The 57,671-nt window shown below is 58.0% G+C and carries 55 protein-coding genes (2 of these 55 only partly in view); 26 read left to right on the forward strand and 29 right to left on the reverse strand.

What is annotated here, in order from left to right; all coding sequences use genetic code 11:
• Positions 1-1,507, forward strand: the 3' portion of a protein-coding gene (locus ABFX35_RS16320) for a MacB family efflux pump subunit (protein WP_346082182.1). It extends 443 nt beyond the left edge of the window; only the last 1,507 of its 1,950 coding nucleotides appear in the window; its start codon lies off the left edge, out of view; the stop codon is at positions 1,505-1,507.
• Between the two features lie 44 nt (positions 1,508-1,551).
• Here the strand turns inward: ABFX35_RS16320 and cysM are convergent, their stop codons facing one another.
• From cysM to ABFX35_RS16360, 8 genes are all read right to left on the reverse strand, one after another.
• The gene (gene cysM, locus ABFX35_RS16325; RefSeq protein WP_346082183.1) at positions 1,552-2,433 is read right to left on the reverse strand and encodes a cysteine synthase CysM; all 882 of its coding nucleotides are present in this window, start codon (positions 2,431-2,433) and stop codon (positions 1,552-1,554) included.
• A gap of 40 nt (positions 2,434-2,473) precedes the next feature.
• Complete coding sequence (gene cysA, locus ABFX35_RS16330) at positions 2,474-3,562, reverse strand: sulfate/thiosulfate ABC transporter ATP-binding protein CysA (protein ID WP_346082184.1); 1,089 nt, start codon at positions 3,560-3,562, stop codon at positions 2,474-2,476.
• Positions 3,552-4,427 carry a sulfate/thiosulfate ABC transporter permease CysW gene (cysW, locus tag ABFX35_RS16335; RefSeq protein WP_279024331.1) on the reverse strand — a complete coding sequence of 292 codons (876 nt, stop codon included), beginning with the start codon at positions 4,425-4,427 and terminating at the stop codon, positions 3,552-3,554. Before cysW ends, cysA begins: the two co-directional genes overlap by 11 nt.
• The gene (gene cysT, locus ABFX35_RS16340; protein WP_279024382.1) at positions 4,427-5,260 is read right to left on the reverse strand and encodes a sulfate/thiosulfate ABC transporter permease CysT; all 834 of its coding nucleotides are present in this window, start codon (positions 5,258-5,260) and stop codon (positions 4,427-4,429) included. The genes cysW and cysT overlap by 1 nt, the downstream gene beginning before the upstream one ends.
• A gap of 2 nt (positions 5,261-5,262) precedes the next feature.
• Positions 5,263-6,285 (reverse strand): sulfate ABC transporter substrate-binding protein, encoded by a 1,023-nt coding sequence (locus tag ABFX35_RS16345; protein WP_346082185.1) that lies wholly within the window; start codon positions 6,283-6,285, stop codon positions 5,263-5,265.
• A gap of 287 nt (positions 6,286-6,572) precedes the next feature.
• Positions 6,573-7,472, reverse strand: coding sequence for a Dyp-type peroxidase (locus ABFX35_RS16350; protein WP_346082186.1), 900 nt, complete (start codon positions 7,470-7,472; stop codon positions 6,573-6,575).
• 157 nt (positions 7,473-7,629) lie between these two features.
• Positions 7,630-8,214 (reverse strand): RpoE-regulated lipoprotein, encoded by a 585-nt coding sequence (locus ABFX35_RS16355; RefSeq protein WP_346082187.1) that lies wholly within the window; start codon positions 8,212-8,214, stop codon positions 7,630-7,632.
• 146 nt (positions 8,215-8,360) lie between these two features.
• Positions 8,361-8,825, reverse strand: a complete 465-nt coding sequence (locus ABFX35_RS16360) for a DUF2919 domain-containing protein (RefSeq protein ID WP_346082188.1) — start codon at positions 8,823-8,825, stop codon at positions 8,361-8,363.
• 229 nt (positions 8,826-9,054) lie between these two features.
• Here ABFX35_RS16360 and ABFX35_RS16365 point away from each other — a divergent pair, with 229 nt between their 5' ends.
• Positions 9,055-9,453, forward strand: coding sequence for a YgiW/YdeI family stress tolerance OB fold protein (locus ABFX35_RS16365; RefSeq protein ID WP_095847814.1), 399 nt, complete (start codon positions 9,055-9,057; stop codon positions 9,451-9,453).
• 43 nt (positions 9,454-9,496) lie between these two features.
• Here the strand turns inward: ABFX35_RS16365 and ABFX35_RS16370 are convergent, their stop codons facing one another.
• The 8 genes from ABFX35_RS16370 to ABFX35_RS16405 form a co-directional block, all read right to left on the reverse strand.
• A complete protein-coding gene (locus ABFX35_RS16370; protein WP_346082189.1) occupies positions 9,497-10,678 on the reverse strand; it encodes an amino acid deaminase in 1,182 nt (393 codons plus the stop codon).
• Positions 10,679-10,730: 52 nt separating this feature from the next.
• Positions 10,731-11,507 (reverse strand): IclR family transcriptional regulator, encoded by a 777-nt coding sequence (locus ABFX35_RS16375; protein ID WP_346082190.1) that lies wholly within the window; start codon positions 11,505-11,507, stop codon positions 10,731-10,733.
• A 34-nt stretch (positions 11,508-11,541) separates the two neighbouring features.
• Positions 11,542-11,925 (reverse strand): RidA family protein, encoded by a 384-nt coding sequence (locus ABFX35_RS16380; protein WP_279027923.1) that lies wholly within the window; start codon positions 11,923-11,925, stop codon positions 11,542-11,544.
• A 25-nt stretch (positions 11,926-11,950) separates the two neighbouring features.
• Positions 11,951-12,730 (reverse strand): amino acid ABC transporter ATP-binding protein, encoded by a 780-nt coding sequence (locus ABFX35_RS16385; protein ID WP_095847811.1) that lies wholly within the window; start codon positions 12,728-12,730, stop codon positions 11,951-11,953.
• Positions 12,727-13,389 carry an amino acid ABC transporter permease gene (locus tag ABFX35_RS16390; RefSeq protein WP_279027921.1) on the reverse strand — a complete coding sequence of 221 codons (663 nt, stop codon included), beginning with the start codon at positions 13,387-13,389 and terminating at the stop codon, positions 12,727-12,729. The genes ABFX35_RS16385 and ABFX35_RS16390 overlap by 4 nt, the downstream gene beginning before the upstream one ends.
• 8 nt (positions 13,390-13,397) lie before the next feature.
• Complete coding sequence (locus ABFX35_RS16395; protein WP_346082191.1) at positions 13,398-14,060, reverse strand: amino acid ABC transporter permease; 663 nt, start codon at positions 14,058-14,060, stop codon at positions 13,398-13,400.
• A gap of 48 nt (positions 14,061-14,108) precedes the next feature.
• Positions 14,109-14,966, reverse strand: coding sequence for a transporter substrate-binding protein (locus tag ABFX35_RS16400; protein WP_346082192.1), 858 nt, complete (start codon positions 14,964-14,966; stop codon positions 14,109-14,111).
• A gap of 356 nt (positions 14,967-15,322) precedes the next feature.
• The gene (locus tag ABFX35_RS16405) at positions 15,323-15,748 is read right to left on the reverse strand and encodes a GNAT family acetyltransferase (protein ID WP_095847807.1); all 426 of its coding nucleotides are present in this window, start codon (positions 15,746-15,748) and stop codon (positions 15,323-15,325) included.
• A 354-nt stretch (positions 15,749-16,102) separates the two neighbouring features.
• Here ABFX35_RS16405 and amiA point away from each other — a divergent pair, with 354 nt between their 5' ends.
• The 3 genes from amiA (at position 16,103) to ABFX35_RS16420 (ending at position 18,422) form a co-directional block, all read left to right on the forward strand.
• Positions 16,103-16,987, forward strand: coding sequence for an N-acetylmuramoyl-L-alanine amidase AmiA (gene amiA / locus ABFX35_RS16410; protein WP_279027913.1), 885 nt, complete (start codon positions 16,103-16,105; stop codon positions 16,985-16,987).
• A 68-nt stretch (positions 16,988-17,055) separates the two neighbouring features.
• Complete coding sequence (gene hemF, locus ABFX35_RS16415) at positions 17,056-17,976, forward strand: oxygen-dependent coproporphyrinogen oxidase (protein WP_279027912.1); 921 nt, start codon at positions 17,056-17,058, stop codon at positions 17,974-17,976.
• Positions 17,976-18,422 (forward strand): YaiI/YqxD family protein, encoded by a 447-nt coding sequence (locus ABFX35_RS16420; RefSeq protein WP_279027909.1) that lies wholly within the window; start codon positions 17,976-17,978, stop codon positions 18,420-18,422. Before hemF ends, ABFX35_RS16420 begins: the two co-directional genes overlap by 1 nt.
• Here ABFX35_RS16420 and ABFX35_RS16425 read toward each other — a convergent pair.
• Positions 18,419-19,255, reverse strand: coding sequence for a ChaN family lipoprotein (locus ABFX35_RS16425; RefSeq protein WP_346082193.1), 837 nt, complete (start codon positions 19,253-19,255; stop codon positions 18,419-18,421). The genes ABFX35_RS16420 and ABFX35_RS16425 overlap by 4 nt on opposite strands.
• A 231-nt stretch (positions 19,256-19,486) precedes the next feature.
• Here ABFX35_RS16425 and mmuP point away from each other — a divergent pair, with 231 nt between their 5' ends.
• Together mmuP and mmuM are read left to right on the forward strand one after the other, a co-directional pair.
• Positions 19,487-20,899 carry an S-methylmethionine permease gene (gene mmuP / locus ABFX35_RS16430; protein WP_121553740.1) on the forward strand — a complete coding sequence of 471 codons (1,413 nt, stop codon included), beginning with the start codon at positions 19,487-19,489 and terminating at the stop codon, positions 20,897-20,899.
• A complete protein-coding gene (gene mmuM, locus ABFX35_RS16435; protein ID WP_346082194.1) occupies positions 20,886-21,833 on the forward strand; it encodes a homocysteine S-methyltransferase in 948 nt (315 codons plus the stop codon). Before mmuP ends, mmuM begins: the two co-directional genes overlap by 14 nt.
• Before the next feature lie 46 nt (positions 21,834-21,879).
• Here mmuM and maeB read toward each other — a convergent pair whose 3' ends face one another.
• From maeB to ABFX35_RS16450, 3 genes are all read right to left on the reverse strand, one after another.
• Positions 21,880-24,159 carry an NADP-dependent oxaloacetate-decarboxylating malate dehydrogenase gene (maeB, locus tag ABFX35_RS16440; RefSeq protein ID WP_346082195.1) on the reverse strand — a complete coding sequence of 760 codons (2,280 nt, stop codon included), beginning with the start codon at positions 24,157-24,159 and terminating at the stop codon, positions 21,880-21,882.
• Between the two features lie 195 nt (positions 24,160-24,354).
• Positions 24,355-24,525, reverse strand: a complete 171-nt coding sequence (lysC, locus tag ABFX35_RS16445) for an Rz1-like lysis system protein LysC (protein ID WP_428832205.1) — start codon at positions 24,523-24,525, stop codon at positions 24,355-24,357.
• Positions 24,515-24,889: a DUF2570 family protein gene (locus tag ABFX35_RS16450; protein WP_346082197.1), complete on the reverse strand. Its 375-nt coding sequence runs from the start codon at positions 24,887-24,889 to the stop codon at positions 24,515-24,517. Before ABFX35_RS16450 ends, lysC begins: the two co-directional genes overlap by 11 nt.
• Before the next feature lie 403 nt (positions 24,890-25,292).
• Between ABFX35_RS16450 and tal the strand changes: the two genes are divergently transcribed.
• Both tal and tkt read left to right on the forward strand, forming a co-directional pair.
• Positions 25,293-26,243 carry a transaldolase gene (gene tal / locus ABFX35_RS16455; protein WP_279029248.1) on the forward strand — a complete coding sequence of 317 codons (951 nt, stop codon included), beginning with the start codon at positions 25,293-25,295 and terminating at the stop codon, positions 26,241-26,243.
• Positions 26,244-26,265: 22 nt separating this feature from the next.
• The gene (gene tkt / locus ABFX35_RS16460) at positions 26,266-28,260 is read left to right on the forward strand and encodes a transketolase (RefSeq protein ID WP_346082198.1); all 1,995 of its coding nucleotides are present in this window, start codon (positions 26,266-26,268) and stop codon (positions 28,258-28,260) included.
• A 56-nt stretch (positions 28,261-28,316) separates the two neighbouring features.
• On the opposite strand, the gene nudK is transcribed toward tkt, so the two are convergent.
• Entirely contained in the window at positions 28,317-28,892 is a 576-nt protein-coding gene (nudK, locus tag ABFX35_RS16465) for a GDP-mannose pyrophosphatase NudK (protein WP_346082199.1), read from the reverse strand.
• 569 nt (positions 28,893-29,461) lie between these two features.
• Between nudK and ABFX35_RS16470 the strand changes: the two genes are divergently transcribed.
• The 3 genes from ABFX35_RS16470 to ABFX35_RS16480 are packed head-to-tail and all read left to right on the forward strand — an operon-like array spanning position 29,462 to position 33,190.
• On the forward strand, positions 29,462-30,991 hold the full coding sequence (locus tag ABFX35_RS16470; RefSeq protein ID WP_346082200.1) for an esterase/lipase family protein: 1,530 nt from the start codon (positions 29,462-29,464) through the stop codon (positions 30,989-30,991).
• Positions 30,988-32,079: a T6SS immunity protein Tli4 family protein gene (locus ABFX35_RS16475; protein ID WP_346082201.1), complete on the forward strand. Its 1,092-nt coding sequence runs from the start codon at positions 30,988-30,990 to the stop codon at positions 32,077-32,079. Before ABFX35_RS16470 ends, ABFX35_RS16475 begins: the two co-directional genes overlap by 4 nt.
• On the forward strand, positions 32,012-33,190 hold the full coding sequence (locus tag ABFX35_RS16480) for a T6SS immunity protein Tli4 family protein (RefSeq protein ID WP_346082202.1): 1,179 nt from the start codon (positions 32,012-32,014) through the stop codon (positions 33,188-33,190). Before ABFX35_RS16475 ends, ABFX35_RS16480 begins: the two co-directional genes overlap by 68 nt.
• An 86-nt stretch (positions 33,191-33,276) precedes the next feature.
• Here ABFX35_RS16480 and napC read toward each other — a convergent pair whose 3' ends face one another.
• From napC to napD, 4 genes are all read right to left on the reverse strand, one after another.
• On the reverse strand, positions 33,277-33,888 hold the full coding sequence (gene napC, locus ABFX35_RS16485) for a cytochrome c-type protein NapC (RefSeq protein ID WP_346082203.1): 612 nt from the start codon (positions 33,886-33,888) through the stop codon (positions 33,277-33,279).
• Between the two features lie 9 nt (positions 33,889-33,897).
• Positions 33,898-34,347 carry a nitrate reductase cytochrome c-type subunit gene (napB, locus tag ABFX35_RS16490; protein ID WP_346082204.1) on the reverse strand — a complete coding sequence of 150 codons (450 nt, stop codon included), beginning with the start codon at positions 34,345-34,347 and terminating at the stop codon, positions 33,898-33,900.
• A 72-nt stretch (positions 34,348-34,419) separates the two neighbouring features.
• Positions 34,420-36,906, reverse strand: coding sequence for a nitrate reductase catalytic subunit NapA (napA, locus tag ABFX35_RS16495; protein WP_346082205.1), 2,487 nt, complete (start codon positions 36,904-36,906; stop codon positions 34,420-34,422).
• Positions 36,903-37,166: a chaperone NapD gene (gene napD, locus ABFX35_RS16500; protein ID WP_346082206.1), complete on the reverse strand. Its 264-nt coding sequence runs from the start codon at positions 37,164-37,166 to the stop codon at positions 36,903-36,905. Before napD ends, napA begins: the two co-directional genes overlap by 4 nt.
• Before the next feature lie 387 nt (positions 37,167-37,553).
• Here napD and narQ point away from each other — a divergent pair, with 387 nt between their 5' ends.
• Positions 37,554-39,242 (forward strand): nitrate/nitrite two-component system sensor histidine kinase NarQ, encoded by a 1,689-nt coding sequence (narQ, locus tag ABFX35_RS16505; RefSeq protein ID WP_346082385.1) that lies wholly within the window; start codon positions 37,554-37,556, stop codon positions 39,240-39,242.
• Positions 39,243-39,437: 195 nt separating this feature from the next.
• Positions 39,438-40,070 carry a response regulator gene (locus ABFX35_RS16510; protein WP_279024049.1) on the forward strand — a complete coding sequence of 211 codons (633 nt, stop codon included), beginning with the start codon at positions 39,438-39,440 and terminating at the stop codon, positions 40,068-40,070.
• Positions 40,071-40,096: 26 nt separating this feature from the next.
• Here the strand turns inward: ABFX35_RS16510 and ABFX35_RS16515 are convergent, their stop codons facing one another.
• Positions 40,097-40,375 carry a winged helix-turn-helix domain-containing protein gene (locus ABFX35_RS16515; RefSeq protein WP_095847785.1) on the reverse strand — a complete coding sequence of 93 codons (279 nt, stop codon included), beginning with the start codon at positions 40,373-40,375 and terminating at the stop codon, positions 40,097-40,099.
• A gap of 352 nt (positions 40,376-40,727) precedes the next feature.
• Between ABFX35_RS16515 and acrD the strand changes: the two genes are divergently transcribed.
• A complete protein-coding gene (acrD, locus tag ABFX35_RS16520) occupies positions 40,728-43,862 on the forward strand; it encodes a multidrug efflux RND transporter permease AcrD (protein ID WP_346082207.1) in 3,135 nt (1,044 codons plus the stop codon).
• 159 nt (positions 43,863-44,021) lie between these two features.
• Here the strand turns inward: acrD and ypfM are convergent, their stop codons facing one another.
• The 3 genes from ypfM to ABFX35_RS16535 form a co-directional block, all read right to left on the reverse strand.
• The gene (ypfM, locus tag ABFX35_RS16525) at positions 44,022-44,081 is read right to left on the reverse strand and encodes a protein YpfM (protein WP_100396732.1); all 60 of its coding nucleotides are present in this window, start codon (positions 44,079-44,081) and stop codon (positions 44,022-44,024) included.
• 352 nt (positions 44,082-44,433) lie between these two features.
• Positions 44,434-44,646, reverse strand: coding sequence for a KTSC domain-containing protein (locus tag ABFX35_RS16530; protein WP_346082386.1), 213 nt, complete (start codon positions 44,644-44,646; stop codon positions 44,434-44,436).
• 503 nt (positions 44,647-45,149) lie between these two features.
• On the reverse strand, positions 45,150-45,995 hold the full coding sequence (locus ABFX35_RS16535; protein ID WP_346082208.1) for a MurR/RpiR family transcriptional regulator: 846 nt from the start codon (positions 45,993-45,995) through the stop codon (positions 45,150-45,152).
• A gap of 113 nt (positions 45,996-46,108) precedes the next feature.
• Between ABFX35_RS16535 and ABFX35_RS16540 the strand changes: the two genes are divergently transcribed.
• The 11 genes from ABFX35_RS16540 to ABFX35_RS16590 all read left to right on the forward strand — a co-directional run.
• Positions 46,109-46,396 carry a PTS sugar transporter subunit IIB gene (locus ABFX35_RS16540; protein ID WP_346082209.1) on the forward strand — a complete coding sequence of 96 codons (288 nt, stop codon included), beginning with the start codon at positions 46,109-46,111 and terminating at the stop codon, positions 46,394-46,396.
• 11 nt (positions 46,397-46,407) lie between these two features.
• Positions 46,408-47,673 carry a PTS ascorbate transporter subunit IIC gene (ulaA, locus tag ABFX35_RS16545; protein WP_346082210.1) on the forward strand — a complete coding sequence of 422 codons (1,266 nt, stop codon included), beginning with the start codon at positions 46,408-46,410 and terminating at the stop codon, positions 47,671-47,673.
• 12 nt (positions 47,674-47,685) lie between these two features.
• Positions 47,686-48,486 (forward strand): transketolase, encoded by an 801-nt coding sequence (locus tag ABFX35_RS16550; protein ID WP_346082211.1) that lies wholly within the window; start codon positions 47,686-47,688, stop codon positions 48,484-48,486.
• Positions 48,483-49,406: a transketolase family protein gene (locus tag ABFX35_RS16555; protein ID WP_346082212.1), complete on the forward strand. Its 924-nt coding sequence runs from the start codon at positions 48,483-48,485 to the stop codon at positions 49,404-49,406. The genes ABFX35_RS16550 and ABFX35_RS16555 overlap by 4 nt, the downstream gene beginning before the upstream one ends.
• A 50-nt stretch (positions 49,407-49,456) precedes the next feature.
• Entirely contained in the window at positions 49,457-49,888 is a 432-nt protein-coding gene (locus ABFX35_RS16560; RefSeq protein ID WP_346082213.1) for a PTS sugar transporter subunit IIA, read from the forward strand.
• 238 nt (positions 49,889-50,126) lie between these two features.
• Positions 50,127-50,513 carry an ArsC family reductase gene (locus ABFX35_RS16565; RefSeq protein WP_346082214.1) on the forward strand — a complete coding sequence of 129 codons (387 nt, stop codon included), beginning with the start codon at positions 50,127-50,129 and terminating at the stop codon, positions 50,511-50,513.
• Complete coding sequence (gene dapE, locus ABFX35_RS16570) at positions 50,510-51,637, forward strand: succinyl-diaminopimelate desuccinylase (RefSeq protein ID WP_279024040.1); 1,128 nt, start codon at positions 50,510-50,512, stop codon at positions 51,635-51,637. The genes ABFX35_RS16565 and dapE overlap by 4 nt, the downstream gene beginning before the upstream one ends.
• Complete coding sequence (locus ABFX35_RS16575) at positions 51,634-52,308, forward strand: M15 family metallopeptidase (RefSeq protein ID WP_279024038.1); 675 nt, start codon at positions 51,634-51,636, stop codon at positions 52,306-52,308. Before dapE ends, ABFX35_RS16575 begins: the two co-directional genes overlap by 4 nt.
• A gap of 2 nt (positions 52,309-52,310) precedes the next feature.
• Positions 52,311-52,502 carry a YpfN family protein gene (locus tag ABFX35_RS16580; protein ID WP_095847781.1) on the forward strand — a complete coding sequence of 64 codons (192 nt, stop codon included), beginning with the start codon at positions 52,311-52,313 and terminating at the stop codon, positions 52,500-52,502.
• 250 nt (positions 52,503-52,752) lie between these two features.
• A complete protein-coding gene (locus ABFX35_RS16585; RefSeq protein WP_346082215.1) occupies positions 52,753-56,043 on the forward strand; it encodes a transglutaminase family protein in 3,291 nt (1,096 codons plus the stop codon).
• A 93-nt stretch (positions 56,044-56,136) separates the two neighbouring features.
• Positions 56,137-57,671 carry the 5' portion of a circularly permuted type 2 ATP-grasp protein gene (locus tag ABFX35_RS16590; RefSeq protein ID WP_346082216.1) on the forward strand. Its footprint extends 955 nt past the window's final position, so the window shows 1,535 of its 2,490 coding nt (coding positions 1-1,535); the start codon lies at positions 56,137-56,139; the stop codon falls past the right edge of the window.

The raw sequence follows: 57,671 nt of genomic DNA on the forward strand, positions 1-57,671 counted from the left end.
CGGCGGCCAGCAGCAACGCGTCAGCATCGCCCGGGCGCTGATTAACGGCGGCGAGGTGATCCTGGCGGATGAGCCCACCGGCGCGCTGGACAGCCGCAGCGGGCAGGAAGTGCTGGCGATCCTTAAAGATCTGCACGCCCGCGGCCACACGGTGATCCTGGTTACCCACGATATGCAGATCGCCGGCAACGCCCAGCGCATTATCGAGATACACGATGGCGAAATCGTCGCCGACCGGCAGAAAACGCCGCCGGTGACTGCCCTGCTGCCGAAAAAGCCCGACCACACCAGCAGCCATTGGTTGGCACAGCGCGACCGTTTTCTCGAAGCGTTCAAAATGGCGTTGCTGGCGATGGCGTCGCAACGCCTGCGTACCCTGCTGACCATGTTGGGCATTATCATCGGCATTGCCTCCGTGGTTTCCGTCGTTGCGCTGGGCAAAGGCTCACAGCAGCGTGTATTGGCCGACATCAGCGCGATGGGCACCAGCACGTTGGAGATATTCCCCGGCAAGGATTTCGGCGACATGCGCTCCGCAGCCATCCAAACCCTGCGCGCCACCGACGCCGACGCGTTGGCGCAGCAGAACTACGTGCACAGCGTCACGCCAAGCCTGTCTACCTCCACCACCCTGCGCTATGGCAACCGCTCGGTCAGCGGCACGGTCAATGGCGTGGGCGAGCAGTACTTCCTGGTGCGGGGATACAATATCGACAGCGGTATGGCGTTCAACCGCACCAGTGTTGAACACCTGATGCAGGAAGTGGTGATCGATGAAAATACGCGCGATAAGCTGTTCCCTGCCGGTAAAAACCCCATTGGGGAAGTGCTCCTGCTGGGTTCCCTGCCTTGCCGGGTCATCGGCGTGGTTGCCAAAAAACAGAGCGGCTTCGGCAGCGATGAAAATCTTAATGTGTGGATCCCTTACACCACGGCGATGAAACGCATGCTCGGCCAAAGCTACCTGAAAAGCATCACGGTGCGGGTCAACGACGATATCGATCTGAGCACCGCGGAAGACGGCATTACCCGCCTGCTGACCCAGCGCCACGGCAGCAAAGACTTTTTCGTGATGAACACCGACAGCATTCGCCAGATGATCGAAAAAACCACGGCGACCCTGACCCTGCTGGTATCGATGATCGCGTTGATCTCACTGATTGTCGGCGGGATCGGCGTCATGAATATCATGCTGGTCTCGGTGACGGAGCGGACGCGTGAAATCGGCGTGCGGATGGCGGTGGGTGCCCGCGCCAGCGATATCATGCAGCAATTTCTGATTGAAGCAGTGCTGGTGTGCCTGCTGGGCGGCGCGCTGGGGGTGCTGCTGTCGCTGGGGATTGGCGTCTTGTTCGGCCAGTTCAGCAGCCGCTTCGGCATGGTGTATTCACTGGGTTCGATCGTCGCGGCTTTTGTCTGTTCGACGCTGATTGGCGTGATTTTCGGCTTTTTCCCCGCCAAACGCGCCGCGGCGATGGACCCGATCCATGCGCTGGAAAGGGAATAACCCGATGATCGCGGGGCGGCGCGCATGCCGCCCCGTTTTAGATCTTAATTAAAGACCCCAGTGGAAAGGTAACGATCGCCGCGATCGCAGATTATCGCCACTACCAGGCTGCCGGGGTTGGCCGCCGCAATCTGCAAGGCCCCGGCCACCGCGCCGCCGGAGCTGACGCCGCAAAAGATGCCTTCGCGCTGCGCCAGCAGCCGCATGGTCTGTTCCGCATCGATCTGCGCCATATCCAGCACCTGATCAACCAATTCGGGGCGGAAAATACGCGGCAGATAGGCTGGCGGCCAGCGGCGAATACCTGGGATGTTGCTGCCTTCCGCCGGCTGCAGGCCGATAATCCTCACCGCGGGGTTTTGGCTTTTCAGGTAGCCGCCAACCCCGGTAATGGTTCCGGTGGTGCCCATGCTGGAAACGAAGTGGGTGATGCGTTGCTGCGTTTGCCGCCAGATTTCCGGCCCGGTGGTGGTGAAATGCGCATATGGGTTATCCAGGTTGTTGAACTGATCCAATACCTTGCCCTGCCCCTGCTGCTGCATGTGCAGCGCCAGATCGCGCGCGCCTTCCATCCCCTGCTCGCGGCTGACCAGGATCAGCTCCGCACCGTATGCGCGCATCGCCGCCTGGCGTTCGATGCTCATGTTTTCGGGCATCAGCAGTTTGAGGGAATAGCCTTTGAGTGCCGCGATCATCGCCAGCGCGATGCCGGTATTGCCGCTGGTCGCTTCGATCAGCGTATCCCCCGGCGAAATCTCGCCGCGAAGTTCCGCCTGTTGGATCATCGCCAACGCGGCGCGGTCTTTGACTGAGCCGGCGGGATTGTTACCTTCCAGCTTAACCCACACTTCGCTGTTCAGCCCTGCGACCAAGCGTTGTAGTTTTACCAGCGGGGTATTCCCGATGCATTGTTCCAGCGTTGTCACTCTATCTGCCTGTATCAACCGTTTTGGACGGTTAAAATTATCAGGCGCTTTTCGCTAACGCAACAGGCTGCAACAATTGATTACCGGCATACAGGCGCGCATTGAGACTGCCGACAAAGTAGCGGCTGCCGCGCTCTGGGGTGCCATTGCCTTCCGGCAACACCACGCTGATCGGCTCCTGATGCCAGCCGAGCGGCTGCACCACCAGTTGCCAATAGTGGCCACGCGGGCTGATTTCCAGCACCTGCACCGGCAGCGGGCAGCGAACGCTGCTTTCCGTGCTGATTTCCATTTCCCACGGGCGCAGGAACAGTTCAACCGGCCCCTGGTGCATCGGTTGGAACGACAGCGGCCACTGATGGGCGCCGACAAACAGTTGTGAACCCCGGATTTCGCCGTTAAGGCGGTTAACCTCACCCATAAACTCCAGCACGAAGCGGGTGGCGGGTTCGCGCATGATATCGCTCGGCGCGCCGACCTGTTCAATATTGCCCTGGCTCATCACCACGATACGATCGGCGACTTCCATCGCCTCTTCCTGATCGTGCGTCACGAACACACTGGTGAACTTCAGCTCTTCATGCAGTTGACGCAGCCAGCGGCGCAGTTCTTTACGCACCTGGGCATCCAGGGCGCCGAAAGGCTCATCCAACAGCAGGATTTGCGGCTCCACCGCCAGCGCACGGGCTAACGCCACACGCTGTTTCTGCCCGCCGGACAGTTGCGAGGGGAAACGGTTGGCCAGATGGGCCAGTTGCACCATTTCCAGCAGTTGCTGCACTTTTTGTTTGATCGCCGCCGCATTGGGGCGCTCACGGCGCGGCAGCACCGTCAGGCCGAACGCCACGTTATCGAAGACGGTCATATGGCGGAACAGCGCGTAGTGCTGGAACACAAAGCCAACCTGACGATCGCGTGCATGCACCCGGCTAACGTCGGTGCCGTGGAAGCTCAGCCTGCCGCCGCTTTGGCTTTCCAGGCCGGCAATAATGCGCAGCAAGGTGGTTTTGCCGGAGCCGGAAGGCCCCAGCAACGCCACCATCTCACCGGAAGGAATATCGAGCGAGATATCGTTCAATACCTTGGTACGACCGAAATATTTATTGATGCTGTTAATCTCAATGCTCATTATTTGCCTCCCGATCGCGCCGTATGTTCTGGCGTTCCAACCGCCACTGCAGCGCACTCTTCAAAAATAGGGTCACGATTGCCATCAGGGTCAACAGCGCAGCCGCCGTAAAGGAGCCGACGGTGTTGTAATCCTGCTGCAATAACTCAACCTGCAGCGGCAAGCTGTAGGTCTCGCCGCGGATAGAACCAGAAACTACCGATACCGCGCCGAATTCGCCGATGGCTCGCGCGTTGGTCAACACCACGCCGTACAGCAGCGCCCAACGGATATTCGGCAGCGTCACACGGCGGAACATCTGCCAGCCGGATGCGCCCAGCAACACGGCAGCTTCGTCTTCCTGGCTGCCCTGGCTGAGCATCATCGGCACCAGTTCACGCACTACAAACGGGCAGGTGACGAACACCGTGACCAGCACCATGCCCGGCCAGGCGAACATCAGCTGGATATTGTGCGCATCCAGCCAGCCGCCCAGCAGGCCATTGCTGCCGTAAAACAGCAGGTAAATCAGCCCCGCCACTACCGGCGAGACGGCAAACGGAATGTCGATCAACGTCAGCAACAGCTGGCGGCCCGGAAAACTAAAGCGCGTCACCAGCCATGCCAGCAGCGTGCCGAACACCAGATTGACCGGTACCGTGATCAGCGCGATCAGCACCGTCAGCCAAATCGCATGCAACATGTCCGCATCAAGCAGGTTGCGCCACATTTCGCCGGCGCCCTTGGAAAAGGCCTCGGCAAAAATCGAAATCATGGGGATCACCAGCAACAGCAGCGAAAACAGCATGCCAAGGCCGATCAGAACCCATTTGCCCCAGTTGATGCCAGGGCGTTCAACGCCATTAAAGGCAGTCACATCAGCCATCAGTGCCCCCCGATGCGTTTGCCAAAGCGGCTTTGCAGCATATTGATGCTAAACAGCAACAGCAGCGACGCCGCCAGAATCACCGAGGCGATAGCGCTCGCCGCCGGGTAGTCGAATTCCTGCAACCGCACAAAAATCATCAGCGAGGTCACTTCCGTTTTCCAGGCGATGTTGCCGGCGATAAAAATCACCGCGCCGAATTCGCCCAGGCTGCGGGTGAAGGAGATCGCCGTGCCGGCCAACAGCGCCGGCGCCACTTCCGGCAGCACCACACGGCGGAAGCTCTGCCAGCGGGTCGCCCCCAGGGTTTCCGCCGCTTCTTCATATTCCGGCCCCAATTCTTCCAACACCGGCTGCACGGTGCGCACCACGAACGGGATGCTGGTAAAGGCCATCGCCACCGCAATCCCCAACCAGGTAAAGGTGACCTTGATATCAAAATGCGCCAGCCACTGCCCATACCAGCCCGTGGTGGAAAACAGCCCCGCCAGCGTTAAGCCCGCCACTGCGGTGGGCAACGCAAACGGCAAATCCATCAGGCCATCAAGCAACGCACGGCCGGGGAAACGATAACGCGTCAGTATCCAGGCCATCAGCATGCCGAATACGGCATTGAACAGGCTGGCAACCGTCGCCGACAGCAAGGTGACCTTGTAGGCGGCCACCACCTGCGGGCTGGTGACCACTTCCCAATATTGCGCCAGGCTCATCTGCGCCAGTTGCATCACCAACGCGCTGAGCGGCAGGAGTAAAATCAGGCAGACGTAAAACAGACTGCTGCCCAGGCTAAGGCCAAATCCGGGCAATACCCGTTTACTGGTGGACGACAACAACATTACTTATGCCCTGCTGCTAACAACCGATCCAGTTCGCCGCCGGTGGCAAAATGCGTGCTCATCACCTGCGGCCAACTGCCAAACTGATCTTCCACCCGGAACAAGCGGGTTTCAGGGAACTGATTTTTTGCCGCGTCCATCGCCTTCTGGTCATACACGCGGTAGTAGAAACTGGTGATCACCTTCTGGGCCGCCGGGCTGTAGAGGTAATTCAGGTAGTCTTTGGCCACCTGCTCGGTGCCGTTACGCTGCACGTTGCTGTCCACCCAGGCCACCGGAAACTCCGCCAGAATATCCACCGGCGGCACGATCACCTGATAATTGTCTTCACCGTACTGTTTACGGATATTATTCACTTCGGATTCGAAGCTTATCAGCACATCCCCCAGGCCACGTTCCACGAAGGTGGTGGTCGCGCCGCGCCCGCCGGTGTCGAACACCTCTACGTTTTTCAGGAACTGGGTCATAAACGCGCGGGTTTTGGCCGCGTCGTTGCCGTCAGCCTGGCTGGCGGCGCCCCAGGCGGCCAGATAGGTATAACGGCCATTGCCGGAGGTTTTCGGGTTCGGGAACACCAGCTTGACATCGCTACGCACCAGATCGTCCCAGCTCTTGATGCCTTTCGGGTTACCTTTGCGCACCAGGAACGCCATGGTGGAATAAAAAGGCGAACTGTTGTTCGGTAAACGCGCCTGCCAGTCAGCCGGGATCAGCTGCCCGCGATCGTGCAGGATCTGCACATCGCTCACCTGGTTATAGGTCACTACATCCGCGCGCAGCCCCTGCAGGATCGCCAACGCCTGCTTTGACGAGCCGGCGTGGGATTGCTTGATTGTCAGCGTATCGCCCGGGTGCTGTTGGTTCCATTGTTGTTCGAACCCTGGGTTCAACGCGGCGAACAGCTCACGGGAAACGTCGTAGGAACTGTTGAGCAATTCAGCCGCAGAAACGCTACCGGCGGCCAACAGTGCGGCCGCCAGCCATCCTTTCAGCATCAGATTCTTAACCCGCGTTGTTTTCATTGTGCACCTTATCACTGTGTCAATCCGTCGAACTCTCGCCCTGATGATGAAAGACCCGCCCCGCTGATGGCCCCCAGCACGACGACGGGAATAAACGTAGTGTATTTATAACTGAGTAAAGACCTGTAACGCTTTTATATACCGTTTAGTGATTTTCAAGCATGAAATGCTATAAGAGGGACACGCGGAGGTTTATACGGGAAGGCATTCGCCGCCGGGCGCAAGCAAGCAGCCCCGGCGGAACAGGTCATCCCCAGCAATCGCACGATTGCCGGGCGTGGCAGGAACTACAGTGACAGCAGGCGCGTCAGCGAAGGCGCAAAATAGTAGCTGCCGCTTACCGCGCGGCTAAAGCGCAGCATCTGGTCGCGTTTGCCGTCCAGATCGCCGAACATGCTCAACAGTTGCTGTTCGATATTATGCAAACGCGCGCAATAGGCAATAAAGTACAGGCCGTGTTTGCCGCTGGCGGTGCCGTAAGGCAGGCTTTGGCGCAGGATCTTCAGCCCTTTGCCATCCTCTTTCAGATCGACCCGGCTAACGTGGGAGGTATCCGGGCGCTGGTCGGCAGGCAACTCTTCGCTGTCGGCCTTGGTGCGGCCGATGATTTGCTCTTGCTGTTCGGTTGAAAAACGCTGCCACTGGCGCAGATTGTGTTCATAGCGCTGCACCAGCACATAGCTGCCGCCTTCGTCTTCTTCACCGGCGCCAATCACCGCGACTACCGGGCGCTTCGCACCCTGCGGGTTTTCGGTGCCGTCAATAAAGCCGCTCAGATCGCGATCTTCCACCCAGCGGAAACCGTGGGTTTCTTCTTCCACCCTGATGGCATTGCCGAAGGCCGCCAGCGCGGCCTGCGCCAGCGAAAAGTTAACGTCATGACGCAGGGATTGAATATGGATCAGCATATCGCGCTGGGTGGCCGGCGCCAGCCCCTTGCCCAGCGGGGTGAACGGTTTGAGCTCTCGCGCACCCTGGCCGCCGGAAAGATCGCGCCAAACGTCGTAGCCGAAGGCGATTACCGCGCCCAGGCCCGCCTGCGGGAACTGCTGCTGCAATTCCGCCAACGCCCGGCAAAACTGTTTGCACCCCTGGCGCAAATCGGCGAACTCCCCCTGAACCATGGCTTCCATAAAAATGCCAAAACGGCAGTGTTCCAGCAAAATGCCGCTCTGAACCTGTGTCATGTTGTTATCCTCATACCTAAACGGGCAACAGGTTCGCAGTTCTGGGCTGCTCCCCTGCCAAAAAATACGCGCTATCATAACGTATACTGGCAGGATTGACTTGCCTGAACGCAAAGAAAAAGGCGTTAATCAATGCATTACGGGCTAACGCGGCGTTTTATTGCACTTTGGCATGCCAGATAATCTTGCTGACGGTCCAGGTTTTCAACGTGTCGTCAGGTGGGATAATGCTCTGGGGGCCGGCCCATTTACCATCAAAGATGTAGGTCACATAGCGGCTTTGCGGCGCCACGCATTCCACTTTGCCGGCATCGTCCCCTTCCGCGGGCTTACAGGCGCCAAAGGCTTTGCCGTACATATCGCCAAACGCCGTGCCCAACTTGCTGCCCCATTCGGTGGCGATGCTACGATCCATCACGTCTACGCGTTGCACCCGGCCTTTGGCTTCGCCGGTAATCACCAGCTTCACCGCATCCCCCTCCATCGCCTGATAATAAGAGATAATCTGGCCGTTGCTGGTGGCCATACCGCTGCGCAGGCGGTAGTTATCGTTCAGGCCGTCATTGACCGCCGTCTCCGACATCGGTGTGCCGGCCGTGATGCCGCCAACGCCTTTGGCGCTGACCTTCAGGCTGCTGCCGAACCAGTTCCAGGGGGAAAGGCTTGACCAGGAAAAATCAGACAGCGTCGAACAGCCAGTCAGTAACAGCGGCAGCCCTAACAGCAGTGGGCGAATATTCATTTCATCACTCCTTAACATCGCGTGGCAAAGCTGCGGCCTTGCCGCATTCGGCGTTTTTCTGCGTGCCAGCCTCTCACAACTGCACGCCAGGCGCCATAGGTTGCGTGTTTGGAGTACAGAAATAGAGAAAAGTGCCGCAATAGGGCTCACGCTTGCGCAGCCCACGGGGCAAAACAGGCGCGCAGGCGTGGGCTACGCCACAGATAAACCAGCGCCAGCACGTCCATCAGCGCCAACAGGATCCCCAGCCCGGCGGCATCCGCCCCCTGCTGCCACAGGCTATAGAGCACGCCCGCCAGCGCCGCCAGGCCGGCAGCCAACAACACCCAATAGCTTGCCTGCCAACAACGCGGCCAGCGCTGGCGCCGCCCGCACAGCAGGAAGGCCAACACCGCCGGCAGCCCCATCAGCATGCCGAACCCAAAAGACTCCCGATCCGGATAGAAGATGCGCAGCAGCCCTTCGCCCTGTTGGCTGGAAGCACCGGCGATCACCAGCAGGATCCAGGTACGCGCCTGTAAAATTAATACGCCCCAAAACCAGATCGGCAAACGCAAAACGCCATGCCGATCGTAATCATCCGGGGAAAAATACCGTGGTGAAACCTTCACGCCGTGTTCCTTGCTCAAGAGGTTATTACCAGTAGGCGGCGTTCCGCAGCGCCCTGGGTGCCATGGCCTATTGTGGGGCACAACCCCGTATTGCCAGATGGTGGTAAACCTGCGCTTTTTCAATCCGCCGGCTTAAGAAGCGCTTAAGATCCGTATGTTCTAATCCTTCTCAGCAAACGGCCCCGACCGACGGGGTGTACGTTCACTCAAGCAAGAAGGATGCTTCATTATGACAAAATTCACTCTGGCCGCTTTACTGACTATTTTCGCCCTGCCGGCTCTGGCGCAACAAGGGGGCTTTTCTGGCCCCGGCACACCGCAGGCGCAGCCTGCCGCCACGCAACAGGGCGGCTTCTCCGGCCCCGGCGCCGCCCTGACCAGCGTTGATAACGTCAAATCGCTGAACGACGACAGTTGGGTCACGCTGCAGGGCAACATTACGCAGCGCGTGGGGGATGATAGCTACACGTTCCGCGATGCCAGCGGCACCCTGACCGTGGAAATCGACCACAAACGCTGGAACGGCCAAACCATTACGCCGCAGGATAAAGTACAGTTGGAAGGCAAGGTGGACAAAGACTGGAACAGCGTGGAAGTGGATGTGAAAAATATCAAAAAAATACCGTAACGGCGATGATGTCGGTGGCCCTTTCGGCCACCGAAATACCCCATCAGAAATAGGTCGGCATGGCCTCCAGCAGTTGCAGATCGTCATCCACCAGGCACACCGAACGCCATTTATCGAAGGTCAAACACGGGTGCGACGCGCCAAACGCGATCACATCCCCCACCCGTAGCCCGTGATCCGGCGGCAGTTGCAAAAAGGCGTGCTGATCCATCATTTCACGCACCTGCCAACGCGCATCCAGCAATTGCGGCACGCCGTCGGCCGCTCCGCGCCCCAGCCGATACAGGCGCAGCGGCGTCGGCAAGCCGGCGTCAAACGCCACGTCCCGTTTCCCCAACGCCACAATCGCACTGCCGGGCTCAGGCAAAGACTGTATGTGCGCCCACACTTCCATCGCCGGCAGTAAGGCGCTGCCCAGCTCCGGGTGGCGCTGCAGCAGCGCCGCCTGGGATGTTTTGTACAGCCCATGATCGTGCACAAGATAACAACCTGGGCGCAGCAGCGGGGAAAAGTGCGCTTCAGCCCCCTGGCGTTTAAACGCTTCGGCCACCAGATCGTACCAGGCGGAGCCGGAAGCAGTGACATAGGGCCGCGCCAGGCCGAACTTGCCCGCCGCCAATAACGTCACCGCCGTTTCGACCAGGTAAGCGGCAAAGCGGCGGATCCCCTCTTCCGGCCGATCGCCGTGGATCACCCCTTCATAACCTTCGATACCGCTCAGCACCAGCGCCGGGCACGCTGCCACCGCCGCCAGTACCGCATCCGCCTGCTCCGGCGAACGGCAGCCGCAGCGCCCATGCGGCACGCCCAACTCCAGCATCACGTTCAGCGTTAACCCTTGGGCGGCAAAAAACTGCCCCAGTTCGCGCACGTTGTCGGAATCGTCCACCAGGCAATGGAACTCCAGATCGCCTGCGCGCAGTAACCCGGCGATGATCGCCATGTTGGGCTGCCCCACCAGTTGGTTAGCCAGCAAAATGCGGCGCACACCGTGCTGATAAGCCACCGCGCACTGCACCGCCGTCGCCATGGTGATCCCCCAGGCGCCGTGCGCCAACTGGCGGCGAAACAACGCCGGGGTCATGGTCGTTTTGCCATGCGGCGCCAACCGCGCGCCATGGCGCACGGCATAATCCTGCATCCAGGCCAGGTTGTGCTCCAAAGCGCGCTGGTGCAGCACCAGCGCCGGCAGGCTGATATCCGCCAACAGGCGCTTGCCGGTCACAGCCGCGCCTTTTTCCCTACTCGTTGAAAGCGTGTTGTTCATCATAACCCCATCAAGTTGATGGGCTGCCGGAGAGGCGCATCTCCATCTCGCGGGCAGCCTGCAGCAGCACCTGGCGGTAATGTTGATAATTCGCCTTGGCGTCGCCACGCGGCGCAACGATACAGAACGTGGCGACGCAGCGCTGCTGCTCATAAATACCTGCGGCAAAACAATGGGTATAGTTATCGGCAATGCTGTCGAACGAGAAGAAACGCGCCTGGTGCGCCTGGCGGATCTCCTGCAGAAACCCCGCCTGCGGCAAAAACTCACCGTTGGGCAGGCGGAAGTCTTCCGGCGGGATCAGCGCCAGGATCTCTTCATCGCTCAGATGCCCCACCAGCAGGCGGCCGGACGCCGTCCATGGGATCGGCGTGTCCTCCCCCACTTCCGAAGAGATGCGGAACGGGCGATCGCCTTCACGCATGAGCGCAACGTTGTATTTCCTGCCGTTCAGCAGGCACATCTGCGCCGTTTCTCGCGTGCTGCTAACAATCTGCTCCAGGAAGCGATCTGATTCCCGGGTAAAGTCGAAATGGTTCAGGTGCGCCTGGCCGAGGAAATACAGCTCGCGCCCCAGATACACCAAGCCATCTTTCCCCACCGGCTCCAGAATGCAGCGCTCCAGCAGCAACGCGACCATCTCATATACCGTCGATTTCGGTGCGCCAATACCTTTGGCAATATCGTGCGGGCGCAGCGGCTGGCGCTGCTTTTTCAGGAAATCCAGTATCTCGAACGCACGATCGAGCCCTTTAACCCGGCGGCGGGTATCCGGCGCAGTCATCATAAAAACCCCATTGCTCCTGTTTGGCCATTGGCGGCTATTTGGCTTTATAGGCCACGCACTCCACCTCGACCTTACAATCTACCATCATCCTGGACTGCACGCAGGCGCGTGCTGGAGCAGCGGCGGAGAAATACTCGCTGAACACCTTGTTGAAGCTCCAGAAATCGCGTGGGTCATCCAGCCAGACGCCGACACGCACCACGTGTTCCAGGCCGTAACCCGCCTCATGCAGAATAGCGATCAGGTTCTGGATCGCCTTGTGCGACTGTTCGATAATGCCGCCGGCAACCACTTCCCCCTGCGCCATGGCGATCTGCCCGGAAACAAACAGCCAACCATCGGCTTCCACTGCACGGGCAAACGGCAATGGTTGCCCACCGGCGCCATGTTCACCGGCACCATAACGAGTAATGCTCATTGATACGCTCCTTGATTTAACCGCGTTAGAAATGTGAGTGTTTGATAAATTCGGCCAGGCGCGGTGACGCCGGGTTATTGAACAGCTGTTTGGGCGGCCCTTGCTCCTCGATTTTTCCCTGGTTCATGAAAACGATGCGATCGGAAACCTCATACGCAAAACGCATTTCGTGGGTCACCAGCAACATCGTCATTCCCTCGTTCGCCAAATCCCGGATAACCGCCAGCACTTCGCCCACCAGTTCCGGATCCAGCGCCGAGGTCACTTCATCAAACAGCATCAGGCTGGGGTTCATGGCGATGGCGCGCGCGATCGCCACCCGCTGCTGCTGCCCGCCGGAAAGCTGGCCGGGATAATGGCCCTTGCGCGCCAGCAGGCCAACGCGCTCCAGCCAATGTTCAGCACAGGCAATCGCCTGGTCTTTCGGCATTTTCTTCACCTTCAACAGGCCGAGTGTGACGTTCTGCAGCGCCGTCAGGTGGGGGAACAGATTGAACTGCTGGAACGCCATGCCGGTCATCACCCGGTGGCGAGCAATGATCTTGTCAGGGTGCCGCACCCGCTGTTGCTGACGCTGGAAATAACCGATGGGCTGATCGTTAAGGCGGATCTCGCCCTGCTGAAAATCTTCCAGCAGGTTGACGCAGCGCAACAGGGTCGTTTTTCCCGATCCGCTTGAGCCGATCAGCGTGACCACATCCCCTTTATTCATGCTCAGATCGATGCCTTTCAGCACTTCCACGCTGCCATAACGTTTGTGCAAATCACGAATATTCAGCAGCGGCGTAACGGTTGTCTGGTTCATGGGAGCCTCACGCGTTTTTCCAGATAGCGGCCAAATTGCTCAATGGAAAAGTTGATAATGAAGAACAGCAGCCCGGCGAAGGCGTAGAACTGCAGCGTCATGAAAGTACGGGCGATCACCTGTTGGGAGCTGAGCAGCAAATCGGCCACGCCGATGACCGACAGCAGCGTTGAGGCCTTCACGATTTCCGCGGCCGAGTTCACCCAGGTCGGCAGGATTTGCCGCAGCGCCTGCGGCAGTTGCACGTAGCGCAGATCCTGATAAAACGTCAGCCCGATAGCCTTTGCGGCTTCGCTTTGCCCACGCGGCACCGCCTGCAACGCGCCGCGCACGATTTCCGAGACGTGGGAACTGCAAAACAGCGCCAGCGCCAGCACGCCGGCTTCAAACGCGCCGGCATCCCATCCCAGCGCGGGCGCAATGTAAAAGCAGGCCAGCACCAAAACCAACACCGGTGTGCCGCGCACAATATCGATATACAGCCGCACCAGCATCTGCGCCCATTTTGGCGCATAGGTCACCAGCAGGCCGCCCAAGGTGCCCAGCAGCGTGCCGCTGAGGATCGCCAGTAATGAAGAGAGGACGGTAACCACAAAGCCGTCCGCCAGGGTGGCGCGGGCCTGCCACAGTTGGTACCACCAGCTAAAGGGATCGTTCATGTTGCCTCCTATCGCACTATCGCCAGGCGCCGCTCCGCCACCCGCAACGCCACGGCGATCAGATAACAGGTAGCGATATACAGCAGGCTGGTCACCAGCCAGGTTTCAATCACCCGGTAGCTTTCCAGGTTCAGTTTGCGGGCATAAAACGTCAGCTCCGGCACGGCGATCGACGCCGCCAGCGACGTATCCTTGAACAGCGAAATAAAGTTGTTGCCGAGCGAAGGCAGCACATTGCGCAACATCACCGGGATGATGATGTAGCTTTTGATCTGCCACTCTTTCAGGCCGATGGCCTGCCCGGCCTCACGCTGCCCGGCGGGAATGCCCAGCAGGCCGGCGCGGAACACCTCGGTCAGATAGGCACCGGCATACAGCGACAGCGTGACAACAAACGATCCAATCTGATCGAGCATGATGCCCATGCCCGGCAGCGCGAAGTAAATCATCAGGATAAGGATCAGGATCGGCAGGTTGCGCACCACCGTCACATACAGCGTGGCGCTCCAGCGCAACAGCGGGTTCTTCGATAGGGTGCAGAACGCCGCCAGCAGACCCAACGCACAGCCGATGGCAATCGACAGCAGCGACAGTTCCAGCCCGAGCCACAGCCCGCCCAACAGCAGATCAAAACTTTGCCAGACGGGTGCGAAATTCAACGTGTAATTCATCTTGCAACCTCAATGCGCCGGGCGCCCTGCGGCCCCGGCGTGTACGCACTATTTATACTCAACCGGGAAACCTATTGCCGGCGTAGCAAGATCGCTACCAAACCATTTTTTGTAGGCGGCGGCATAGTCAGCAAAATCCACGCCGACCATCGCTTCGTGCAGCGCCGTGTTGACATAGTTCAGCCAATCCTGATCGCCACGCTTCAGGGCGCAGGAATAGGTTTGCGGGCTCCAGGCATAGTCCGGCGAATGGTAGCGGCCAGGGGTTTGTACCATCAGCCATTTGGCGGACGACTGATCGGTCGCCACGGCGTCCGCCCGCCCGGAATTGAGCGCCTGATACATCAGATCCACGCTTTCATACTGGGAAACCGTGGCTTTGGGCAGCGCCTGATGCACCAGTTGATCGGCATAGACGTTTTGTAGCACCGCTACGCGCAGGCCATCGCCGGCGGCGTTCATATCCGCCAGTTGCACATATTTGCTATTGGCCAACGTCAGCAGCGCCACGCCTTCACGGTAATAAGGAATGGTGAACGCCACCTGTTGAGCGCGCTGCGCCGTGACCGTCATTGCCTGGCAGGTCATATCCACCTTGTCGGTCAGCAGGTTGGGGATTCGCGCATCCGAAGACTGCTGTACAAACCGCACTTTGGTCGGATCGTTGAACAGCCCTTTGGCAACGATCCGGGCGATATCGATATCAAAGCCCTGCAGTTGGCCGTCGGCGCCCTGAAACCCCCAGGGCGCGTTGGTGCTGCCGGTGCCGACGATCAGATAGCCGCGTTTCAGTACGTCATCCAGCCTGGCCGCATTCGCCTGCGCCGCGTAACAACCCAGCAGCGCCAACCCCGCCAAGATGCCAACCCGTTTCATGCCTGTTACTGCCTGATTCACTTTTCCCATGGTGCCTCCAAGTAATTCCGCTATAACGGAAACAATTTCGTAACTATGGAATTAATGCAGAAAAGATGCCAAAAAATAACCAGGCAGATGCGGATTTTCTTTACTCGTTGTAAAAAAAGATCTTTTGGCAGGATCGTACCGGTTGGGAACAGGCAACACAGGCAGTAGGGCAAAACAGCAGGGGTAAACGATAGCGGGCAATTGCACCACCGGCGATCGGCCACGCACCATCATGAGGCCGTTTTAGCCCGTGGAACGATCAAATACGGAGGGAGAGTGCGAACAAGAAAAGCCCATTATGCCGGTGTGATAATGGGTATGCCGTGTGGTGGTGCGGGCCTATGCCATCGGTGCGATCAATATTCCTGATCTTCAATCAGCCGTTTGCCCAGGCTGGTTATCCCCTGGATCTCATAGCCCAGCTTTTCATACATATCGATCACGGTGTCGTTATCTTCCCGCACCATCAATTGGATTTTGGGGCAACCGCGCGCGATCAGCTTTTTCTCCAGCCGGTTGATCAGCGCGTTGGCGATGCCGCGGCCACGGTAATCCGGATGCACCCCGAGGTAATACGCCGAACCACGGTGGCCGTCATAGCCGCCCATGACCGAGCCGACCACTTCACCGCCCACTTCCGCCACCAGAAACAGTTCCGGATCGTGGTTCAGCTTGCGCTCAATGTCCATTTCCGGATCGTTCCACGGGCGCAGCAGATCGCAGCGCTCCCATAAGGTCAGAACTTCTTCAAAATCGTCTTGCCGAAATACGCGAATTTCCATAGCCGCTCGCCATTATAAAAAAGAGTATTTCCCTGATTATCGCGTGATTATCCATATACGCAATATCAAACTGCGATTTGTGCCGCGCTGCCGCTGGATTTTCGTAGCGCAATAGCGCGCATGCGCCGAAAACAAACGTAATAAATGGAAATAGTTATCGGGTGATTGATAACGACCAATACGTATACCCTTCATACTTCAAGTTGCAGGATAAAAACGCCAAACGCGTGCTTGAGCTGCGCTGGCCATGCCCGGCTGCCGAAAATGGCGGGGAGAAGGCCAATGCGCCTGCAACGTGAAATAATGACGGATAGAGACGTCGCCAACTGATTGCCGCCACGGAGAGCCATGTATATGAGTAAGCCGGTTGACCCTTTTTTGCGTTTCAAGCCGCTTAACGGCGCAACCTCGCGCCGCCGGCTGCTGCTTTCCGGCGTGGCGCTGGCGCTGTTCGGCAGCCCGAGCCCCAAAACGCAGGCCGGCATGCTGCGCAGCCCACATAGCACAAGCGCCCCGGGGCCAAAACCCGCCGGCGCCATCAAGCGGGTTATGCTCGATCCGGGCCACGGCGGCATCGATTCCGGCGCCGTTGGCCATGAAGGCTCGAAGGAAAAACACGTGGTGCTGGAAATTGCCAACCACGTGCGCCGCTTCCTGCATGAGCACCCGAATATCGAAGCGCACCTCACGCGCGAAGAGGATGAATTCATCCCGCTGTTCCAGCGGGTGGAAATCGCCCACCAGCGCCAGGCCGATCTGTTTATTTCCATCCATGCCGATGGCTATACTCGCCCGGAAGCCTCCGGCGCTTCGGTGTTCGCCCTGTCTAACCGTGGCGCCAGCAGCGCCATGGCGCGTTATTTATCCAACCGCGAAAATGCGGCGGATGAAATCGCCGGCGGGAAATACAAAGAACAGGATAACTACCTGCAGCAGGCGCTGTTTGATCTGGTGCAGACCGATACCATCAACAACAGCCTGACGCTCGGCCACCACGTGTTGGGGAAAATCCGCGGCGTGCACCACCTGCATAGCCCGAATACCGAACAGGCGGCGTTCGCCGTGCTGAAATCGCCGTCCATTCCTTCCGTGCTGGTGGAAACGTCGTTTATCACCAACCCGGACGAAGAACGCCTGCTCGGCACCACCGCCTTTCGGGAAAAAATCGCCCGCGCCATTGCCGATGGCGTCGTCAACTTCTTCAGTGAATTTGACGCCCGCCAGCGCAGGGCGCGCTAAGGCTGCCGCCGTGCGGAAATAACGATATACTTGCAGCCTGATTTCAATAAGGCCGCGAAGAATTCCGTATGAGTTTACCCGATATTGCTGAAGTAAAATCCTTTCTGCTGGCGCTGCAAGACCGTATCTGCACACAGTTGGCTGAAGCCGACGGCGCCGCCGGCTTCGCCGAAGATCGCTGGGTGCGTGAAGAAGGCGGCGGCGGCCGCAGCCGCGTGCTGACCAACGGCGCCGTGTTTGAACAGGCCGGGGTAAACTTCTCGCACGTTTCCGGCGCTGCGCTGCCGGCCTCCGCCACCGCCCACCGGCCAGAGCTGGCGGGCCGCAGCTTTCAGGCCATGGGCGTTTCACTGGTGATCCATCCGCTGAACCCTTACGTCCCCACCAGCCATGCCAACGTGCGCTTCTTTATCGCGGAAAAACCCGGTGCCGAGCCGGTCTGGTGGTTCGGCGGCGGTTTCGATCTGACACCGTTCTACGGCTTTGAGGAAGACGCGGTGCACTGGCACCGCACGGCCCAGCAACTGTGCACGCCCTTCGGCGCCGCGGTGTACCCCAAATACAAAAAATGGTGCGACGACTATTTCTTTATCAAACACCGCAACGAAGCGCGCGGCATCGGCGGGCTGTTCTATGACGATCTGAACACGCCGGATTTCGCCACCAGCTTCGCCTTCACCCGCGCGGTGGGCGACGGTTTCCTGGCGGCGTATCTGCCGATCGTCGCCCGGCGCAAGGCGCTGGCGTGGGGCGAGCGCGAGCGCCAGTTCCAGCTTTATCGCCGCAGCCGCTATGTCGAATTCAACCTGGTGTGGGATCGCGGCACCCTGTTCGGGCTGCAAACCGGCGGCCGCACGGAATCGATCCTGATGTCGATGCCACCGTTGGTGCGCTGGGAATACAACTATCAGCCGGCGGAAGGCAGCCCGGAAGCCGCGCTGTATCGTGATTTCCTGCCGGTGCGCGACTGGCTGCAGGGGGAGCAATAATGCAAATCTGGGTTGATGCGGACGCCTGCCCGAACGTCATCAAAGAGGTGTTGTTCCGCGCCGCGGAACGCACGGCGACCACCGTGACGCTGGTCGCCAACCAGCCGCTGCGCACGCCGCCCTCCCGCTTTATCCGCACCTTGCAGGTAGCACCGGGCTTTGACGTGGCGGATAACGAAATCGTGCGCCGCTGTGAGCCGGGGGATCTGGTGATCACCGCCGATATTCCCCTGGCGGCGGAGGCGATTGAAAAAGGCGCCGCGGCGCTTAATCCGCGTGGCGAACGCTACACGCCGGCCACCATCCGCGAACGCCTGAACATGCGCGATTTTATGGATACCCTGCGTGCCAGCGGCATCCAGACCGGTGGCCCGAATACCCTGAACCAACGCGACCGCCAGCTGTTTGCCAATGAGCTGGACAAATGGCTACAGGCGAAACGCTAACGCGCCGGGGTGCGCCACAGATAGTCGGCGCGGCGCACATCCACCTGGCTATCGCCTTCGGCCAGCATCAACACCAGCGGCATGCTGGCCGGTTGTAGATCCTGCATGTGCAACGGCACCCCCAAATCCCTGGCGGCATGATAGCCGCCGGCAATCAACAACGCGGGCGCCGGCGCCGCCAGCAGCCGCTGTGCCATCCGCCGGTCACGCTGTTGCTGGATAGCCAGCATCGCATTCAGGCGCGGCGCATCGATCTTACCGCCGTGTGCCTGCCGGATGAGATCGGCCAAAGCCTGTTGCACCGCCGGTTGGGTTGAACGTGGGCCGCTTGGGAACTGCGGATGGCGGTAAAACGCCATGATTTCATCGCGGCTTAAGTTGGCGGAAAGCAGCGGATAAGGCGCCTGAATGGCGGCCATCACCACCCCGCCATACAGTGCCCAGTCCCACCCGGCCTGCCAGGCGATACGCTGCTTAACCTGTTCACTGCTAAGCACCTCTCCCACCTGCAGCGCGCGCTTCACCGCATCCACCGGCGCCTGCTGGCCCGGCACGAGCATCTCCATCAACACGCTGCCCTGCGGCCGCTGCCGCGGCAGATTTTCCACCAGCCAATGCTCAATGCGGTGGTGCGCCGGATTGTCATGCTTTTCACCGACGATCACCCGCTGCGCCGCCGCCAGCCGTACCAGCAGTTGTTGGGGCGCAAGCGTTGCGCCGGTATGCAAATCAACAATTGTGCCCAGGTTTGCCACACGGTTATCCGGCGCAGGCACCGGCGAATGGCTACAGGCGCTCAACGCCAGCGTAACCAGCAGTAAGAGGTATTTCATCGGGGATCCCGCCACGCGAAAAAAAACGATAATACAGAGAACGGTTCTCATTTTCATCCTCTCCCTGCCCGGCGTAGCGTCGCTCTGCGAGGCGCTGCGCATTGATCTCACGCCCGCTGCGGTGGTATAACCCCAGCCATTCAGACATCTATCCCCTCATATTTCAGCTTGCGGGTGGGTTGGCCTTCCCGCGGCTCGGATTATTTGGGGCATATACAGATATATATCATTATGCAATCTCCCTCCGAAGGGCAGTTCAAACGCACCATGAAAGCCCGGCATCTGGTGATGCTTTCTCTGGGCGGCGTGATCGGCACCGGCCTCTTTTTCAACACGGGTTACATCATTTCCACCACCGGTGCGCTCGGCACCTTGCTGGCCTACCTGATTGGCGCCATCGTGGTTTATCTGGTGATGCTGTGCCTGGGCGAATTGTCGGTCGCCATGCCGGAAACCGGCGCTTTCCATGTGTACGCAGCCCGCTATCTTGGCCAGGCAACCGGCTATACCGTGGCCTGGCTCTATTGGTTAACCTGGACCGTCGCACTGGGTTCCAGCCTGACGGCGGCGGGGTTTTGCATGCAGTACTGGTTCCCGCAATCGCCGGTGTGGCTGTGGTGCCTGATTTTCTGTATCACCATTTACCTGCTGAACGTCATTACCACCCGCTTTTTTGCCGAAAGCGAGTTTTGGTTTTCCCTGATCAAAGTGGTGACCATACTGGCGTTTATCATCCTGGGCGGCGCCGCCATGTTCGGCCTGCTGCCAATGAAAGACGGCACGCCGGCACCTTTCCTGCATAACCTGACCGCCGCCGGTTGGCTGCCGCAGGGCACCCTGCCGATCCTGATGACCATGGTGGCGGTAAACTTCGCCTTCTCCGGCACGGAACTTATCGGCATTGCCGCAGGGGAAACTGAAAACCCGGAAAAGGTGGTGCCCTGGGCTATCCGCACCACGGTTATCCGCCTGGTGGTGTTCTTTATCGGCACGGTGTTTGTGCTGGCGGCGCTGATCCCGATGGACCAGGCCGGGGTGGTGAAAAGCCCGTTTGTCCTGGTGTTCGAGCGCATCGGCATCCCTTACGCGGCCGATATCTTTAACTTCGTGATCCTGACCGCGATCCTTTCCGCGGCGAACTCGGGGCTGTATGCCTCCGGGCGCATGCTATGGTCGCTGGCGAACCAAAACACCCTGCCGGCCTATTTTTCCCGCGTTAACCGCCGCGGCATCCCGTTTAACGCGCTTACCTTCAGCATGCTTGGCGGTATTTTGGCGCTGCTGACCAGCGTGATCGCCCCGGATACGGTATTTGTCGCCCTGTCTGCCATCTCCGGTTTTGCCGTGGTGGTGGTTTGGCTTAGCATCTGCGCCGCCCACTTTGCGTTCCGCCGCCGGTATCTGCGCAGCGGCCAACCGCTTGCCGGGCTGAAATACCGCGCCCCCGGCTACCCGGCCACGCCTATCGCCGGCTTTGCCCTGTGCCTGCTGGCCTGTATCGGCCTGGCGTTTGATCCGCAGCAGCGCATTGCGCTGTACTGCGGCCTGCCCTTCGTGGCACTCTGCTATGCCGCCTATTACCTGACCCGCAACGGCGGGCAAAAACCACGGCTGGAAACAGGAGAACAAGATGCCGGTCAATAACCCCATTGCCCCATTGCTGGCGGGCAACAATACCCTGGTTCTGGATGGCGCGCTGGCCACGGAACTGGAAGCGCGCGGCTGCAACCTTAGCGATGCGCTGTGGTCCGCCAAGGTGCTGATTGAAAACCCGGAGCTGATTTATCAGGTGCATCTGGACTATTTCAACGCCGGCGCGCAGTGCGCCATCACCGCCAGTTATCAGGCTACGCCGCAGGGGTTTCTGCCGCGCGGGCTGGATGAGCGGCAATCGCTGGCGCTGATCGCCAAAAGCGTGCAGTTGGCGCAGCAGGCGCGCACCGATTATCTGGCGCAGCACCCACAGGCCGGGCCGCTGCTGGTCGCCGGTTCGGTCGGCCCTTACGGCGCGTATCTGGCGGACGGTTCTGAGTACCGCGGGGATTACCATCTGCCGCAGGCGGAGATGATCGCCTTCCACCGACCGCGCATCGCGGCGCTGGCGCAGGCCGGGGTGGACCTGCTGGCCTGTGAGACGCTGCCTTCATTCAGCGAACTGCAGGCATTGCTTGCCCTGCTGCAAGAAGAATTCCCACGGCTCGGCGCCTGGTTCTCCTTTACGCTGCGCGACAGCCAGCACCTCAGCGACGGCACGCCGCTGCGCGATGTGCTGGCGCTGCTGCGCGGCAACCCGCAGGTGCTGGCCGTTGGCATCAACTGCATTGCGCTGGAAAACGTCACCCCGGCGCTGCGTGAATTCGCCGCGCTGAGTGATAAGCCGCTGTTGGTCTACCCTAACTCCGGTGAACATTACGATGCGCAGAGCAAAACCTGGCACGCCTGCGGCGGCGGGCACGGCGGCCTGCCTGAACGGCTGGCGGAATGGCGGCAACTTGGCGCCCAGCTGATTGGCGGCTGCTGCCGCACCACGCCGCAGGATATTCAAGCAATCGCGGCGCAGGTGAGCGCCCACCAATAGGCCTGAGCACGGGCGTTCCTCTGGCCGGCAGAGGAACGCCCATCGGTTACAGCGGCTGGGTTTGTGCTTCCACCAACGCCAGCGCCACCATGTTGACGATGCGGCGCACCGAAGCGATCGGCGTCAGAATATGCACCGGCTTCGCTACCCCCATCAACACCGGCCCCACGGTCACGCCTTCGGAAGAAGACACGCGCAGCAGGTTATAGCTGATACGCGCCGCCTCCATATTGGGCATGATCAGCAGGTTAGCCGAGCCTTTCAGCGGGCTGTCCGGCATCAGATCGTGGCGGATGCTTTCCACCAGCGCCGCGTCGCCGTGCATTTCCCCGTCAATTTCCAGATCCGGCGCCAGTTGGTTAACCAGCGCTAACGTTTGCTGCATTTTGCGCGCCGACGGGCAATCGGAAGATCCGAAGCTGGAATGGGAAAGCAGCGCCACTTTTGGCTCAATGCCGAAGCGGCGCACGGTTTCCGCCGCCATCAGGGTGATTTCCGCCAGCTGTTCCGGCGTTGGGTTGTCGTTAACATAGGTATCGGCAATAAAGGTATTGCCGCTCGGCAGCAGCAGCGCATTCATCGCCCCGGCCACGTGCACGCCTTCGCGGAAACCAAACACGTTCTTCACCACGTCATAATGCTCATGGTAGCTGCCGATGGTGCCGCAAATCATCGCGTCGGCCTCGCCGCGCTGCAGCATGATGGCGGCAATCAGCGTGGGGTTGCCGATAACCGCGCGGCGCGCCTGTTCCTGGGAAACGCCGTGCCGTTTCATGATCTGATAGTATTCGCCCCAGTAGGCATTGAAGCGGGGATCGGACTCGTTATTGACGATCTCGAAGTCTTTACCCGGCGTAAGCTGCAGGCCTAGCTTTTTCAGACGCATTTCAATAACGCTCGGGCGGCCCACCAGGATCGGGAAGCCCAGCCCCAGTGAAACCAACTCTTGGGTGGCATGCAACACCCGCTCTTCTTCGCCTTCGGCCAGCACCACCCGCTTCAGCGCTTTCTTGGCCTGGGTGAAGATCGGTTTCATAAACAAGTTGGTTTTGTAGACGAACTCGGTCAGCTTTTCGGTGTAGGCATCAAAGTTTTCAATCGGGCGCGTGGCGACGCCGGATTCCATCGCCGCTTTGGCTACCGCCGGGGCGATCTTGACGATCAGCCGCGGATCAAACGGTTTGGGGATAATGTATTCCGGGCCGAAGGACAGATCCTGATCGCCGTAGGCCGAAGCCACCACGTCACTCTGTTCCGCCAGCGCCAAATCAGCAATGGCATGCACGCAGGCCAGCTTCATCTCTTCGTTGATAGTGGTCGCCCCCACGTCGAGCGCGCCGCGAAAAATGAACGGGAAACACAGCACGTTATTGACCTGGTTCGGGTAATCGGAGCGGCCGGTACAGATAATGGCGTCCGGCCGCACTTCTTTCACCAGCGGCGGCAGGATTTCCGGTTCCGGGTTGGCGAGCGCCATAATCAGCGGGTTCTGCGCCATGGTCTTCACCATCGGCTGGGTCAGCACGCCCGGGCCGGAACAGCCGAGGAAAATATCCGCCCCGGGGATAGCGTCTGCCAGGGTGCGCTGGCCGTTGTCCTCAATGGCATAGGCGGCCTTGGTTTCTTCCATTTTGGCGTCGCGGCCTTTGTAGATCACCCCTTTCGAGTCGCAGACGGTAATGTTTTGCTGCCGCAGCCCCAGCGCCACCAGCAGATTCAGGCAGGCGATAGACGCCGCGCCCGCGCCGGAAGCCACCAGGCGCACGTCGGAGAGGCTCTTTTTCACCACCCGCAGGCCATTGAGCACTGCGGCGGTGGTGATGATCGCCGTGCCGTGTTGATCGTCATGGAACACCGGGATCTTCATGCGTTCACGCAGCTTTTTCTCAATGTAGAAACACTCCGGCGCTTTGATATCTTCCAGGTTGATGCCGCCAAAGGTCGGCTCCAGCGCGGCGACCACATCGATCAGTTTGTCGGGATCGTGCTCATCGACTTCAATATCAAACACGTCAATGCCGGAAAACTTCTTGAACAGCACGCCCTTGCCTTCCATCACCGGTTTGCCGGCCAACGCGCCGATGTTGCCCAGGCCCAGCACGGCCGAGCCGTTGGAAATCACAGCGACCAGGTTGCCCCGGGCGGTATATTTATAGGCCGCCAACGGATCGGCGGCAATTTCCAAGCACGGGGCGGCGACACCCGGCGAATAGGCCAACGCCAGATCGCGCTGGGTCGCCAGCGGTTTGGTAGGGGATACCTGGATTTTCCCCGGTACCGGGAACTGATGGAAATCAAGGGCACTTTGCTTTAGTTTTTCATCCATTTTCGGTTCCTTAGTTCTGATATATATAACCTTCATATTTCGCAGGAAAAACACCAGCACGATAAATATGACGAGGCATATTTGATTTCAGGCGGAACCAGTATAGAGCGAGAATTATCACAAACTTTGAAGCGCCCCATAACCTGGAATAAAAAACCCCATAGAAAGTAAAAAAACCGGAAATAACGGAATATCTTAATCCCCGTGCTGCGCCAGCCCGGCTCGCCAGGCGTTAAGCGTCGCCACCTGGCCCGCGCAGATTTTTAACGCGGTTTGTAATTTCAGGGTGTAGCTCACGGCATCGCCCCAGGTATCGCCCAGCAATACCGGTTGTTCACAGGGCCGGAACACTGATTCAGGGGGCAACGGCACCATTGCCGGCGCCGGCGCGGCGCAAGAGCTCAGGCACAATGCCAGGCATAGGCTGCCCAGCGCAGGCGGTGTTTTTAATCGCTTCACGGTATTTCCTCTCTGTATTATCCCCTTGCTGGCGCAGCCATTGCTCCTGCTGCTGCTGCGCTGCCATTAGTGCCCGGTTTTGCGCATCCTGGGCCTGTAAGGCGGCAATCTGTTCCTTTTGTTGCGCCAACGTTTTTTGTTGCAGCGCCGCCTGCTGGCGCAACGTGGTTACCCGCTGCTTCAGCAGTGCGCTATATCCCCCCAGGCCAATCAGCACCAGTAATAAGGCTAATATGCCAACCCGGATAACTTTCTGTAATAAAACACTCATTTCCAGCCCCATTCCGTTAATTGCCGCGTGCGCGAAATTGGCCGCCGCGCTATTTTTGCGATGGCGAAGCACAATAGCGGCCGATAAAAACCCCACAGAAGAAATATAAAATCTTCTGCCATCGTTTATTTTCACCGGTTCATTTGGCGGCGTGTGGCACAGGGATGAGTATATTTAATCCAGATTATTTATCACGTTGCGGCTGCTGTGCCAGCCGCCAGCGTGCGGTTATGGTCCAGGGATCGCAGATCCCGGCTACAATGTGTGGTATCCCATTGTTCTTATCCATCACAATAATCAGAAAAAGCGCATTTTATTTGCCTGGCTGATAAGGCAGTGTGTTCTGCCTGTGATGAAAAGAATTCTTATTTCCCTACATTGACGTTGGTCAAGGAGCCCAAAGATGAACCAATTAGACGCACTAAAAAAGTTAACGGTTGTGGTTGCCGACAGCGGTGATATTGAGTCGATCCGCCAGTTCACCCCGGAAGACGCCACCACCAACCCGTCGCTGATTCTGAAAGCCGCCGCCCTGCCGCAGTACAAGTCATTGATCACCGAGGCGCTGGGCTATGCGCGCCAACAGGGCGGCAGCAAGGAAACCCAACTGGTCAACGCCAGCGACAAACTGGCCGTCAACATCGGGGTTGAGATCCTAAAAAGCGTGCCGGGCCGTATTTCAACCGAGGTAGACGCCCGCCTGTCCTTCGATCGCGGTATGTGCGTCACCAAGGCACGCAAGCTGATTAGCCTGTACCAGCAACAGGGTATCGACAAATCACGCATTCTGATCAAACTGGCCTCCACCTGGGAAGGTATCAAGGCCGCCGAAGAGCTGGAAAAAGAAGGCATCAATACCAACCTGACGCTGCTGTTCTCCTTTGCCCAGGCGCGCGCCTGTGCGGAAGCCGGCGTGTACCTGATCTCGCCGTTTGTTGGCCGTATCTACGACTGGTACCAGGCCAAACAGCCGGCGACCAGCTACGACGCCGAGCAGGATCCGGGCGTGAAATCGGTGCGCACCATTTATGAATACTATAAGCAGCACCGTTACCAGACGGTGATCATGGGCGCCAGCTTCCGCCGCGTAGAACAAATCCTGGCGCTGGCCGGCTGCGATCGCCTGACCATTTCACCGAACCTGCTGGAACAGCTGAAACAGAGCGAAGCCCCTGTCGAGCGCAAGTTAAGCCCGTCCGAAGAAGGCTTCCACCAGCCGGCGCCGCTGTCTGAAGCCGAGTTCCGCTGGCTGCACAACCAGGACGCGATGGCAGTAGACAAACTGGCCGAAGGCATCCGCCTGTTCGCCGTCGATCAACAGAAGCTGGAAGATATGCTGGCCGCTGAACTGTAATTATCTGGAGCACTATACCGTTATGCCTTCACGTAAAGACCTTGCCAACGCGATCCGCGCACTCAGCATGGACGCCGTGCAAAAAGCAAAATCCGGCCACCCGGGCGCGCCTATGGGGATGGCGGACATCGCCGAAGTCCTGTGGCGTGATTACCTTAACCATAACCCCACCAACCCGCACTGGGCCGACCGCGACCGCTTCGTGCTCTCCAACGGCCACGGCTCGATGCTGATTTACAGCCTGCTGCACCTCACCGGCTACGACCTGCCGATGAGCGAGCTGGAAAACTTCCGCCAGTTGCACTCCAAAACCCCGGGCCACCCGGAATACGGCTACACCCCGGGCGTGGAAACCACCACCGGCCCGCTGGGCCAGGGCATCGCCAACGGCGTCGGCTTCGCCATCGCCGAACGCACCCTGGCGGCGCAGTTCAACCGCCCCGGCCATGACATCGTTGACCACCACACCTACGTGTTCATGGGCGACGGCTGCATGATGGAAGGTATTTCCCACGAAGTCTGCTCGCTGGCCGGCACCCTCAAACTCGGCAAGCTGACCGCCTTCTATGATGACAACGGCATCTCCATCGACGGCCACACCGACGGCTGGTTCACCGACGACACCGCCAAACGTTTTGAAGCCTACGGCTGGCACGTGGTGCGCGGCGTGGACGGCCACGACAGCGCAGCCATCAAGGCGGCGATTGAAGAGGCCCGCCAGGTGACCGACAAGCCATCGCTGCTGATGTGCAAGACCGTGATTGGCTTCGGGTCACCGAACAAGGCCGGTTCGCACGATGCGCACGGCGCCCCGCTGGGCGATGCCGAAGTGGCCGCCACCCGTGAAAAACTGGGCTGGAATTATCCGCCGTTCGTTATCCCGCAGGACATCTACGCTCAGTGGGACGCCAAGGAAGCCGGCAAGGCCCGTGAAGCCGCCTGGAACGCCAAATTCGCCGCCTATGCGCAAGCTTTCCCGGAACAGGCCGCCGAGTTCAAACGCCGCATGAGCGGTGAACTGCCGGCCAGCTGGCAGGCGGACGCTAAAGCCTTTGTGGAACAACTGCAGGCCAACCCGGCCAGCATCGCCAGCCGCAAGGCCTCGCAGAATACGCTGGAAGCGTTCGGCAAGGTGCTGCCGGAGTTCCTCGGCGGCTCCGCCGACCTGGCGCCAAGCAACCTGACGATGTGGTCCGGCTCCAAAGCCATCAACGAAGACCTGGCCGGCAACTACATCCACTATGGGGTGCGCGAGTTCGGCATGACCGCCATCACCAACGGCATTGCGCTGCACGGCGGCTTCCTGCCGTATTCGGCCACCTTCCTGATGTTTGTGGAATATGCCCGCAACGCGGTGCGCATGGCGGCGCTGATGAAGCTGCGCAACGTGTTTGTCTACACCCACGATTCCATCGGCCTGGGTGAAGACGGCCCGACCCACCAGCCGGTCGAACAACTGGCCAGCCTGCGGGTGACGCCGAACATGAGCACCTGGCGCCCGTGCGATCAGGTGGAATCGGCGGTGGCCTGGCAGTACGGCATCGAGCGCAACGACGGCCCGACGGCGCTGATTTTCTCGCGCCAGAACCTGGCCCAGCAGCCGCGCACGGCCGAACAACTGGCCAACGTATACCGCGGCGGCTACGTGCTGAAAGACAGCGACGGGCAGCCGGAGCTGATCCTGATCGCCACCGGTTCGGAAGTGGAACTGGCGGTTGCCGCCTATGAGCAACTGACGGCGGAAGGGCGCCGGGTGCGCGTGGTCTCCATGCCGTCCACCGATGCGTTCGACAAGCAGGATGCGGCCTACCGCGAAGCGGTGCTGCCGGCGGCGGTCAGCGCGCGGGTGGCAGTGGAAGCGGGTATCGCGGACTACTGGTACAAGTACGTGGGCCTGAACGGCGCGGTCGTGGGCATGACCAGCTTCGGTGAGTCGGCGCCGGCGGATCTGCTGTTTAAAGAATTCGGCTTTACGGTAGAAAACGTGGTCGCCAAAGCGAAAGCGTTGCTGAAATAAACGCACAACCCCCTTTACCCTACCGTTCAGGCGGGGTAAAGGGGGCACTGGCGTGGCTACGCCATAATCTGATGAATTTCCAGATACTGCAGCAGCATAATGGTTTTACCGTCCTTAATCCGCCCATCGTCAATCATCGCCAGCGCTTCCCTGAACGGCAATTCAACCACCTCAATATCTTCATCTTCAATGCCCCCGCCTGAAGTGCGGCGTTCGTTGTCCTGGTATTCGGCGATAAAGAAATGGATAAGCTCGGTAACACCGCCCGGCGACATATAGGCTTCAAAGACTTTCTTCACGCTCGCCACCTGGAACCCGGTTTCTTCGACGGCTTCACGGCGCGCGCACCACTCGGGGGAATCGCCGTCCAACAGCCCGGCGCAGGCTTCCAGCAACATACCGCTCTGGTTGCCATTGACGTAGGTCGGCATACGGAACTGATTGGTCAGCACCACCGTGCCCCGCTCGCGGTTATACAACAAAATGGTGGCGCCGTTGCCACGATCGTAAACTTCACGCACCTGCTGAACGGAACCGCCATTCTTGCGTTTCAAATCAAAGGTATATTTATTCAGCACATACCAGTTATCCGACAGCAGCTCTTTCTTCACATTCTCGATTTTTGCAGACATGGGCTCTCTTCCGTTGGCGACAACACAGGAATCATAGCGCGATTCCCCCGCCCTGCGCCAAGCCAATCATGGCAAAAGCCCCGAGCGTTTGTGGCCGTGAGCCTATCCCCTTCATACGTCAAGTTGCAGGTGTGTTGGCTTTATTATTCGGCCCACCCAGGGCCTCGCCCCTATGAGGGCGCTGCCAGCAGCGTTCAAATCTGCTCCCTGCCTGACGAATTTGTCGCAGCAAAACCGCGTGATTCGGCCATTCGCGCTCTCCCCTACGGAGCCTGGGCTGTTCAAAAACGCTTTTGCATTTTTATCCTGCAACTCAAATTATTTGGGGTCTATTATTATAATTGCATTACTGGCTATTTTTGATATTTTCATGCTAACAATGGAGACAAACATTCGATGGATAAAAAACACGATGAAAAGGTGGAAAATAAAATATAAATGCCAGTTATCTCCGCATTGTTATTTATTCACAGAATTGATAACTGTAAAAATGGTGCATACTGACAAATAAAACAAATAACAACATGGAGTTATCTTTTTCTCTAAATTCAGAGAAAAAGAATTACATTATGGATAACAACAAACAAAATAAATCTTATCACCGGCCCATATGGGATGAACACGGCCGCATCCACTACGAACTCATCCCACATCCGATAAAAGAAGATCACATTTCAGTCTGTCTCGTCCCTCCTGAAAAAGTGATACCCGTCATTTTTATCCCCGGCGTGATGGGGTCAAATCTGAAAAATACAGGAGGCGAAGTTTGGCAGTTTAGTGCTGTATCGCTAGTAAAATGGCCGCTCGCCAGCCCGGAAAAAAGAAAACTGCTTCTTGATCCGAAAACAACGACCGTTGATGACGCTGGAGAGATTTTTAATGACGCTGCCGATGGTAAAAAATTCCCCTCCCGGCGGGAACGGGGATGGGGGAGCGCTTTTTACATGAGCTACGGGGAAGCACTCGACCGGTTGCAATATCTGCTCAATGACGACGATATCCTGATGGATAACTATTTCAGGGAGGAGAAGCGCCAGACAGCGCGACAGAAGTTTATCGGCGTCAGAATCGGTGATGAGGATCCGCTGCATGCGCTGACCAACGCCGAGGTGGCGCACAGCCACCGCTTCCTGTTTCCACTGCACGTGTTCGGCTATAACTGGCTGCAGTCCAATGCGACGTCGGCCGAACGACTAGGGAAATACATTACCACCTGCGTTCTGCCGATGTATCACCAGCGGCTGGCCGTGGATAAAGTGATCCTGATAACCCATTCGATGGGCGGTTTGGTCGCCCGCCACTATTCGGAAAACCTGGACGGGCAGAAAAACATTCTGGGCATCGTGCATGGCGTAATGCCCGATCTTGGCTCCCCGTCGACCTATCGGCGGATGAAAACCGGGGAACGGGGCAAGATAGGCATGATTATCGGGGACAGCGTAGAAAAGCTGATGCCGGTGCTGGCGCAATCTCCTGGCCCCCTCCAGTTACTGCCCGGCAAGGCCTACGGTCCGGGCTGGCTGAAAATACAACGCAACAGTGAAACAGTGGCGCTGCCTGTTTCCGATCCGTATGAGGAAATCTACCTGAATAAGGCGGACTGGTGGCGGCTCTACGAAGCGGGGATTTCCGGAGGGAAAGCTGATGATGAGTGGAGCCAATACAAAACATTAATAAACACAAAAGTTAAAGATTTTATTGAGGAACTAAATGGTAAATATCATCCGCACACCTGGCTTTTTTACGGCGCCAGCCAGAGTAACCCTTCCGATGAGGCGCTTATTTGGAAGGAACGCCCGGCTCCAGTCACCCTGATGAAATACCCTGAGCTACAGGCCCCCACCTATCGGCAAAGTTCCGGCTGCACCTTTGAGTTGCTTTCCTCCGGCAGCCCCGGCGACGGTACCGTGCCGGTGAAATCCATCCGCCTCTCATCCCCACAGCTCCGCGGCGTGCTAGCGACCAATGTGGATCATGAGGGGGCTTATGCCATCGCTCCGGTAGACCGCTCACAGTCGGTGTATAGCGATCTGTCCGATGCCCTGCTGTTCACCGTGCGCGCAGTGGTCAAAATCGTTCAGCAGGTTCCTGTTGTATGAAAAAAAAATGGTTTCTTCTGTTACTACTGGCGCTTCCCGTCGCCGCTTATTACTTCTGGGCGCAGCGCGTGCAGCCGCCGCCACCGTTAACCACCAAGGAACAGCAAATGATTGATACCCTGTTTGCCACCACCCAGCCCCAGTGCATCGGGCGCTATGTTTTTGACGTGCCGGCCTCATTCAGCAATACCCTGCCGGACAGGGCCAACATTAACGCTGTCCGCATCAGCAGCAAGCGCCTCTACCGCCCGGCGTTTGAGCAACGCATCCGGCTGCGTGAGCAAGAACTTAACGCCGGGCATACGGTAAATCAACGGAACCAACCGTTTCTCAAGCAGGTTTACCGCCTGGGTGATAATGCCGTTATTTTTGACCGCAATGAAGATGCGAGCGTACCAGGATTCGGCCGTATTCTGGAAGGCCATCTTTATGTCGACGGGGTGGCGTTTATCCTCACCCAGGAAATTAGGGATTACTCCGATCCCCGCTATGCCAAAGATCGTGAATTATTTTTAAGTGACGGATCTGATCCATCTACAGCAAATAACAAGCCCCAGAAACTGGCAGAGCTGCAGAATATCATGTCGCGTCTAAGCGGTCGCCAAAACGATGAAATTCCGTCCGGTGCCGGCACCTGCATTTCCGAGGGCTTTATTCGCGACGATGGCAGTAAACAACAAGAGGACATCACTTTCGTCTACCCGCATAACAACGTTTTTTCCTTGTCGGTTTGGGTAAATAACTCGCTGAAAGAAAAAACCAGCATGCTGGAACGCAGCGGTGAAATACAGTCTTATATTCGCAGCATTAACGGCCGTAGCTTGCGCAAGGCTAAAGCGCAAATGGCGGGTTTTGACGCGAGTGAATGGCTGATAACGGCACCGTCTGAAAAAGCGCCCGGTATCCCGTCGGCACAACTGTTATTTACCGCCATCGCCAATGAAAAAACAGCAGATTTCTGGCACCCTAATCTTGACGTGACGCTCAACAATTACGCGCTGCCGCCGCCCACCTACAGCGATGCCGAACTGGTGGCGATATGGGATCGCATTACCCGTTCATTCAGATTACGGAAAGATGCATTCTAAACATGCAAGGGACTGTCACATGAAAAACAAACGGTTTCTGATACTGCTGCTGGCACTCTCTGTCACCGCTTATTACTTCTGGGCGCAGCGCGTGCAGCCGCCGCCACCGTTAACCACCAAGGAACAGCAAATGATTGATACCCTGTTTGCCACCACCCGGCCCCAGTGCATCGGGCGCTATGTTTTTGACGTGCCGGCCTCATTCAGCAATACCCTGCCGGACAGGGCCAACATTAACGCTGTTCGCATCAGCAGCAAGCGCCTCTACCGCCCGGCGTTTGAGCAGCGCATCCGGCTGCGTGAGCAAGAACTGAACGCCGGGCATACGGTGGATAAAGTGGATCAGCCGTTTCTCAAGCAGGTTTACCGGCTGAGTGATAATGCCGTTATTTTCGACCGTAATAAAAACGCAAGTGTGCCGGGGTTTGGCCGTACTCTGGAAGGCCATCTCTACATTAATGGGGTGGCGTTTATCCTCACGCAGGATATTACAGATTATTCGGATTCTCGTTATACCAAAGATCGTGAATTATTTTTAAGTGACGGATCTGATCCATCTACAGCAAATAACAAGCCCCAGAAACTGGCAGAGCTGCAGAATATCATGTCGCGTCTAAGCGGTCGCCAAAACGATGAAATTCCGTCCGGTGCCGGCACCTGCATTTCCGAGGGCTTTATTCGCGACGATGGCGGTAAACAACAAGAGGACATCACCTTCGTCTACCCGCATAACAATGTTTTTTCCCTGTCGGTTTCCACAAATACTTATCTTGGCGATGCGAAGAGCATGTTGGAACGCAGCAACGAGATCCAGCCTTACATCAACAGCGTAAACGGGCGGAGTCTGCGCAAGGCTAAAACACAAATTGCGGGTTTTGAGGCCGACGAATGGCTGGTAACAGCACCGTCTGAAAAAGCGCCCGGTATCCCGTCGGCACAACTGTTATTTACCGCCATCGCCAATGAGAAAATAGTGGACTTTCGACACCCCATTATTGACCTGACGCTCAATAATTACACCCTGCCGCCCCCCGCCTACAGCGATGCCGAACTGGTGGCGATATGGGATCGCATTACCTGTTCATTCCGCCTGCGCCAGGGGGCATTTTAAATATATGCCGATATATCTGGCCTCTTCATCAGCCAGATATAGCCTTAACATCCGCTCCATTATGGTACACCCGGCTAGCCTGCCGCTCAAAAACCGTTCGGCACGTTACGCATATCCGGCAGCTTGTGCGCAATGCCCTTATGGCAGTCGATACAGGTTTGCCCGGCGCTGATGGCCTGCTGGTGCATTTGCGCCGCCACGGTTTTCTGTGCGCTGAAGTCCATGTTATCGAAGTTGTGGCAGTTACGGCATTCCTGGGAACCATTGGCCTGCATACGCGCCCATTCGTTGCTGGCCATCGCCAGACGATGCTGCTCGAATTTCTGCGGCGTATCGATCAGGCCGAGAGCCTTGGCGTACAGCTCCTTACTGGCCTTGATCTTGCGCAGCATCTTCGGCCCCCACTCATGGGGAACGTGGCAATCCGGGCAGGTTGCCCGCACACCGCTGCGGTTGCTGTAGTGGACGGTGCCGAGATATTCTTCATAGACGTTATCGCGCATTTCATGGCAGCTAATGCAGAATGCCTCGGTATTCGCCGCCTCCATGCCGGTATTAAAACCGCCCCAGAACAGGATGCCTGCACCAAAGCCCATCAGCAGCAGCGTGCCCAACGCCAGGCGGCTTGGCCGCCGCCACCAGCGCCATAGCCGGCGCAGCGGCCCGGCTTTTTTGTTATTTCCGCTATGTTGCACCATGGTGACTCCTTACTTGCCAAAACCCGGCAGCGGCTCAAACGTGTTGCCGACAATCGGCGCGGCGTCCGTTTGCGTCACGTGGCACTGCAGGCAAAAGTATCGGCGTGGCGCCACCTCGCCCAGCATTTTGCCATCGCTGTCCATAAAGTGCGTCGGGCTGATGCGCGGTGCGCCGGTATTGCGATAATGCGCAATGTCATGGCATTGCAGGCAACGGTTGGTGTTGCGGGTGATTTGATAGCCATCAACGCCATGTGGGATCAACGGCGGCTGGTTAACGTAGTTCAGCGCCATCCGCGCTTGCTGCCTGGGTTGCATAATCTGCCCTTCAGCCGTGCCGGCAACCTCCGGCGATGCGCCCAGATCGACGCCGTTGGCCGCCAGGGCGAAGCCAACCACCGCCAGCGATAACAGCACGCCCCCCGCGGCCCACCATTTTTTCAGGACATTCCCCATCATTTTTTGCTCCAGAGCAATCACACGCTATTTTTATTGAGTGCCGTTGCCCGCCAGCCAGGCGGACGAGGTGAACTAAGCTTTCTCCAGCTTCACGGCACATTTTTTAAAGTCGGTTTCTTTCGATAGCGGATCGGTGGCGTCCAGCGTCAGGCTATTGACCAACTGCGCCGCATCAAAAAACGGCATATACACCAGCCCACGCGGCGGGCGGTTGCGCCCGCGGGTTTCGATGATGCTCACCACAGCGCCACGGCGTGAAATCACCTTGACGCGTTCGCCGCGGCGCAGGTTGCGATCCTGGGCATCCAGCGGATGGATAAACACCACCGCCTGCGGGAAGGCACGGTGCAGCTCGGGCACGCGGCGCGTCATGGTGCCGGTATGCCAGTGCTCCAGCACGCGGCCAGTAGACAGCCACAGATCGTATTCCCGATCCGGGCTTTCCGCCGCCGGCTCAAAAGGCAACGCGAAGATCACCGCTTTCCCATCCGGTTTGCCGTAAAAGCGCAGCGTTTCGCCGGCCTTCACGTAGGGATCAAAGCCTTCGCGGTAGCGCCACAGGGTTTCTTTGCCGTCCACCACCGGCCAGCACAGACCGCGCGACTGGTGATAGGTATCGAACGGCGCCAAATCATGCCCGTGGCCGCGCCCAAAACCGGCGTATTCCTCAAATAGCCCCTTCTGGATGTAGTAGCCGAAATCGCGCGCCTCGTCGTTCAACTGTTCCGCCGGCAGTTCATCCAGGCCGAATTGATCCACCACGCCGTTGGCGAACAGCACCTCATACAACGTTTTGCCACGGTACTGCGGATTTTGCGCCAGTAACTCTGCCGGCCACACTTCATCGGTGCGGAAACGTTTGGAGAACGCCACCAGTTGCCAGAGATCGGATTTTGCCGCGCCGGGCGCCTTCACCTGTTGGCGCCAGAAGTGAGTACGCCGTTCACCATTGCCATAGGCGCCCTCTTTTTCCACCCACATGGCGGTGGGCAGGATCAGATCGGCAGACAGCGCGCTCACGGTGGGGTAAGGATCGGACACCACCACGAAGTTGCGCGGATCGCGCCAGCCCGGCATACGCTCTTCGGTGATGTTGGGCCCGGCCTGCATATTGTTATTGCACATCACCCAATACACGTTGAGCGTGCCGTCTTTCAGCGCCCGATCCTGCGCGATCGCATGCAGCCCCACCTCGCCCGGAATGGTGCCGGCCGGCACGCGCCATTTCTGCTCCGCGATCTGGCGGTGCTTTTCGTTAGTCACCACCATGTCGGCCGGCAGCCGGTGCGCGAAGGTGCCGACTTCACGCGTGGTGCCGCAGGCGGAAGGCTGGCCGGTCAGCGAGAACGGCCCGCAGCCCGGCCGGGCGATCTTGCCGGTCAGCAGGTGCAGGTTGTAGCACAGGTTATTGGCCCAAACGCCGCGCGTATGCTGGTTAAAGCCCATCGTCCAGTACGAAACCACCTTGATGTTCGGATCGGCATACAGCCTGGCCAGCGCTTCCAACTGATCCTTCGGCACACCGCTCATCGCCGCGGTTTTCTCCAGGGTGTATTCCGCCACAAAGGCCTTGTAGGCTTCAAAGCTCATCGGCTCGGAGGCATCGCTGCCCGGATTCTTTGCCGCCTTTTCCAATGGGTGCGTCGGCCGTAGCCCGTAGCCGATATCGGTAACGCCCTGGCGGATATTGACATGCCGGCGCAAAAAATCCTGATCGACGGCGTTGTGTTGAATGATGTAGTTGGCGATATAGTTCATGATCGCCAAATCGGTTTGCGGGGTGAACACCATGGCGTTATCTGCCAGCTCGAAGCTGCGGTGTTCAAAGGTGGAAAGCACGGCGACGCGGACATGATCGTTGCCCAGGCGGCGGCTGGCAATGCGCGACCACAGCACCGGGTGCATCTCGGCCATGTTGGAGCCCCAAAGCACAAAGGCGTCGGCGTGCTCAATGTCTGCGTAACAGCCCATCGGCTCATCCATGCCAAAGGTGCGCATCAGCCCTACCACCGCCGATGCCATGCAGTGGCGCGCGTTAGGATCGATATTGTTCGAGCGGAAGCCGGCTTTGAACAGCTTGGCGGCGGCATACCCTTCCCAGATGGTCCATTGGCCGGAGCCAAACATGCCAACCGAGCCCGGCCCTTTGGTCTGCAGCGCCGTTTTGAACTTTTCAGCCATGATGTCGAACGCCTGTTCCCACCCGATCGGCGTGAACTCGCCTTCCTTGTCATACTGGCCCTGGGTCATGCGCAACAACGGTTGGGTGAGGCGATCCTTGCCATACAGGATCTTGGGCAGGAAATAGCCCTTGATGCAGTTCAGGCCGCGGTTGACCGGCGCATCCGGATCGCCCTGCGAGGCCACGATACGGCCGTTCTGCGTGCCGACCAGCACGCCGCAGCCGGTGCCGCAGAAGCGGCAAGGCGCTTTATCCCATTTAAGCTCATCCGCCCCGCCCGCCACCGCCAGTGCGACGGTGGGAATAACCAGCCCCGCGGCCGTGGCCGCCGCCAGCGCCGCATTGGCTTTCATGAAATCGCGACGACTGAGTTTCATGGCGTAACCTCACCTTGCTCATCCAACTGGTGATACACCAGCGATACCGCCAGCACCCCGTCCAGATTGCGTGCCGACTCAATGCGATCCAATAGCACGTGGGCATCCGCCGCCTGCATAACGATCGCCAGTTTGCCTTGCCCGGCATCCGTGGCCGGGATTTCCGTGCCGGGGATCGCCAGCAGCGCCGGGATCAGCCGCGCGACCTTCTCCGGCCGGGCCTGAACCACCAATCCGCTGACATGCCATCCATCATTCATTATTTTCACCCTGTTGTGCTGGCCCACCGGCTGGGCGGCCCACGGCGCGGCGATTGGCCAAAACGGCATTGGTTATCTTTTTTTAATAAAATCCATTGCATGGATGGGGTTAAAATAGGCGCTGAAGGCAGGGGTAGATAATCCCCATTAAGAGGTAAACAAAGAGTCTCTTGCGCCAGATCAAACTCTGTCGACCATTCGCGCGTCGTGCGGCGTACAAAAAACGGCGCACCGTTATTTATTTGAATATATAGCGATTATTTTAATCCCCCGCGCGCCAATTGCTTGATGCATATCGCGGTGATAGGGGGTAGCAAAAGTGATAATAGTGGGCATGCCGCTGGCACATACGCCGGCGCAGCCGCTATGAATAAAAAGGACGCCTGCGTGTTTGTTAAACGCTCCCTGACCCGAAGCCTGGCCAAAACGCTGTTCAGCATTGTGGCGCTTTCGCTCCTCTCAACCGGGCTGGCGCTAACCACCGTTGCCGGCAGCCTGAGCGATGCCGAAGCGGTCAATATTGCCGGCTCGCTGCGGATGCAAAGCTATCGCCTGGCCTATGACATCACCAATAGCCCGGAGCAACTGCCGCAGCATCTGGCGCAATATCGGCAGTCTCTGCAAGCCCCGGCGTTACTGAAGCTGGAGCGTTTTTACGTGCCTGAAGAGGTGCGGCAAAAATACCAAGCGCTGCGTCATACCTGGCAGCCGCTGGCCGAGAAAATCAACGCCGGCCACCCAGAAGACTACCAACAGAACGTTGCCGATTACGTCGCGCGCATCGATAGCTTTGTTTTCACGCTGCAGCACTATTCGGAATTGAAGCTGACCATCGTGGCCGCCATCAGCGTGATGGGCTATATCGCCATCATTGGCCTGGCGCTGTTTTGCCTGCGCGTGATGCGCCGCCAGGTGGTGGCACCGCTAAAACGGCTGGTCGACGCCAGCCAGCGCATGCAGCAGCGGGATTTCAACTACCCACCGCTTGAGGTGGCGCTGCCCAATGAACTGGGCGTGCTGTCGCAGGCCTTCAACGCCATGTCGGACGAACTGGCCAGGCTTTATCAATCGCTGGAGCACAAGGTACAGGAAAAAACCGAACGGTTGCAGCAAGTTAACCGCACGCTGGAGGTGCTTTACCACTGCTCACAGGCGCTGAGCACCGGGCACATCGAACAGCGTGCCTTCGAACAAATTTTGCAGATTGTGCGTAAAAGCGAGCATCTGCGCTGCATCCGCCTGGAGGTGGAAGGCACGCCCAGCCCCTGGCGATTAACCAGCGGCTCCCCGCAGGCGGGGCAAGATTGGCAGCAGCAGCGCATCGAGCAGGACGGTAAACCGGTGGGCCAACTGTGCTGGCAAACCCGGCGGCAGCCACCGCACCCGCACCTGATGCAAAGCGTGGCGAACATGCTAAGCCGCGGGCTGTATTTCAACCGCGCGCAAAAACAGCATATGCAATTCTTGCTGATGGAAGAGCGCGCCACCATCGCCCGTGAACTGCACGATTCACTGGCGCAGGCGCTGACTTTCCTGCGCATCCAGTTGACCATGCTCAAACGCGAACTCGCTGCCTGTCCGCCGCAGGCGCAGAGTATCATCGCCGATTTTGATCGGGCGTTGGCCGATGCCTACCGCCAGTTGCGCGAACTGCTGGCGACTTTCCGCCTCAGCATTCAGGCCGCCGATCTGCACAGCGCCCTGCGCCAACTGCTGGCGCCGCTAAAGGAACGGACAAAGGCCCGAATCATGCTGGATTGCCAGATCCCTTCGCAGGCGCTCAATGCTCAGCAGCAGGTGCACGCGCTGCAGATCGTTCGCGAGGCGGTGCTCAATGCGATCAAACACGCCAACGCACAGGTGATCGCCATCCGCTGCGCGGTGGACGCGAACGGCAGCAACGTCATCACCATCAGCGATGACGGTTGCGGCATCGCCAGTCTGGAAGAGCCGGAGGGCCATTATGGGCTGACCATCATGAGTGAGCGTGCCGCCCGGCTGGGGGGAAAACTGCTGATTCAACGCCGTGCGCCAGGGGGAACGGAACTTCGGCTCACCCTCCCCCCTTCTGGGTAAGTGATGAAGCCAGGTGGATAAAAGGCAATGGCAATCAAGGCCAGGGAATGATACACACCGCTACCAAGAATACCGGTAACGGGTTAGTCTTGGCTAAACGGAATAGCCCTATTGGAGCAAGGCCGACAGGCGGCGCCCCAGTAGGGTGTTGACATTACATTTGAGTGGCTTTATCGGCTACAGGGAGAAATTTTCATGGTAATGAAAAACTACAAGGTGGTTATCGTCGACGATCATCCACTGATGCGCCGCGGTATCAAACAGTTACTGGGGTTGGATCCGGCATTCAACATCGTGGCGGAAGCCAGCAACGGCACCGAGGCAATTGCCATGGTATTGCAACATGAGCCTGATGTGGTGCTGCTTGATCTGAACATGAAGGGCCTTTCCGGGCTGGACACGCTAAAGGCGTTGCGCAATGAAGGCGTTGACGCGCGGATCATCGTACTAACCGTCTCGGATGCGCGCAGCGATCTGTATGCGCTGATAGACGCCGGCGCCGACGGCTATCTGCTAAAAGACAGCGAACCGGAACAGTTATTAGTGGATATCCGCGCAGCGGCAGGCGGCCAGAATATCATCAGCGAAGCCATCGCGGACTACCTCTCTTCACGCAGTGAACAAAGCAACCCCTTTGCCGAACTGACTGAACGTGAACAGGACGTGCTGCAAGAAGTGGCGCGCGGGATGTCGAACAAGCAGGTTGCCGTGCAGTTGCACATCTCCGAAGAAACGGTCAAGGTGCACATCCGCAATATGCTGCGCAAACTGAACGTACGCTCCCGGGTCGCCGCCACGGTGATGTATCTGGAGTATAAAAACCAATAACGATCCCCCGGCCTGCCGGGGAACCGTTAGCCGATAACCGCCAGCAACTGTTGGTGGTATCGGCTCACCCACTGCGGATCAAGCGGGCCCCAATCGTCCAACTGGTAAAAACCGTCGTTATTACGCACGCCCTGCTGCACAAAACGCAGCGAGACGCCAAGCCCCGGCAAGGCCTTTAGCGTGTCCTGCAGCGTGCGCCGCGGCCAGCCGGTCTGCGCCATCAGGCGCGGCACATTGGGCCTTTCACTGTGGCTAATCAGCCAGCACAAATAAAGGCGGCGGGCAAATACCGGGTTAATATCCATACGCTGCTCCTGCTAGTGAAAACATCCAGATATACCCTTCATCTGCAAGTTGCAGGTGTGGCGGCTTTATTACTTGGCCCATCCCTGGAGCTCGCTGCGTTGCCGCCTGCCTACAACTCGACTTATTTTGGGTATAGATCCATTGAAAGGAAATTCGGTAGCTTTTTGTATTTCGTGAGTACAACTGGTAAAGCGCAGCCTACTGTTATTTACATTATCTCCATTTTTTCTCCACGCTTTCCTTATAGCTGGCAGGTAAAGTGCCATACTGTCGGCATCCTTTCAGCTAACACTTGAACGCAGTCCTGATGCGTCTTAAAGATAGAACAAGTCACAACGAGGTTCGCGCTGTATGGCCAATTTTTTTATCGATCGCCCGATTTTTGCCTGGGTTCTGGCAATTATCCTTTGCCTGACTGGCACATTGGCGATTTTTTCGTTGCCGGTTGAACAATATCCCGATCTCGCCCCGCCGAATGTGCGAATCGTGGCAAATTACCCCGGCGCCTCGGCGCAAACGCTGGAAAACACCGTCACCCAGATTATCGAGCAAAACATGACCGGCCTCGATAACCTGATGTATATGGCATCGCAAGGCACCAACACCGGGCAAGCCACCGTCACCCTCACCTTTGAAGCCGGCACCAACCCCAATGAAGCCTTGCAGCAGGTGCAAAACCAGTTGCAAACCGCGCTCAAGCGCCTGCCGCAGGCGGTTCAGGATCAGGGGGTGACCGTTTCAAAAACCGGCGACACCACGCTGATGATGGTGGCGTTCGTCTCCACCGACGGCAGTATGGACCGGCAGGATATCGCCGACTTTATCGTTTCCAACGTGCAGGACCCGCTCAGCCGCGTTAACGGCGTCGGCAGCATCGATGTGTTTGGCTCCCAGTACGCAATGCGCATCTGGCTCGATCCCAACAAGCTCAACAGCTACCAGCTCACCACGCAGGATGTGGTGAGCGCTATCACCTCGCAGAATAGCCAGGTTGCCGTTGGGCAACTGGGCGGCACGCCGGCGGTCGACAACCAGGCGCTTAACGCCACCATCAATGCGCAGTCACAGTTGCAAACCCCGGAGCAGTTCCGCCAGATCACCCTGCGGGTTAACCAGGATGGTTCAATGGTCACGCTGGGGGATGTCGCCACCATTGGCCTGGGCGCTGAAAACTACAACTACCTCAGCCGCTACAACAGCATGCCCGCCGCCGGCATCAACATCAAACTGGCCTCCGGCGCCAATGAAATGCAAACCGATCAAATGGTGAAGGAAAGAATCGCCGCCCTTGAGCCCTACTTTCCCCGCGGGCTAGAGGCCAAAATCGCTTATGAAACCACGCCTTTTGTTAAAGCCTCTATCCGCGATGTGGTGAAAACCCTGCTGGAGGCGGTGCTGCTGGTGTTCCTGGTGATGTACCTGTTCCTGCAAAACTTCCGCGCAACGCTCATCCCGACCATCGCCGTGCCGGTGGTGCTGCTGGGCACCTTCGCCGTGCTTTCCGCATTCGGGTACAGTATCAATACCTTAACCATGTTCGCCGTGGTATTGGCCATCGGCCTGTTGGTGGACGATGCCATCGTGGTGGTGGAAAACGTTGAACGCGTGATGAGCGAAGATGGCTTACCGCCGCGAGAAGCCACCCGTAAATCCATGGCCCAGATACAGGGGGCGCTGGTCGGCATCACCATGGTGCTTTCCGCCGTATTCATCCCGATGGCCTTCTTCGGCGGCACCACCGGGGCGATTTACCGCCAGTTCTCAATTACCATCGTGGCCGCCATGGTGCTCTCGGTGCTGGTGGCGATGATCCTCACCCCGGCACTGTGCGCCACGCTGCTCAAGCCGCACGCTGCGGGCCAACAGCACGGCAAACGCGGCTTCTTCGGCTGGTTTAACCGCATGTTCAACCGCAATACGCTGCGCTACGAGCGCGGCGTGGCGCGCATACTGCACCATAGCCTGCGCTATATGGTGCTTTATCTGCTGTTGCTTGGGGGGATGGCGCTGTTGTTTATCAAACTGCCCACCTCATTCCTGCCGGACGAAGACCGCGGCGTGTTCAGCGTGCAGGTGCAACTGCCGGCAGGTTCCACCCAGCAGCAAACATTGAAGGTTGTCGAAAAAGTTGAACACTATTTCATGACCAAGGAACAGCAGGACGTGGTTTCGGTGTTCGCGATCATCGGCTCCGGCCCCGGCGGCAATGGGCAAAACGTGGCGCGTATGTTTGTGCGCCTCAAGGACTGGAGCGAACGCGGGGCGGAAGGCAGTTCCTTTGCCGTGATCGAGCGTGCGACCAAGGCGCTCAACAGCGTTAAGGAAGCGCGCGTCATTGCCAGCAGCCCACCAGCCATTAACGGGCTGGGGAACTCATCCGGCTTTACCATGGAACTGGAGGATCACGCCGGCCTGGGGCATGCCAAGCTGATGGCAGCGCGCGATCAACTGCTGCAGGCCGCCGGCCAGAACCCACTGCTTTCACGGGTGCGCCATAACGGCCTGGACGATAGCCCGCAGTTGCAAATCAATATCGATCAGCGCAAGGCGCAGGCGCTCGGCGTCAGCATCGATGATATCAACGACACGCTATCCACTGCCTGGGGCTCCACCTACGTCAACGACTTCGTCGATCGCGGGCGGGTGAAACGGGTGTATGTGCAGTCCGCCGCCCCATTCCGCATGCTGCCGGATGACGTTTATAAATGGTACGTGCGCAACAGCACCGGCGGCATGGTGCCGTTCTCCGCCTTTGCCACATCGCACTGGGAGTATGGCTCCCCACGCCTGGAACGCTATAACGGCACCTCATCGCTGGAGATCGTCGGCGAAGCCGCCAGCGGCACCAGCAGCGGCACCGCCATGGCGGAAATGGAGAAGTTGGTCAGCCAACTGCCGGCTGGGTTCGGCCTGGAATGGTCGGCGATGTCGTACCAGGAACGGCTGTCCGGCTCGCAGGCGCCGGCGCTGTATGCGCTCTCTTTGCTGGTGGTGTTCTTGTGCCTAGCCGCATTGTATGAAAGCTGGTCAATCCCGTTTGCGGTGATGCTGGTGGTGCCGCTTGGGGTGATTGGCGCGCTGGTGGCCACTTGGCTGCGCGGGCTGGAAAACGACGTTTACTTCCAGGTGGGGTTATTGACCATCATTGGGCTTTCGGCAAAAAACGCCATTCTGATCGTCGAATTCGCCAACGAACTACACCACAAAGGGAAGGAACTGACGGCGGCGACGCTGGAAGCCTCGCGGATGCGCCTGCGCCCTATTCTGATGACTTCGCTGGCCTTTATTTTCGGCGTTCTGCCGATGGCGCTTAGCCAGGGTGCAGGTTCCGGCAGCCAGCACGCCGTAGGGACCGGCGTCATCGGCGGGATGATTTCCGCCACCGTGCTGGCGATCTTTTTCGTGCCGCTGTTCTTCGTCCTGGTACGCCGCCGTTTCCCGGGCAAACAGGCCGTGCCGCCGTTGGTTGAAAGCAGCGGCGAATAATCGGCATTAAAAAAGCAGCGCCGGTGAAGGTGCTGCTTTTTATTTGAACGGTGACCCGCTCAAGATACTTCATAACATGCCCGCCATACCGCAACGGAGTGGGGGCACAGGTGAGAACGACTCAGTACAGCTTGCCTGGCGATAAACCTAACCCGGTAATCAGTTACCTAACATCTCATCAATGAAGTCTTTCCAGTTACCTAATTCACGATCAACCATGATGCATTTACAACCTCAATTATCACACGCTGCGAATTCTACGCTTATTTTTTGACCAGGTGAAGCTTTTTGGGAACGTTGCCAACCCCTGAATAGCGGGTTGGCGCATATTTTCGGATTAATCGCTAATACCGTCATTCACCCTATGCCCTTCTGCGATCAATTTATCGCTATCACGCAGAACGGATGCTTTTTTTATATGCCTGAAACGCGCGCATAACGCCGATCGGGATCACTGAATCCCGGGGAAAAATCGGCAAATTGTGACCGGTGAGCAACTTTGCCGCATTGCCGGGCAAAACGCAGGCCGCCGCCGGCCTGCGCAGGCGATAGCGCACAGATATCCAGGCCGCTAACGCACTTTGTGGCTGTGGAACTTGTCTTTTATCACGCCGTCAAAAAACCGGCCTTTGGACACCACGGAAAGAAAGGTTTTATAGATACGTTCAGGAACCGCGCTGTATTGGTAAATTCCGTGTTCGCGAAATTCGATTTCCAGCAGGCTGCGTTTTGGGTCATAACCTATAGAAATTATCCGTGATGACGAAACAGGCTGCCGCTTCAATTGCTTTTTCTCCCAGTTTAATTGCCAAAAAGACACTGCCGGCACCTGTTTCACAGGCCGCCAGCCCAAACGCGTTTAATAGATTCATTTTATTGATAGCATTAACAAATTACCCCGTTGCCACAGGGTAATCAACTAAATGCCGGTGTTGTTCCTGTTCATACCCGAAATACTGATCCGAATAGGCAATGCTCCACTTTTGCGCTGCCGCCTCTCCAGCCGGCCACACCGTTTTTTCACAGCGCGGTTCCACGAGAACACCCGCGTTTCTTTGCCTCATATCGGAGAATGCGGTTGAGCGAATCGATGGTATTTGTCGGCCGCTGTTTGCATGGCCCAAATAAGCTATCTGCCTGGTATTGCGCCTGGCTTCAGGCATCAGCCTTGCCAAGCTGTTGGCGGTTATCAGGCATGTTGAGGGGTTTCACCGGTTTAGCGGGCCTTTTCGTCCATAAAAATGGCGCCCCGTTGCTCCCACGCTCCATTGTGGGAGACGGCCGGGTTTATGACATGAAATATTCGGTCAGTTTGTTCGCAATACTATCGATAGAAAACACGCTCTTCTGGCTTGCTTCACGATGTTGACTGTAGCGTTCATCTTTTTGTTCCAGCGCATTCAGTAACCGATCGACAACGATCATCGCACCCGCTATCTCGGAAAAACCGCTTTCGCCGTCGCTGGCGCAAGACACCGCCGCCTGAAGATTCCAGTCGGCCAATTGAGTGAAGGGATGAAACGAGCCACGGCTTAGAGAAATAATCTTGTGGCCCTGCTGCTTGGATTGCACCAGCATTTGCAAAATATCGGCCGAGGCTTCAGAGATATGAATAGCGACCACCACACAGCGTTCCCCTGACGGATTGACGGGCTGAGGCTGACAGAGCCGGTCAATCAGGTTGGCTGATTTCCCCATGCGCATCAAATTAATCTGTAGCAGCATAGCAACGGGTACAGCAACACCCACCGCATAAATAGCGATATGGCTCGCTTCGTGGAGCTTAGTTGCCACTGTATTCAACTCATTGAAGTCAATAATTTTATTGCTATCAAAGATGCTGTCGATAACAGGTTTAAGCTCTGGATCAACGCCTAACAAGGGCTGATTTGCCCCCTGCTCCAGGGCTAAGGCAGTGCGAAAATCGGAAAAGCCTTTAAATCCGGCTGCCCGGCAAAAACGCGTAATACTGCCTTCACTGGTTTCAATAGAATCCGCCAGTTCAGTGATTGTGTGCCTCATCACATAATCAGGATTTTCTGTCACAAATCGACCGACACGCTCCAGGATCGGGCTTAGCCCGCCCATCATATTTCTTATGTTTATCAGTAGATTAAACTCACCTTTATCCATAACCAACCTTTTTACATGGATTTGCAATGGCGATCACACCTTTGCCGTCTCAATTAGAATAAATATTATTTTAACCATAAACAACATAAAAATAATTTTTATTGGAGGTAGAAATGAAAGGTCTCATTGTCTGTCGTACCGGTATGGGCAGTTCCATGATGCTCAAAATTAAAGCACAAAAAATCATCGATAAACACGGCTGGGATATCGACCTCGAGCACGATGTTCTTTCTGGACTGAATACCTACCCCGGTATCGATTTTGTTCTCACGATGAAAGACCTGACCCCGGAAATAGAAGCCGCGGGCTTTCGAGCCATTGGTATCACCGATCTGATGAACAGCGAAGAGATGGAAGCCGCACTAACCCAGCTCATCAATGAGAAAAACAACCCACTTTGATAGGGGGCTACATGGATCTCCTCAAATTTATTGTATTCGACATTCTTGGCGTCACGCCATTACTGGTGGGATTTATTGCACTGATTGGCCTGCTCGTCCAGCGCAAACCCATTGAAAAAGTGCTCTCGGGTACTTTTAAGACCATCGTCGGTTTTTTGGTGTTCGCTGGCGGTGCCGGGTTAGCCGTCACCTCGTTGGGTAACTTCCAGACATTGTTCAGTGATGGTTTTGGCCTCAAGGGAGTGATGCCTCTGGCCGAAGCGTTGACCGGCCTGGCGCAAACCAGGTTTGCCCTGTGCGTTTCGCTTATCATGGTGATCGGCTTTGCCTGGAACCTGATCTTTGCCCGAATCACCCCGTTCAAATATATTTTCCTGACCGGCCAGCATAATTTATACCTGTCCGCCCTGCTGACCGTCACGCTTAAAGCATTGGGCTACAGCGATCTGGTGACCATTTGCGCAGGTTCGATCATTCTGGGTTTGGCCGCTTGTATCTATCCGGCCATAGCCCAGCCCTGGATGCGTAAAATCACTGGGAATGATGAAATTGCGATGGGCCACTACGTCACACTGGCCTACGCCCTGTCAGGCTGGATCGGTTCTAAAGTGGGCGACCCTAAACAGTCGACAGAAAAATTGAATCTGCCGGGCTGGCTGGGTATTTTCAAAGATTACATCGTTTCCGTTTCGATCTCGGTCAGCATCTTTTATTACATCGCCGCATTGAGCGCAGGCAAAGCCGCCGTTACCGCCGCCGCCGGCGGGATGCACTGGCTGGTCTATCCCCTGTTCCAGTCGCTGACCTTTACCGCATCGCTGTACATCATCATCACCGGCGTACGTTTGCTGTTATCCGAAATTGTGCCTGCCTTCCTCGGCATTTCAGAAAAATTCATTCCCGATGCCAAACCGGCCCTTGATTGCCCGGTGGTATTTCCCTACGCCCCGACGGCAACGGTGCTGGGTTTTATCTCCTCCTTTATCGGCGGGCTGGTCGTCATGGGGGCGCTGGCGCTGTTTGGGCAAACCGTCATCATTCCGGTCGCTATCCCCTACTTCTTTATCGGTGCAACGGCGGCCGTATTTGGTAATGCCTCCGGTGGTTGGAAAGGGGCCATCGCAGGCAGCTTCGTCACCGGCATTTTAATCGGCATCGGCCCGGCGCTGATCTACCCCATTATGGAATCCGTTGGGCTATCTGGCACCAGTTTCCCGGAAACCGATTTTGTTGTCCTCGGCCTCATCGTTTACCACATCGGCAAAATGTTGCCCTGATAAGGAGTCACCATGGAAATACAACCGCTCATCGATTACGCCCGTCAGGCGCGGCGCGATATTGTCACCATGATTTATGAGTCAGGCATCGGGCACCCCGGCGGCGCGCTGTCGATTGCCGACATTTTAACCTGGATCTACCACCAAGAAGTGGATTTCTCCCAGCCGTCACGCAGCCGGGTGGTGATGAGCAAGGGACATGCCGTCGCGGCGCAATATGCCCTGTTATATCAGTTCGGTTTTATCCAGCGCGAAGAATTCAGTACCTTCCGTCAGATTAATTCGCGTCTGCAAGGACACCCAAGTATCAAAAGCCTACCGCAGGTAGATGCCACTACCGGTTTACTGGGGCAAGGGTTATCCGTCGCGCTGGGCATGGCGGCGGCTAAACGCCTGAAGGATGAACCACACCGCGTATTTGCGATTGTCGGCGATGGCGAAATGCATGAGGGGCAGATTTGGGAAACCCTGCAACAGGCCAGCCATATGCAAATGGATAACCTGATCGCAATTATCGATTACAACGGTTTCTCATCACACGATCCCGTCAATAACGTGATCAACCTGGAGCCCCTGGCGGATAAAATCCGTTGCTTCGGCTGGCATGTTCTTGAACTGTATGACGGCAACGATATGCGTCAGGTAGCCGATACCTTCCTGCTTGCCCGCCATTTACGCCATAAACCCATCGCCATCATCGCGCACACAGTTAAAGGCAGTGGTATCAGCTATATGGAAAACAACGGCGACTGGCATTCCAAAACCCCGAGCGATACCCAATACCAACAAGCGATGGAGGAACTCAGTGCATGAAAGCGCCAAGAGATGAGATAGGAACCGCCCTGATTGCATTAAAAAACCAAGGTTATCCTTTGGTGGTGATCGACAGCGATCTGGCCAGTTCAACACGCACCGATCAATTTCAAGCGCAATTCCCAAGCCACTTCTTCGAAATGGGGATAGCAGAAGGATCGGCCATGAGTTTCGCCGTGGGCCAGGCACTGGAAGGCCATATCCCCTTTTACGTTAACTTTGCCATGTTTGTCACAGGCACGGCCTGGACGCAGCTACGCCAGGCTTGCTATGCCGGCGCCAATATCAAACTTGTCGGTACGCATCCTGGCATGGACGATGGCCCCGATGGCGCCTCGCACCACGCACTGGAAGATCTTGCCCTTACGCGGGTGCTGCCGGGCCTTACGGTGCTTTCACCCGCCGACGCAGAAGAAGTGATCGGGGCATTTGAACAAGCCATTGCGATCAAAGGCCCGGTCTATATTCGTGTCGCCCGCGAACCCATGCCGGTACGTGATAAAACCGACGTACCACGCGTCACGGATATCGCAGCCATTGAGAATAGCGGTGATGACTTCGCCATTTTGTACGAAGGTACCAGCCTGGAACAAGCTGTCGCAGGTTATCAGGCTCTGCTGGCGGAAGGGAAAAAGGGCAAGTTAATCCACGTTGCTTGCCTCAAGCCTTTCAATGAACAACGATTCTACCAATTAGTTGAAAATGTAGGTGTAGTGGCCACCATTGAAAATCATACCGTTAATGGCGGGCTGGGTGGGTTAATCGCCGAAATGCTGGTAAAACACCGTCTAAACCCACGGATTGTGCGCTTAGGTACGCAGGATACCTTTACCGAATCGGGTAATAGCCGTGAGTTAAAGGCGAAATACAGTATCAGCGGCGAACAATTACACTCACAAATAAGTCGTTTAATCGGATAGACCCCAGGCCGGAATCCTCCGGCCTTTCACTTTTGCGGAGGAATATATACATGTCGCCCCCCGAGTTTACAGGCTATCGATTTGTCTATGAATGTGCCGGCTGGCAACAGGCTATCCACCTTTGCGGCCAACCCCTGATCGACGCAGAATTGATCACGACAGACTATCTGGATGCAATTATTACCGAAACGCTCGCCACCGGCCCCTACTACATCATCAGCCCAGGGTTCGCCCTGGCACACGCCCGCCCGGAACAGGGCGTTCTGACAAACCAGACCTGCTTTTCTCTATTACGGCTCACCCAGCCGGTGCTATTCAATAACGACGAGCCGGTGTCACTTATCATTATTCTGGCCGCAGGTGATGGGCAACAACATACCGATGCGATAACTCGGTTACTCACATGGCTCGATAATGGGCGGCTAGAACAAATCCTACAAATACGCAGCCAACGGGAACTGGATGCGCAGTTAAGCGAATAAACGGTATGGGAAAACTATTCTGCTTTTCACGGTCTTTCGAAAGCCACGCAAAGGCGAATATGCTTACATTAAAAACATCACTGCAACGTATTTAAGTCATGACCATCGTATCGTTGTCTGGATCTGGCCCTGGTTTTCCCGCATTATCTCTCCCATCGCCGAGCAGCATCGTTTTCTTGCGGCTTTGCCGCCGGTTGCTCAGTCCTTATTCGACGATAATTTAGGTAGCATTTTCGCCATGGCAGACAAACCACAACCAACATCGCTTACCCTCTACGGCATCAAAAATTGCGACACCATCAAAAAAGCGCGCCGCTGGCTGGAAGAACAGGGCGTAGCCTATCGATTCCACGATTACCGCACCGACGGGCTGGATGAGCCTCTGCTGCGTGATTTTGTCGCACGCCTCGGCTGGCAACCGTTGCTCAACACCCGCGGCACCACCTGGCGCAAACTGGACGAAACGCAGCGCAACGCCTGCGATAACGCCGACGCGGCCATCGCCCTAATGCTGGCTCAGCCGGCCATCATCAAGCGCCCGTTGCTGGACGACGGCCACGGCCATGCCCTGCTCGGGTTCAGCGCTGATGCTTACCAGCAATATCTTTCCGAGGTAAAATCATGACCTGCCCTGTTATCGAGCTGGCGCAACAGTTAATCAAGCGCCCGTCCCTGAGCCCGCGCGACGAAGGCTGCCAGGCCATCATGATCGAACGCCTGCAGGCCATTGGCTTTACCGTTGAACCGATGGACATCGAAGATACCCAGAACTTCTGGGCCTGGCGCGGCGAAGGCCAAACGCTGGCGTTCGCCGGCCATACCGATGTGGTGCCAAGCGGCGATGAAAGCCTGTGGGCACACCCGCCGTTTGATCCCACCATCCGCGACGGCATGCTGTACGGCCGCGGCGCTGCGGATATGAAAGGATCGCTGGCCGCCATGGTGGTCGCCGCCGAACGCTTTGTCGCCGCACACCCCAATCACCAGGGGCGGCTGGCGTTTTTGATCACCTCTGACGAAGAAGCCAACGGCACCCACGGCACGGTCAAGGTTGTCGAAACCCTGATGGCGCGCAACGAGCGCCTGGATTACTGCCTGGTGGGCGAGCCTTCCAGCACCGAGCACGTCGGCGACGTGGTTAAAAACGGGCGCCGCGGCTCCATCACCGCCAACCTGCGCATCCACGGTATTCAGGGGCACGTCGCCTACCCGCACCTGGCGGATAACCCGGTGCACCGCGCCATGCCGGCGCTCAATGAGCTGGTGGCCACCGAATGGGATCAGGGCAACGCCTTCTTCCCGCCCACCAGCATGCAGATCGCCAATATTCAGGCCGGCACCGGCAGCAACAACGTGATCCCGGGTGAACTGTTCGTGCAGTTCAACTTCCGTTTCAGCACCGAACTGACCGATACCCAGATCAAACAACAGGTGGAAGAACTGTTGGAACGCCACAAACTGAACTACAGTATTGATTGGCGCCTGTCTGGCCAGCCCTTCCTCACTACACGTGGTGCGCTGGTGGATGCAGTGGTAAACGCGGTTGAGCACTATGCCGAACGCACACCGCAGTTGCTGACCAACGGCGGAACCTCCGACGGGCGGTTCATTGCCCGGATGGGCGCACAGGTTGTGGAACTGGGGCCGGTTAACGCCACCATCCACAAAGTTAACGAATGCGTCAACGCAGCTGACCTTCAACTGCTGAGCCGCATGTATCAGCGTATTATGGAGCAGTTGATCGCATGATCACCCCAGAGATGCTCACCGGGCGCAGCACCGGGCATCTGGCGCCCCTGGTGGGCAACCATCGCCTGCAGCCGCAGGCGGTCGCCGCCTTTTGCGCCATGCAGCAGGCGGCCCAGGCCGCCGGTTTTGATCTACAACCGGCCAGCACCTTCCGTGATTTTGAACGCCAGCGGGCCATCTGGAACGGCAAGTTCCGTGGCGAACGCCCGGTGCTGGATCACAACAGCCAGCCGATCGACATCACGCCCCTTTCCGATGCCGAACGCTGCGAAGCCATCTTGCGCTGGTCTGCGCTGCCGGGCGCCAGCCGCCATCACTGGGGCAGCGATCTGGATATCTATTCCCCGGCGCTGTTGCCGGCAGGCCAAAAGCTGCAACTGGAACCCTGGGAATACCTGCAGGGCGGCTACTTTTACCCGCTCACCTGCTGGCTTTCGGAAAACATGACCGACTTCGGTTTCTACCGGCCGTTCAGCGGCGAAGGCAGCGGCGTGGCGATGGAGCCCTGGCACCTAAGCTACCGCCCATTGGCGCAGCAGGCCGAACATTTGCTGACGCCGGCACTGCTGCTGGCCGCCTGGCAAGATAGCGACGTCGCCGGTGCTGGCTGGCTGGCGCGCCACTTGCCCTCCATTTTTGCGCGTTTTATACGCCCTGAAGAGAAGAAATAACTATGCACTGGTTAGCTGATTACTGGTGGATCATTCTGCTGATCCTGGCGGGGATGATCATCAGCGGGATAAAAGAACTGCGCCGCGTCGACGTAAAAAGCTATTTGGCCAATAAACCGACCTTGCCGCCGCACCGCGATAACAATGCGAAGTGGGACGACGACGAAGACGATCAACCAAAGAAAAAACCCTAACCCGGAGCGCCGCGCTTGCCCGGCGGCGCCCTTTCTCTATGTAAAAAGAAGTCGACTTCTCAAAAGATTGCCTCTAGATTTAACTCTGATTGGTTAATGTGATGATAATCACACTCCCAGCAGTTAAAACGGTCTGGATCCAGACGGGGGTTCATCCAACCAACTCACCCACCACGGTAACGGTTCTCGCAATGGCGTCGGCACATGGATGCCAGATAATTTCAGATTTCAAAATTCTGAGGCTCGAGCTATGGCTATTAATATTGCGCTAAACCACGTGACCGAATACCGCTATGACCGCCGCATCAATCTGGGTCCCCAAGTCATACGCCTGCGCCCCGCTGCACACTGCCGCACGCCCATCCTGGCATACTCGCTGAAAGTGATCCCGGAAACGCACTTTATCAACTGGCAGCAGGATCCCAACGGGAACTACCTGGCCCGGCTGGTGTTTCCGGAACCCACCGAGCATTTCCGGGTAGAAGTGGATATGCGGGTTGAAATGTCGGTGATTAACCCGTTCGATTTCTTCCTTGAGCCGCAGGCTGAGCAGATCCCATTCAACTATTCCGCCGAACAAAAAATCGAGCTGGCGCCCTATCTGCAATGCCAGCCGCTCACGCCAACGCTGGAAAGCTACCTGAGCACTATCCCCAAAGCGCCGCAGCGCAGCGCCGAATTCCTGGTGGCGCTCAACCAACAGTTGCAGAATCACATCGGTTACACCATCCGTATGGCGCCCGGGGTGCAAACGCCGGAAGAAACCCTGACCCTGCGCAGCGGCTCCTGCCGCGATTCCGCCTGGCTGCTGGTGCAGATCCTGCGCAACCTGGGCCTGGCCGCCCGCTTTGTTTCCGGCTATCTGTTGCAACTGACGCCGGATGTGAAATCGCTCGACGGCCCTTCCGGCCCGGAGGCAGACTTTACCGATCTGCACGCCTGGACCGAGGTTTATCTGCCCGGCGCCGGCTGGATCGGGCTGGATCCGACCTCGGGGCTGTTTGCCGGCGAGGGGCACATCCCGCTGGCCTGCACGCCGGAACCGTCCAGCGCCGCGCCAATCAGCGGCCTTCTGGATGAATGCGAGTGCGAATTTGAACACCGGATGGAGATTACCCGCGTCGATGAAGTGCCGCGGGTGACCAAACCCTACAGCGAAGCACAGTGGCAGGCGATCAACGCGCTCGGCTACCAGATCGACAGCGATTTGCAGGCCAACGATGTGCAGTTGACCATGGGCGGCGAACCGACTTTCGTCGCCGTTGACGATCCCGACGGCGCCGAATGGAATACCGATGCGCTGGGGCCGACCAAGCGCCTGCGCGCCGCGGAACTGTTTCAGCGTATGCGCGAACACTATGCGCCTGGCGGGCTGGTGCACTTTGGCCAGGGGAAATGGTACCCCGGCGAACAGTTGCCGCGCTGGTCGCTCAACTGCTTCTGGCGCCGGGACGGCCAACCGATCGCGGTGCCGGCCATGTTCGCTGACGAAACCCAGGATTATGGCGTCACGCCGGCGCTGGCCGTCGATTTCTTACAGCGTGTCGCCCACTATCTGGACGTTGACGGCAGCCATATTTTCCCGGCCTATGAAGACACCTTCTATTACCTGTGGCGTGAGCGCAAACTACCGGCCAATGTCGATCCCTTTGATTCACGCCTGGACGATCCGCTGGAGCGCGCGCGCCTGCGCAACGTGTTCGAACGGGGCCTGGATGCGGTGATCGGCCACGTGTTGCCGCTGGCTAAGGAAGAAAGCCGGCCTTGGCGCAGCGGCCCGTGGTTCCTGCGCGAAGAGCGCTGTTACCTGCTGCCGGGGGATTCGCCGCTGGGCTACCGCCTGCCGCTGGATTCGCTGCCCTGGGTACAGAAAAGCGATTATCCGTACATTCACAGCGCCGATCCGCACCAACCGTTCCCGCCATTGCCGGCCTACCAACAGTTGCGCCAGCAATACCGCGAGAGCACGCCAGCCGCCGCCGAACCACAGCCGCCCAGCCCGCGCCCGGCGTTGCACCAGTCGGCCGATGGCCTGGCCCGCACGGCGCTGTGCGCAGAGCCGCGCAACGGCATTCTGTATCTGTTTATGCCGCCCACCCGCGCGCTGGAAGATTACCTGCAACTGGTGGAAGCCATCGAAGCCACCTCACTGGCGCTGGGTATCCCAGTGGTGCTGGAAGGCTATGAACCACCGGGCGATCCGCGCCTGACCAACTTCCGCATCACCCCCGATCCCGGCGTGATCGAAGTGAATATCCAGCCGGCCGCCAACTGGAGCGAACTGGTGGAGCAAACCACCTTCCTGTATGAGGCGGCGCACCAGTCGCGCCTGACGACGGAAAAATTCATGCTCGACGGCCGCCATACCGGCACCGGCGGCGGCAATCATATGGTGATGGGCGGCGCCACCCCGGCACAAAGTCCGTTCCTGCGCCGCCCGGATCTGCTGCGCAGCCTGATTGGCTTCTGGCATAACCATCCGTCGCTGTCCTACCTGTTCTCGGGGCTGTTCATCGGCCCTACCAGCCAGGCGCCGCGGATTGATGAAGCGCGCAACGATTCCGTATATGAAATGGAAATCGCCTTCAGCCGCTTCCCACAGCCCGAAGAAGCCTCGCCGCCGTGGCTGATCGACCGCCTGCTGCGCAACCTGTTGATCGACGCCGCCGGCAACACCCACCGGGCCGAGTTCTGTATTGATAAACTCTACTCGCCGGATGGGCCAAGCGGCCGCCTGGGCCTGCTGGAGCTGCGTGCCTTTGAAATGCCGCCGCATGCAAGAATGTCGCTGGCGCAACAGTTGCTGCTGCGTGCGCTGCTGGCCCGTTTCTGGCAGCAGCCCTATCAGCCGCAACGGCTGCGCCGCTGGGGCACCGAACTGCACGATCGCTTTATGCTGCCCCATTTTGTGCGGCAGGACTTTAACGATGTGCTGAGCGAACTGGGCGAATTTGGCTACGCATTCGATCCGGGCTGGTTTGATGCCCACTTCGCCTTCCGCTTCCCGCAGCACGGCGGATTCTGCGCCGATGGCGTTCAGGTGCAAATCAGCCATGCACTGGAACCGTGGCATGTGATGGGTGAAGAAGGTGCAATCGGCGGCACCGTGCGCTATGTTGATTCATCGGTTGAACGGCTGCAGATCAAAGTGACCGGGCTCAACGACGATCGCCACCTGATCACCGTTAACGGCCAGCCGGTGCCGTTACAGCCCACCGGCAACGTCGGCGAAGCGGTCGGCGCGGTGCGCTACCGGGCCTGGCAACCTGCGGCCTGCCTGCATCCGACCATCGGCGTGCAAGCGCCGCTGACTATCGAACTGGTGGACAACTGGATGCAACGTTCGCTCGGCGGCTGCCAGTATCACGTCGCACACCCGGGCGGGCGCAATTACGATAGCCACCCCGTTAACACCTATGAAGCAGAAGCCCGCAGGCTGGCGCGTTTCTTGCAGATGGGTCATACGCCAGGAAAAATGACGGTTGAACCGCAGCCGCGCAACCCGAACTTCCCGTTCACGCTCGATTTGCGCTGGCATTAATGCCGCCGCCAGCCGAAACCGGGAACAGGTCGGCTGGCGGCAATCAGGCGTTGCCTGGTGCAAAAGCCTAAGGAAAACGGGAAAGTAACCTCTATGCCGCAATCACTTTTTACCCGCTACCAGTACTCGGACGCGCACTATGACGAGCTGTTTGCCGCTGATGGTCATTTTCGTCCACACTGGCAACGCTTTGCCGATGAGCTGCACGCCTACCCCGATGAACAGCTGCAAAGCCGCCTGAACCATGTGGCGCGCCAGATCTTCGAAAATGGCGTGACCTACAACGTTTATGCCGATCCGCAGGGGGTTAAACGCCCCTGGGAGCTGGATCTGCTGCCGCAGATCATTGCGCACGACGAATGGCAGCAGATTGAGTCCGGCATTATGCAGCGCGCCGAGCTGATGAACCGTATCCTGGCCGACGTCTACGGCGGCCAAACGCTGCTGCGCGACGGCCTGCTGCCGCCGGCGCTGGTGCATGGGCACGCCGGCTTCCTGCGCCCGGCCCACGGCATTCCCTGCCCGGATAACGTTTACCTACACCTGTACGCCGTCGATCTGGCGCGTTCGGCCGACGGCCGCTGGTGGGCGATTTCCGATCGCGCCCAGGCGCCCTCCGGCGCCGGCTACGCACTGGAAAACCGCACGGTGATCTCCCGCGCTTTCCCGGAACAGTTCCGCGATCTGAAGGTTCGGCGCCTGAATACCTTTTTCCGCACGCTGCAACAAAGCCTGCTCCACTGGGCGCCGAGCAGCGCCGGCGAAGGCGGCACGCCGCGCATTGTGGTGCTGACTCCCGGCCCCTATAACGAAACCTATTTCGAACACGCCTATCTGGCACGGCACCTGGGCTTCCCGCTGGTGGAAGGGCAGGATTTGATGGTTTCCCAAGGCTGCGTCTGGCTGAAAACGCTGGAAGGCCTGCAGCGCGTACACGTCATTCTGCGCCGCCAGGATGACGACTTCTGCGATCCGCTCGAGGCTCGCCCCGATTCTTCGCTGGGCATCCCCGGCCTGATGCAGGCGGCGCGCGAGGGCCAGGTGCTGATCGCCAATGCGCTCGGCTCCAGCCTGATCGAAACCGGTGCGCTGTACGGTTTTTTACCCAAACTGTGTGAACAGGTGCTCGGCCAACCGCTGCTGCTGCCGTCCGTCGCCTCCTGGTGGTGCGGAGAGAGCGCCGCGCTGGAAACCGTACTGGATAACCTGCCCAACCTGATTATCAAAGGGGCTTTCCCGCAGCTACGCATCAAAACCTGCACCGGCGGCGATTTAAGCAGTGATGAGTTGGCCCACTTGAAACAGCGCATCCGCGCGCGCCCGTATAACTATGTGGCCCAAGAGTCGATCAGCCTGTCGCAGGCGCCCGGGCTGTCGCCGCGGCCGCCCTACCAGTTACATAACCACGCCACCTGTCTGCGGGTGTTTGCCGTCGCCAGCCCGGACGGCTATCGCGTTATGCCCGGTGGGCTGACGCGCATCTCCGGCCCCAACAGCCGCCAGATCGTCACCATGCAGCAAGGGGGCGGCAGTAAAGACACCTGGGTGCTGGCGCCGCCTTCATCCCCGACGCCGCAGTTGAACGTGGCGCCGCAGGCGTTGCCGCCGGCCAGCCACACGCTGTCGAC

Source organism: Gibbsiella dentisursi (assembly GCF_039539505.1).
GTDB lineage: Bacteria > Pseudomonadota > Gammaproteobacteria > Enterobacterales > Enterobacteriaceae > Gibbsiella > Gibbsiella quercinecans.

Bases quoted from the DNA above. Each gene is read 5' to 3' on its own strand.
- cysA (WP_346082184.1), bottom strand. From the start codon at position 3,562: ATGAGCATTGAGATTAACAGCATCAATAAATATTTCGGTCGTACCAAG.
- cysW (WP_279024331.1), bottom strand. From the start codon at position 4,427: ATGGCTGATGTGACTGCCTTTAATGGCGTTGAACGCCCTGGCATCAAC.
- ABFX35_RS16345 (WP_346082185.1), bottom strand. From the start codon at position 6,285: ATGAAAACAACGCGGGTTAAGAATCTGATGCTGAAAGGATGGCTGGCG.
- ABFX35_RS16350 (WP_346082186.1), bottom strand. From the start codon at position 7,472: ATGACACAGGTTCAGAGCGGCATTTTGCTGGAACACTGCCGTTTTGGC.
- ABFX35_RS16355 (WP_346082187.1), bottom strand. From the start codon at position 8,214: ATGAATATTCGCCCACTGCTGTTAGGGCTGCCGCTGTTACTGACTGGC.
- ABFX35_RS16365 (WP_095847814.1), top strand. From the start codon at position 9,055: ATGACAAAATTCACTCTGGCCGCTTTACTGACTATTTTCGCCCTGCCG.
- ABFX35_RS16375 (WP_346082190.1), bottom strand. From the start codon at position 11,507: ATGATGACTGCGCCGGATACCCGCCGCCGGGTTAAAGGGCTCGATCGT.
- ABFX35_RS16380 (WP_279027923.1), bottom strand. From the start codon at position 11,925: ATGAGCATTACTCGTTATGGTGCCGGTGAACATGGCGCCGGTGGGCAA.
- ABFX35_RS16385 (WP_095847811.1), bottom strand. From the start codon at position 12,730: ATGAACCAGACAACCGTTACGCCGCTGCTGAATATTCGTGATTTGCAC.
- ABFX35_RS16390 (WP_279027921.1), bottom strand. From the start codon at position 13,389: ATGAACGATCCCTTTAGCTGGTGGTACCAACTGTGGCAGGCCCGCGCC.
- ABFX35_RS16395 (WP_346082191.1), bottom strand. From the start codon at position 14,060: ATGAATTACACGTTGAATTTCGCACCCGTCTGGCAAAGTTTTGATCTG.
- ABFX35_RS16400 (WP_346082192.1), bottom strand. From the start codon at position 14,966: ATGGGAAAAGTGAATCAGGCAGTAACAGGCATGAAACGGGTTGGCATC.
- ABFX35_RS16405 (WP_095847807.1), bottom strand. From the start codon at position 15,748: ATGGAAATTCGCGTATTTCGGCAAGACGATTTTGAAGAAGTTCTGACC.
- amiA (WP_279027913.1), top strand. From the start codon at position 16,103: ATGAGTAAGCCGGTTGACCCTTTTTTGCGTTTCAAGCCGCTTAACGGC.
- hemF (WP_279027912.1), top strand. From the start codon at position 17,056: ATGAGTTTACCCGATATTGCTGAAGTAAAATCCTTTCTGCTGGCGCTG.
- ABFX35_RS16420 (WP_279027909.1), top strand. From the start codon at position 17,976: ATGCAAATCTGGGTTGATGCGGACGCCTGCCCGAACGTCATCAAAGAG.
- ABFX35_RS16425 (WP_346082193.1), bottom strand. From the start codon at position 19,255: ATGAAATACCTCTTACTGCTGGTTACGCTGGCGTTGAGCGCCTGTAGC.
- mmuP (WP_121553740.1), top strand. From the start codon at position 19,487: ATGCAATCTCCCTCCGAAGGGCAGTTCAAACGCACCATGAAAGCCCGG.
- mmuM (WP_346082194.1), top strand. From the start codon at position 20,886: ATGCCGGTCAATAACCCCATTGCCCCATTGCTGGCGGGCAACAATACC.
- maeB (WP_346082195.1), bottom strand. From the start codon at position 24,159: ATGGATGAAAAACTAAAGCAAAGTGCCCTTGATTTCCATCAGTTCCCG.
- ABFX35_RS16450 (WP_346082197.1), bottom strand. From the start codon at position 24,889: ATGAGTGTTTTATTACAGAAAGTTATCCGGGTTGGCATATTAGCCTTA.
- tal (WP_279029248.1), top strand. From the start codon at position 25,293: ATGAACCAATTAGACGCACTAAAAAAGTTAACGGTTGTGGTTGCCGAC.
- tkt (WP_346082198.1), top strand. From the start codon at position 26,266: ATGCCTTCACGTAAAGACCTTGCCAACGCGATCCGCGCACTCAGCATG.
- nudK (WP_346082199.1), bottom strand. From the start codon at position 28,892: ATGTCTGCAAAAATCGAGAATGTGAAGAAAGAGCTGCTGTCGGATAAC.
- ABFX35_RS16470 (WP_346082200.1), top strand. From the start codon at position 29,462: ATGGATAACAACAAACAAAATAAATCTTATCACCGGCCCATATGGGAT.
- ABFX35_RS16475 (WP_346082201.1), top strand. From the start codon at position 30,988: ATGAAAAAAAAATGGTTTCTTCTGTTACTACTGGCGCTTCCCGTCGCC.
- ABFX35_RS16480 (WP_346082202.1), top strand. From the start codon at position 32,012: ATGCCGAACTGGTGGCGATATGGGATCGCATTACCCGTTCATTCAGAT.
- napC (WP_346082203.1), bottom strand. From the start codon at position 33,888: ATGGTGCAACATAGCGGAAATAACAAAAAAGCCGGGCCGCTGCGCCGG.
- napB (WP_346082204.1), bottom strand. From the start codon at position 34,347: ATGATGGGGAATGTCCTGAAAAAATGGTGGGCCGCGGGGGGCGTGCTG.
- napA (WP_346082205.1), bottom strand. From the start codon at position 36,906: ATGAAACTCAGTCGTCGCGATTTCATGAAAGCCAATGCGGCGCTGGCG.
- napD (WP_346082206.1), bottom strand. From the start codon at position 37,166: ATGAATGATGGATGGCATGTCAGCGGATTGGTGGTTCAGGCCCGGCCG.
- ABFX35_RS16510 (WP_279024049.1), top strand. From the start codon at position 39,438: ATGGTAATGAAAAACTACAAGGTGGTTATCGTCGACGATCATCCACTG.
- ABFX35_RS16515 (WP_095847785.1), bottom strand. From the start codon at position 40,375: ATGGATATTAACCCGGTATTTGCCCGCCGCCTTTATTTGTGCTGGCTG.
- acrD (WP_346082207.1), top strand. From the start codon at position 40,728: ATGGCCAATTTTTTTATCGATCGCCCGATTTTTGCCTGGGTTCTGGCA.
- ABFX35_RS16535 (WP_346082208.1), bottom strand. From the start codon at position 45,995: ATGGATAAAGGTGAGTTTAATCTACTGATAAACATAAGAAATATGATG.
- ABFX35_RS16540 (WP_346082209.1), top strand. From the start codon at position 46,109: ATGAAAGGTCTCATTGTCTGTCGTACCGGTATGGGCAGTTCCATGATG.
- ulaA (WP_346082210.1), top strand. From the start codon at position 46,408: ATGGATCTCCTCAAATTTATTGTATTCGACATTCTTGGCGTCACGCCA.
- ABFX35_RS16550 (WP_346082211.1), top strand. From the start codon at position 47,686: ATGGAAATACAACCGCTCATCGATTACGCCCGTCAGGCGCGGCGCGAT.
- ABFX35_RS16555 (WP_346082212.1), top strand. From the start codon at position 48,483: ATGAAAGCGCCAAGAGATGAGATAGGAACCGCCCTGATTGCATTAAAA.
- ABFX35_RS16560 (WP_346082213.1), top strand. From the start codon at position 49,457: ATGTCGCCCCCCGAGTTTACAGGCTATCGATTTGTCTATGAATGTGCC.
- ABFX35_RS16565 (WP_346082214.1), top strand. From the start codon at position 50,127: ATGGCAGACAAACCACAACCAACATCGCTTACCCTCTACGGCATCAAA.
- dapE (WP_279024040.1), top strand. From the start codon at position 50,510: ATGACCTGCCCTGTTATCGAGCTGGCGCAACAGTTAATCAAGCGCCCG.
- ABFX35_RS16575 (WP_279024038.1), top strand. From the start codon at position 51,634: ATGATCACCCCAGAGATGCTCACCGGGCGCAGCACCGGGCATCTGGCG.
- ABFX35_RS16580 (WP_095847781.1), top strand. From the start codon at position 52,311: ATGCACTGGTTAGCTGATTACTGGTGGATCATTCTGCTGATCCTGGCG.
- ABFX35_RS16585 (WP_346082215.1), top strand. From the start codon at position 52,753: ATGGCTATTAATATTGCGCTAAACCACGTGACCGAATACCGCTATGAC.